This window comes from Methylobacterium sp. Leaf469, assembly GCF_001424745.1.
Classification (GTDB): domain Bacteria; phylum Pseudomonadota; class Alphaproteobacteria; order Rhizobiales; family Beijerinckiaceae; genus Methylobacterium.
Window position 1 is genome coordinate 1 of sequence record NZ_LMRE01000010.1, and the last position, 56962, is coordinate 56962.

Here is a 56962-nt window from a genome sequence, read left to right on the forward strand (position 1 = left end):
GGCGCGCCATCGCCACCCGGCGCGCCATCGCCACCCGCTACGAGAAGACTGCCGTCAGCTTCATGGGCGTCCTCTCCCTCGCAGCCGCCCTCGATTGGCTCAAGCGATGACACGCCCTAGTGCGGTGTCCGATCGGCTTGGATCGGCTGGGGTTTCGAGGGCGGCGCAGATGTAGTTCGATGCGCGGCTTTCCAAGGAGGAGAGCTGGATGCCCTCAGCCCTGTCAGCCGAGCTGCGTGAACGCGTCGTGGTGGCGATCGAGGCAGGCACCTCACGCCGGGAAGCCGCCAGACGGTTCAAGGTCAGCCTTGCCAGCGCCGTGCGCCGGTACGAGGCCTTCGTGCGGGAAGGACGCACATGGGCCAAGCCGATGGGCAGCGATCAGCATTCACACCGCAGCGAGGCCCAGGCCGACCTGATCCGTCAGACCGACAAGGCCAGGCCCGAACTGTTCCTGCACGAGTTGCGCGCGCAACTCGCCGAATACGGCCTGAAGGTCGGGGTCAGCCGCCTGTCCCGCTTCTTCAAGCGCCACGGCATCACGCGGAAAAAAGAACCGGGCACGCCGCCGAGCAGGATCGGGAGGATGTAAAGGCGGCGCGCCTAGCTTGGTTCGAGCGCCAGCCCGACCTCGATCCGGGCAGGCTCGTGTTCCTGGACGAGACCGCGACCAACACGAAGATGGCGCGTCGCTACGGATGGGCGCCGCGTAGCGAACGCTGCCGGGTGGTCGTGCCGTTCGGGCACTGGAAGACCATCACGGTCACGGCGGGACTGCAGGCCAGCGGCCTGACGGCGACCGCGCTCTTCGACGGCCCCATGACTGGGATCCGCTTCCGCCGCTATGTCGAGGAGACCCTGGTGCCGACCCTGAAGCAGGGTGACGCGGTCGTGCTCGACAACCTGCCCGCTCACAAGGTCAGCGGCATCCGCGAGCGCATCGAGGCGGCCGGCGCCCGCCTGCTCTACCTGCCGGCCTACTCGCCCGACTTCAATCCGATCGAACTTGCCTGTGCCAAGCTCAAGGTCCGTTTGCGAGCCCAGGGCGCCCGCACGGATGTGGACGTCTACGACACGCTCAAACAGGCCTTCGGGCGCTTCACACCGAATGAGCGCCGCAACCACCTCGTGGCCGCAGGCTACGAAACATTCGATCCCATCTGATCGGATGCCGCTCAAGGCGGAAGCGAAAGGGCGAATCGCATAGACATTCCTGTACGATCATGTCGGCGTGCTCGAGCCAGAGTAGCTTGGGTGGTTGCACCCCTTACACGCGGGGTGGCCTTCGACCGGCCTTCCTCGGGTTCGGATCGACCCAGGCAGATGGTGCGTATCCTGACCAGTGACCGGACGTCCGCGCTCGGTATTGGTGCCGATCGCGAGTTAGGAATCTGGATCAAACACAACCGAAAGATGTAAATTCAGTCTGCTCCTGCCCCGATCGGCCGTAGCGGCGGCGTACACTGACACAGCAGTCGGGATCGCTTAACGAATTTGAGCTTAAGTCTCTCTCGAATAATATTACTATGTCGGAGAGATCAAGTTGATCGCCAATCTATCGATTCGAACCCGCCTGATCAGCTCTCTCCTGCTGCTGCTTGCTCTCAACCTCGGGTTGGGTGCCTTCTGTTACGGGCGCCTGACCGCCTTGACGGTAGCGACGGATACGCTCGGCGGCAATGCCCTCCCGTCGACACGGATCATCGGACGCCTGGCCACGAACTTCGAGACGCTGCGGAGCCGGCAACTCGCCTATCTCGTCTCCCGCGAGGAACGCCGCCCGCAATCCCTTCCCCGCCTGCGTGCCAGCATGGCCGACATCGAGGCCGATCTGAAGGATTACGTCGCCTATGTGAGCAACGGAGAGGAGGCGCTCTGGGAGGCGATCAAGAAGACCGTCCCGGCGTACTCGGCCATGGGCGAAGAGTTCCTGCAGCGCATGCAGGCCGGCGACATGAAGGCCGCCACCGATTATCTTCTCGATGGAATGCTGCCGGCGCTCAACGCCGCCCGCACGGCCCTCAAGGCCGATCTCGACTTCAACGACATCCATGGCAAGGAGAGCGTCCAGATCGCGAGTGCGCTCGGCGACAGTGCTCGGCTGGGGATCGCCGCGGTGCTCGCGGTCGTCGTCCTGACCACGCTGGCGATCGGCTGGATGTCCGTGTTCACGATTTCGGCGCCCGTCCAGCGCATGGCCGGAGTGATGAAGCGCGTGGCAGACAACGACACCGCGATCGCCGTGCCCAACGCGGGCGAGCGCAGCGAGATCGGTGCGATGGCCGCCGCCGTCCAGGTGTTCAAGGACAACCTCATCCGCACCCGTCGGCTCGAAGAGGAGACCGCACTCGCGCGGGCCTCCGCCGAGGAACAGCGCAAGCGCACGATGCGCGAACTGGCGGATGGGTTCGAGGCGGCCGTCGGCGGCGTCATCGGCATGGTCTCGTCGTCCGCGACCGAGTTGCAGGCGACGGCGGGTGCGATGAGCGGCACGGCGGCGGAGACCGCCCTGCAATCCTCCGCCGTGGCAGCCGCGGCCGAGGAGGCCGCCACGAACGTCAACACCGTCGCGGCGGCGGCCGAGGAACTCGGCTCGTCGGTGCAGGAGATCGGCCGGCAGGTCGACGGCTCGGCGGACCTCGCGCGCCACGCCGTCGCCGAAGCCGATCAGGCCGGTGCGCTGGTGCAGGAGCTCAGCGCCGCCGTCGCCCGGATCGGCGATGTCGTCGGGCTGATCTCGAACATCGCCGGACAGACGAACCTTCTCGCCCTCAATGCCACCATCGAGGCAGCCCGTGCGGGTACGGCCGGCAAGGGCTTCGCCGTCGTCGCTGCCGAAGTGAAGGCCCTGGCCGAACAGACTGCCAAGGCGACGAACGAGATCTCGGGCCAGATCCTGCGGATCCAGGCCTCGACGGGCCAGGCGGTCGACTCGATCGGCGGCATCACCGGACGCATCCGCGAGATCAGCACCGTCGCCACCTCCATCGCCGCGGCGGTGGAGCAGCAGGGGGCGGCAACGCAGGAGATCGTCCGCAATGTCGCTCAGGCGGCAGCGGGCACGGGCGAGGTCACCGGCAACATCGCGGGCGTGGCCGGGGCCGCCGAGGAGACCGGCGCCGCAGCGAGTCAGGTGCTCGGGGCAGCCTCCGAGCTGTCGCGCCAATCCGAACACCTGAGTGCCGAGGTCGCCCACTTCCTCGCGACCGTGCGGGCGGCCTGACCGGCCCGCACGGTTTGTCTCAGGTCGCCTGCAGGCCGGCCTGCATCTTCACCGGTGAAAACGGCACCGAGCGCATCCGCACACCGGTGGCGTCGAAGACCGCATTCGAGATCGCGGACGGCACGATGGCCGCGGAGGGCTCGCCAGCGCCCCAGGGCTTCTCGGTGGGTCGGTCGATCAACTCCATCACTACCTCGGGGATTTCGGGAAAGGTGAGGATCGGATAGCTCGCCCAGTCCAGGCTCGTCACCGCGCTGCGGTCGAAGGTCACCTCTTCCTTGAGCACGCGGCTGACCGTCTGGATCACGTTGCCCTCGATCTGGCTGCGCACCCCGTCCGGGTTGATGATCTGCCCGCAATCCTGGACCACGAAGAAGCGGGGAACCCGGATCGCTCCCGTTCTGCGCTCGACCTCCACCTCGGCGATACCGGCAACATAGGTCCGGTAAAGTTCGTAGCGCACGTAGGAAATTCCGCGCCCGCGCAGGACGTCGCCGTCCCGCTCGGCCTTGGGGGACAGGCGGTTCTCCCACTTCGCCAGCGCCATCACACGCTCGATCACCTCCGTCCCGCGCGGGTCCTTGAGCGCCCGCAGGCGATACGCCGCCGGATCCACGCCGGCCGCGGCGGCGAGTTCGTCGAGGAAGGCCTCGTTGGCGTAGGTGTTCTGCATCCGGCCCGGCGTTCTGATCCAAGACGGCCGGAGGGGCGTGTCGGCCAGGCGGTGGCAGACCGTCCGCACGTTGGCGATCGTGTAGGGAATCGCCGAATTCTGAATGATGTTGCCGGGCGCGAGCGCCGTCTCGTGCGGCAGGTTGGCGAGATCGGCGGCCACCAGCGGCACGTTGCCGGCACCCCCTTCGGGGACGAAGAACTGCGACGCCCAGGCCACCACGGCGCCGTCCGCATCGAGGCCGGCTTCGAGGTCGATGAGAGTCGGCGGCCCCTTGGGGTCCCAGCCGTGCTCGTCGGCGCGCGACCATTGCACCCGGACCGGCCGGCCCACGGCGCGGGCGAGCAGCGTCGCGTCCGCCGCCGCATCCTCGTGCCCGTTTCGGCCGTAGCAGCCCGAGCCTTCGAGATAGACGCAACGCACGTCCTCCGTGGACATCCGGGTCATCGCCGCGAGCTGCCGCCGGAGGGCGTGGGTCATCTGCGAGGCGGTCCAGCAGGTGAGCGCCCCATCCTTGAACTCCGCCACGGAACAGGAGGGACCGATGGAGCCGTGGGTGTGGATCGCGAAATCGTAGGTCGCCGCGAGCACCCGGGCCGCTCCCTTCAGGGACGCGGCGGCATCGCCGACGTTGCTCGTGACGTCGTCCTTGCTGACCTTCGAGCCGCGCACGTGCTGCCAGAGCCGGGCCTGGTCCGGAAGGGTCGCTGAGGGCGACCAGCGCGGCTTCAGGGCCGCTGCGGCCTTGACGGCGCCCCACTCGGTCTCCGCCACCACGGCGAGGAAGTTGCCCTCCCGAACCACCTTGATCACGCCGGGCAGCGAAAGGGCGTCGGCATCGTCCACCGCCTCCAGGGTCGCCCCGATGGCGGCCGGGCGAACCACCCGTCCGTGCACCATTCCGGGAACCCGGAAATCCTGCATGTAGGTGAAGGTTCCGGTGATCTTGCCCGGCAGGTCGAGGCGCGCCACCGATGTCCCGACGAGGGTGTAGAGGGCCGGATCCTTGGGCTTGGCGTCCTTGTCGACCTTGAGGGCGAAACGCTTCTCCCTGAGGAGGTCGCCGAAGGCGATGCCCGGACCGCCCGTCTTCGGCTGGATGGTGCCGTTCTTGACCAGAAGCGATCCCGGGGTCACCCCGAGGCGCTCGGCCGCAAGTCCGATCAGGGCTTGGCGGGCGGTGGCCGCGGCCTGGCGGATCTGGGCACCGCCGTTCTGGATCGACAGACTGCCGTAGGTCGGGCCCTGGTCCGGTGTCACGCCGGTATCGCCCTGGATCACCGTGACGGACTCGAGGGGCAGGTCGAGTTCCTCGGCTGCCATCTGCGTCAGCGCCGTGCGCACCCCGGTGCCGAGATCGACCTTGCCGGAGAACACCGTCACGCGGCCGTCCGCGCCGATGGCGACAAACCCGTCGACCTCGTCGCCGGCCACGGACTTGGCGAATCCCTTGGTTGGGAGCGCGGGCGGAATCGGCGGCGGTGTCTGCGCTGAGGCGTCTCGCGGCGGAAGCGCGAAGCTCACCACCAGGGCACCGCCACCCTGGAGCAGCGCGCGGCGGGACAGCGTCGTATCGGGCGTCGTGATGCGGGACATGGGCAGCCTCCCGGGTCAGATCGCGGACGCGGCGCGCTTCACGGCGCGTACGATCCGGGCATGGGTGCCGCAGCGGCACAGGTTGGCGCTGAGTTCCTGCTTGATCTCGGCGTCGCTCGGTTTCGCGTTCCGGCTCAGGAGTGCCGCCGATTGCATCACCATGCCGTTGATGCAGTAACCGCATTGCGCCGCCTGCTCGGCGATGAAGGCTGCCTGCACCGGGTGCGGCCCCTCCGGCGAGCCGAGCCCTTCCAGGGTGACGATGGCCTGGCCGGGTTTCAGGCTGGAGAGTGGAGTGATGCAGGAGCGGACGGCCGCCCCGTCGATGTGCACCGTACAGGCGCCGCATTGTCCGAGCCCGCAGCCGAAGCGTGGCCCGTGCAGTTCCAGATCGTTGCGCAGCACGTAGAGCAGCGGCGTCTCGGGATCGTCGACTCGCACACTCACCGCGCGCCCGTTGACGTGGAGGGAGACCGGTTGCGCCATGGCGTGCCTCGAATTGTATTTTTTGGAACCGTTCTAGTGCAGGGGTATCAACCTTTCGCCGAGCCGGTCAACCGGACACGGGGTCCCGCATCAGGATCGTGCCTCGGTCGCGGATGATGGGTGGAGCGCGGCATGCGCCGACTCCATGGCGATTGAAACGGCCGCGACCGCAGCCCTCAGCCTCGGCACCGCGTGATCGACGAAGGCCCGCAGCGCCGCGTTCCGGCGGGGGATGGGATGAAATACGAGGTGAACCGGATTCGGCGGCGGCTCGAACGCTGTAAGTACCGGAACGAGGCGCCCGTGCGCCAGATGTTCGACCACCTGATAGGCCATGGCTCGGCAGACGCCATGACCGCGGACCGCGGCATCGATGGAGGCCCTGGCGCTGTTCAGGACCAGACGTGGCTCCAGCGCCACCGTGATGGGACGAGACCGCGCGGGATTCCGCTCGGTAAAGGGCCAGAGTTCGTGCTCCGTCCCCTCCGCGCCGAGACAGCGGTGCGTCCGAAGATCCTCGGGACGCGCGGGTTGGCCTAGCGCAGCCAGGTAGGCGGGCGCTGCACAGACGAGCCGGCGCATGGCGCCGAGACCTACCGCTGTAAGGCCCGAATCGGGCAGGTCCGCGAGGCGCAGGGCCGCGTCGATCCCCTCCTCGGTCAGGTTGACCACGCGATTGACCAGGAGCACACGCATCGCCACGCCCGGATGCATGGCGAGGAAGTCTTCGACGACGGGCATCAGCTTTTCACGGCCGAAGAGCTCCGGCGCGGTGAGGGTGATCCTGCCTTCCAACCGGTCCGCTATCCTGGCCGTTCCCTCAGCTTCCGCCAGCTCTGCCAGCACGCTCCGGTACACGACGGCCTGACGCTCGCCGACCTCCGTGAGGCGAAGTCCCCGGGTCGAGCGGTGCAGGAGGCGATCGCCGAAGCGCTCCTCCAGCATCGCGACCGCGCGCGTCACGCTGGCCGGTGAGACGCCCGAATGGCGGGCCGCGCGCGCGAACGAGCCGGCGTCGACGACGCCGAGGAACAGCGCCATGGCATCGAGGCGATCCATCGTTGCAGATCCTGAAACACAGCTTTGCAGAGATCCGATATTATTGCGGCAGGCGATGGACGCTACCTCTTCGACAGGAAAAGCGCGGATGCCAAGCGGCGCTGTCGAGGCTGCGGACGGGCACGGAACCGATGCAGCATGGTCAAGCGGTTCGGATCGAGGCTCGTCATGGGCGCCGTAGCGGGCCGCCCCTGCCCTCTCGGCCGCATTCGGGCTTTTCCGAACTCGGCAGGCAGGAGGATCGAATGTCGGTACGCTACGGTAAGCAACAAGTCGGGGACGTCGAGGTGTTCTACCGCGAAGCGGGCCCTGGGGACGCACCCGTGCTGCTCCTGCTTCACGGTTTCCCAACCGCGAGTCACATGTTCCGCGATCTCATCCCGCTCCTGTCCGATCGCTATCGGATCGTCGCCCCAGACCTGCCCGGCTTCGGCAACACGGTCGCCCCGTCCCGCGCCACATTCGCCTACACGTTCGACCACCTGGCCGAGATCATGGAGGGGTTCGTCACTGCGTTGGGGCTGACCCGCTATGCTCTCTACATCTTCGACTATGGGGCGCCGACCGGTCTGCGTCTGGCGATGGATCACCCGGAACGGATCAGCGCCATCATCACCCAAAACGGCAACGCCTATGCGGAGGGTCTGAGCGCGGCGTGGGAACCTTGGCAGGCCTATTGGCGGGATCCGAGCCCGGCGAACCGAATCGCGTGCCGCGCCGCCCTCGAGGAAGCAGCGATCCATATGCAGTACGAGCACGGTGCGCCGGCCGGTCGCATCGGTCCCGACGGTCTGACCCTCGATCTGCACAACATGCGACGCCCCGGTGCGGAAGAGATCCAGCTCGATCTGATTCTGGATTACCGCACGAACGTCGCGCTCTACCCGGCGTTCCAGGCGTATTTTCGCACCCACAGGCCGCCGCTCCTGGCGGTTTGGGGCCGCAACGACCCGTTCTTCCTAGCCGCCGGCGCGGAGGCTTACCGACGCGACCTGCCCGATGCCGAGATCCACTTGCTCGACACGGGGCATTTTGCATTGGAGACGCACCACCGCGAAGTCGCATCCCTGATGCTGGATTTCCTCGCGCGCCGGGTGATTTGACGCCCGGGTTACCGTTTGCCGAAACGTACCGTGGTTCGGCGGAGACGATCGTCTGATCCCGTCTTGCCGGGGCGAACCGACGCGCAGGCGCCAGTCGCCCGCCCCGCGGTCTCGCTCAAGTGGATGTTTCGCCCGTCCAGCGGAGCGTCTCGACCAGAGCACGCAGGGCAGGCGTCACTTGCCGGTTCGGGTAGTAGAGATGGCAGCCGGGAAACGGCGGGCAGTAATCGTCCAGCACCTGCACGAGGTCGCCGGAGGCGAGATCGGCGGCCACGTCGCATTCCAGCATGTAGCCGAGGCCCGCGCCCGCCCGCACCACCGCGCCGGCCAGCGCACCGTCGTTCCCCACGAACTGTCCGCCGGCGCGCACGCGGACCTCGCGTCCGCCTTGGGTGAACTCCCACGGCAAGAGGCCGCCGCCGCCGACGAGCCGGTAGTTGACGCAACGATGCGCCTCGAGGTCGGACGGGACCGCAGGGCGGGCGTGACCCGCAAAGTAGGCGGGTGTTCCGACCACGACCGTGCGCAGGTCCGGGCCGACGCGGACCGCGACCATGTCGCGCTCCACCGAATCCCCAAAACGAATTCCGGCGTCGAAGCCCGTCGCGACGAGATCCGCGAGACGATCATCGACGACCACTTCGACGGAGACCGCCGGATAGGCGAGGAGAAAGCCGGGAAGGGACGGCTCGAGCACCGTTCGGGCGCCGAAGGCGAACGTGGTCAATCGGAGAGTGCCGGACGGCTCACCACGCCAGTCGGCCAGGGCCGCGAGGCCGCGCGCGACCTCATCCAATGCCGGCCCGAGGGAGCGCAGCAATCGTTCGCCCGCGGGCGTCGGAGCGACGCTGCGTGTCGTCCGTGCGAGCAAGCGTAGGCCGAGACGCGTTTCCAGTCCGCGCATCGCATGACTGAGGGCGGAGGGCGACAGCCCGATCTCGGCCGCCGCCCGGGTGAAACTGCGGGTGCGCGCCACTGCCGCGAAGGCCGCGAGATCATCGAGTTCACCGCGTCGCATTGCTGCATCCCGTTCACAGACCCATGCCGTTCGATCCGGCTTATCGCCCCCCACGACGTGGCGCTAATGCTCGGTGACTTCATCGGGGGAGCATAAAAATGGATCTGACGCATTACCGGGCACTCGGTCGGTCGGGGCTGGCAGTGAGCCCGCTGGCGCTGGGCACCATGACCTTCGGAACCGCGCGATGGGGCCTCGACGAGAACAGCAGCCGCGCCGTGTTCGATGCCTATGTCGAGGCGGGCGGCAATTTCGTGGATACGGCCGACGTCTACGCGAACGGCACCAGCGAGGCGATGGTCGGTCGCTTCGTCAAGGAGCGCCGCCTGCGCGACCGAATCGTCGTTGCGACCAAGTTCGGATTCTCTGCGGGAAACGGACCGCATGCGGGGGGTTGCGGGGCCAAACACATCCACACGGCGATCGATGGGTCCCTACGACGTCTCGAGACGGATTTCATCGACCTGTACTGGGTCCACGTGTGGGATGGGATCACGCCGGCCGAGGAACTGCTGGAGACGATGAGTGGCCTCATTCGGGTGGGCAAGATCCGCCACTGGGGCGTGTCGAACACCCCCGCCTGGTACGCAGCCAAGCTCGCGACACTCGCTTCCGTGCGTGGCCTCCCCGGGCCGATCGGGCTCCAGTACTTCTATTCCCTGGTGAACCGGGACGTCGAGGACGAGCATATTCCCCTCGCGGCCGAGTTCGGCATGGGCATGGTGCCCTGGTCGCCCCTCGCCTACGGGCTCCTGACGGGTAAATACGATCGCGCAACCGTCGCTGCGGCGTCATCGCGTGGGTCTGGCCTGCCCAGGGACGCGGCGAAGGCGGGAGAAGTCCGTCCGGCCGACGACAGGCGCCTCGATGGTGCCAACCCGTTCGGCGACAGCCTGTTCACGCCTCGCAACTGGGAGATCGTCGAGGCGGTGCGCCGGGTGGCGGACGAGATCGGACAATCACCCGCGCGGGTCGCCCTGGCCTGGGTCGTGGGCCGGCCCGGCGTCGCTTCGACCCTGATGGGCGTCGGCCGGGCGGCTCAGGTCGCCGACAATATAGCGGCCCTCGAACTCGCGCTGTCCTCAGAGCATCGCGCCGGTCTCGATGCCGTGAGTGCGCCTGCCGAGCCGCGCCTGATCTATCGCTTGGCACGGCCCCCGCTCCGGCAGCAGGTGATCTTCGGCGGCAGCCGCGTCGAGGGATCGACCGAAGCGACGTTGCGACGGGACTGACGAAATCGCGCACGTTCCCGGTCACGCGCCGGTCAGGCTTGGTCCCCCCTCGGCGGCGTAGGCGTTGATGAGGGCGGCGAGCAATCCGGGAAATCGCGCCTCGACTTCGCGCCAACGCGAGTGATTCCGCATCTCGACGCCGTGACGCTCGCTGCGAATCACGCCGGCCTCGCGGAGCACCTTGAAGTGATTGGACAGCGATGAGGGCGGAATGACGCGATTTCCCACCGCGGAGACGGCGGAGCAGGCCTCCACGCACCCGGGGCCGACCGAAGATGTCCGGCCACCCGCCGCGACGCATATCCCCCGATCGAAGACGATGACGGAACTCGGATGCCGGCATCACCGCAACGGGCCCTGGTAAATGGAGGCCGCCAAGGCCGCCCCGATGCGCTAGGCCAGCCCATATGCCGGGCGTCGGCCGCGGGTCCGCGAAAATTCGGTCTCGCGGGCGCCGATCCGATCATCGGCTTTCGCATTCCAACCCGCATCACGCGGATTTCTGAAGAGGCGTCTGCCGACCGTCGCGTGATCCGTCGACACGGGAGCTGTGTCCAAGAACGCGATGTGCTAGCCTCCTTCCGCCATGCACCTTCCTTCACTCCCCCGGCGGCTGCTCACCACGATCCTTCGGGTCGCGGTTCTCGCCGTCATGGTGATGGGTATGGTCCTGGGCCATGCCGGACACACCCATCCGCCGGGCGGGGCAAGTGCGGCGGCATCCGCCGTAGGCTTAGGACAGGCTGATCCGGATCACCCGACCCGGCACCACGCTTCGTCCGAAATTCCGGCGGCCGGGCACGAAGGCAAAGCCGCGGCGCCGGAGACCTGCCCGGGCTGCTGTTCCTGCCCGGTCCTGGCTGTTCAAGCCTCCGGCACGGTGGATGGCGTCTGGGAAAAGTCAGGGCGCGTGATGCCGGCAACGGATCGGGCGCATCCCAGCGCGGTGCTGGAGGCTCTGGCGGAACCACCTCGATCCTTCGTGTGAGACGCGCCTGACGCCGCCTCCCTTTGGGGTGCGGCGACCGTCCCATCCTGCAAGGTTTCGACACGATGACAATTCGGCTTCCGGCTGCCCTCGGGGCGGCGGTTCTGACGTTCGGCCTTTGGTCGGCGACGCCCCGGGCACATGAGGGGCACGACCACGGCGATGCGGGAAAGTCCGCGCCCGCCGCCCAGGCGCCCCGCGGCACCTCATCGACGGATGGCCTCGAGCTGGTCGCGGTTGCCCGAAACGGCACCGTGACCGTGTTCGTCGACCGGGTGTCGACCAACGAGCCGGTGACGGACGCTTCGGTGACGGCGGAGACTCCGGAGGGAACCGCGACGGTGACGGCCGCTGCCGATGGGAGCTACCGCCTCGACGCGCATTGGAGCGAGAAGCCGGGCGAGTACGATGTCCCGTTCACCGTCACGACGAACGGTGCCTCGGACATCTTCCCCGTCACCCTGACCGTTCCCGTACCGCCGGTCCCCCCGGCCGGTGCAGGCACCCCGGCCTGGGCGGCGGGGCTCGCCGTGGCTCACGATTTTCGCCAGCACCTCGGGCAGGCCGATCCACTCCCCATGATCATCGGCGGCGCCGGGTTCCTCCTCGGCGTGGTGGTGACTCTCTTGGTCCGAGGCCGGCGCCTCGCTCCGGCCCTCGGCATCCTCGTGCTGGCCGCCGGTCTGCTGTTCGGTCCGCCGGCCTTCGCGCATGAGGGGCACGACCATGGCGAGAGCGCCGCGACCGGGATGCCCATGGCGTCGGCCGGCGCCCAGGATCTGGCCCAGCGCATGCCCGACGGCTCGGTGTTCGTGCCCAAACCCACCCAGCGCATCCTGACCGTCCGGACCATCGTCACGGCCTCCGACCTCCTGGCCCGGACGACCGAGCTGCCCGGTCGGATCATCGCCGATCCGAACGGCAGCGGCGTGGTCCAGTCGTCCGTCGGGGGCCGCCTGTCGCCGCCGGCCTCGGAGGCCTTTCCGCGTCTCGGCACGCGGGTGAAGAAGGGCGAGGTGCTGGCGACCGTGACCCCGCCGGTCCAGGCGGTCGACGTCTCCGACATGCGCCAGCGTCAGGGCGAACTCGATCAGCAGATCACCATCATGGAACGGCGGGTCGATCGCTTCCGCAAGCTGGCGCCGGGCGGCTCGGTCTCACAGGTTCAGCTCGACGACGCGCAGGCCGAACTGAAGGGATTGACGGACCGCCGCGTCGCCCTCGACGGCGTCCGTCAGCAGCCCGAGGCGCTGGTGGCGCCGGTCTCCGGCGTCGTCGCGGAAGCCAATGCCGTCGCCGGGCAGATGGCGAGCCCGGGCGCGATGGTGTTCCATATCGTCGATCCCGCGCGGCTCTGGGTCGAAGCGCTGAGCTTCGACGCCCTCGCGAGCACCCAGGACGCCACGGCCCGCCTCGCGGACGGCCGGGTTCTGACGCTGAAATACATGGGCGCAGGACTTGCCGACCGCAGTCAGGCGGTGCCCATGCACTTCGCCGTTCAGAATGCGCCGGCCGAACTGCGCACGGGCCAGTTCGTGACGGTGCTGGCGGCGACGGATACGCAGCAGAAGGGCTTGGCGCTGCCCCGCGCCAGCGTCGTCCGTGGCTCGAACGGGCAGAACATCGTCTACGAGCACACGCAGCCCGAGCGATTCGAGCCGCGTGAGGTCCAGGTCGAGCCCCTCGACGCCACCCGCCTGCTGGTGGTGTCGGGGGTGGGTCCGGGCAAGCGGATCGTGACCCAGGGCGCCGAACTCCTCAATCAGGTTCGTTGAAGGAGCCGGCGCCATGTTCACCTTCCTCGTCACGCAATCCCTGCGAAACCGCCTAGTCGTTCTGGCCGTCGCCGCCGTGCTGGTCGTCTACGGCGCGTTCACCGCGATCCGGCTTCCCGTCGACGTCTTCCCGGACCTCAACCGCCCGACCGTCACCATCATGACCGAGGCGGAAGGCCTCGCCCCGCAGGAAGTCGAGCAACTCGTCACCTTCCCGCTGGAGACGCAGATGAACGGGCTTCCGGGCGTCGCCCGCGTCCGCTCCGTCTCCGGGGTCGGCCTGTCGGTCATCTACGTCGAGTTCGACTGGAACACGGACATCTATCGCAATCGCCAGCAGGTCTCGGAACGCCTCGCGATGGCGCGGACCCAGCTGCCGCCCACGGTCAATCCGATGATGGGTCCGATCTCGTCCATCATGGGGCAGATCGTGATGGTGGCGGTGACGGGCGACACCGTGTCGGCCATGCAGCTGCGCGAGATCGCCGACTTCACGATCCGGCCGCGCATCCTGTCCATTCCGGGTGTCGCCCAAGTCATCCCGATGGGCGGCGAGGTACGTCAGTTCCGGGTCGCACCCCAGCCAACGGCCCTGCGAGCCCTCGGAGTCACCCACGGCCAGCTCGAGACGGCGCTCGCGCAGTTCGGAATCAACACAGGCGGTGGCTTCACCGACCAGTACGCGCGCGAATATCTCATCCGCAACCTCAGCCGAACGATGAACCTCGACGACCTGCGCAACATGGTCGTGGCGACGGTCGAGAAGAAGCCGGTCTTCCTCCGCCAGGTCGCCGACGTGTCGTTCGCCGCCAAGGTGAAGCGCGGGGACGCCGGCTACATGGGTGCCCCCGCCGTCGTGGTCTCCGTCGAGAAGCAGCCCGGTGTCGACACCGTGCAGCTGACCGCTTCCGTGGAGAGCGCATTGAAGGACATCACCGCCTCCCTGCCCAAGGGCGTACGGGCCGACCGGCTCATCTTCCGGCAGGCGAACTTCATCGAGACCTCGATCCGCAACGTCGAGACGGTCCTGATGGAGGCCATCGTCGTGGTGGCTCTGGTGCTGTTCGCCTTCCTGCTCAACGTCCGGACCACGGCGATCTCTCTCACGGCGATCCCGGTCTCGATTCTCGCCACCGCGGTGATCTTTCACTTCGCCGGGCTGTCCATCAACACGATGACGCTGGGCGGACTCGCCATCGCCATCGGCGAACTCGTCGACGACGCCGTGGTCGATGTCGAGAACATCTTCCGGCGCCTTCGGGAGAACCGGGCCGAGGGCAACCCGCGCTCGGTGTTCGACGTGGTGGTCTCGGCCTCGCAGGAGGTGCGCTCGGGCATCGTCTACGCGACGATGGTCATCGTGCTGGTGTTCGTGCCCCTGTTCGCCCTGTCGGGCATCGAGGGGCGTCTGTTCGCGCCGCTGGGCCAAGCCTACATCATCTCGATTCTCGCGAGCCTCGTCGTCTCCATCACCCTGACGCCCGTGATGGCCTATTACCTGCTCCCGGGGCTGAAGCGCCTCGACGAACACGAGAGCGGCCTGATCCGGAGTCTCAAGCGCGGCGTCGCCGCTTTGCTCCGTCCGGCCTTGGGCAACGGCCGCCCGATCATGGTCCTCGCGGCCCTCGCCGTGGCGTTGTCCGGAATCGCCGCGACGTTCCTGCCCCGGGCCTTCCTGCCTCCGTTCAACGAAGGCTCGTTCACCGTCAACATGACCTTCAACCCGGGCATCTCGCTCACCGAGAGCAACCGGGTCGGGCTCCTGGCCGAACGCATGCTCCTGGGCATTCCGGACGTGCTCTCCGTTGGCCGGCGCACCGGCCGGGCCGAGCTCGACGAACATGCCGAGGGCGTCCATTCGTCTGATCTCGAGATCGACCTGAAGCCCGGTGCCCGTTCGAAGTCGGAGCTCGTCGCCGATATCCGCAACCGGCTCGCGGTCCTGCCGGTCAACGTCAATGTCGGTCAACCGATCTCGCATCGCCTCGACCACATGCTCTCCGGGGTACGGGCGGAGATCGCCCTCAAGGTGTTCGGAGAGGACCTCGACACCCTTCGCACGGTTGCCGAAGACCTGCGCCGGCGCATGTCCGGCATGCCCGGCATTGCCGACCTGCAGGTCGAGAAGCAGGTGCTGATCCCGCAGCTGGAAATCCGCGTCGACTACGCCCGGGCCGCCCTCTACGGGGTGCAGCCCGCGGCCCTGGTGGAGCAGCTGAGCCGCCTGTCGAACGGCCAAGTCGTCTCGCGGGTCGTCGACGGCTATCGCCGCTTCGACGTGGTGATGCGCCTGTCCGACACGCAGCGCACCACCCAGCGCCTCGGCGATCTCCTCATCGAGACCCCATCCGGCTGGGTCCCGGCGCGGCAGATCGCCGATATCCGCGAGACGGACGGACCGAACCAGATCCTGCGCGAGAATGCGCGCCGCCGCATCGTCGTGCAGGCCAACACGGCGGCCGGCGCCGACATGGGCAAGGTCGTTGCCGGCATCCGGGAGCAGATCGGTGCCGCCAACTTGCCCGACGGCTACGTCACCCATCTCGAAGGCTCGTTCCAGGCCCAGGCGGAGGCGAGCCGCACCATCGGCCTGCTCTCGCTGCTCTCGCTGGCGCTGGTCTTCACGCTCCTGTTCAGCCGCTATCGCTCCGTCGTCCTTACGCTGATCATCCTGGGCAGCATTCCGCTCGCCCTGATCGGTTCGGTGGCCGCCCTCTGGATCGCCGGGCAGCCCCTGTCGGTCGCCTCGATGATCGGGTTCATCACCCTCACGGGTATCGCGACGCGCAACGGCATCCTGAAGATCAGCCACTGGCTCAACCTGGCGATCCAGGAGGGACTGCCCTTCGGGCCGGACCTCGTCATCCGCGGCAGCCTCGAGCGGCTCACGCCGGTGCTCATGACCGCGCTCTCCGCAGGGGTCGCGCTGGCGCCGCTCCTCATCGGTGCGGATGCGCCGGGCAAGGAAATCCTGCATCCGGTCGCCGTCACGATCTTCGGCGGCCTGATCAGCGCTACCCTGCTCGACACGATCTTGACCCCGATCCTGTTCCTGACCTTCGGCCGTAAGCCGCTGGAACGCCTGCGTGCCGAAGCCCATGCCGCACAGAGTTCCACGGTCGCCCCCCGGGGTACGCCGGCCGAGGCCTTCTGAATCCGCCACCTCCACGAGACAGCGAGAATTTCATGCGCCCCCTCATCGCCACGACCTTTGCCGCGCTCCTGGCCGTCTCTCTTCCCGCACGGGCCGCCTGTCCGAACGGGGGAACCACCACCGTCGTGGACGGCCACCCCATCGAGTTCGTCAGTTCCGACACGGATCTGACCTTCTTCATCTCGGACGAAGACGGCAGGCCCGTGGACACGGCGGGCCTGACGGCCAAGGCTTTCGTGCTGCGGAGCGGCAAGACCGAGACCGTGACGCTGAAGGGAGCCGAGCCGAACAAACTCATAGGCCCCCTGACGGCCCCCCTGGCGGCCGGCGCGAAGGTCACCCTGTCGGCAAAGCTGCATGGCCACAACCTGCAGGCGCGCTTCGAGAAATAGCGGCGCGATCGCATCGACGGCGTTCGATCCTGCGGATGAGGGGGCTTCAGGGGGGCCGAAGCTCGTCGCTCCGCCACCGACGACGCGTCTCACCGACGCGAGCACCCCATCGACGAAGCGACGCATGGTGGGCTGGCGTTGGGCCCTCTTTCGGAACGATGTTGCTGTTGAGGGCCGCGCTAAATCGATCCAACCGTCACGACCGCGCCATCGGGTATGGCGAGTTCGCGCGACACGATGGTTTGAGGCGCCCCCATTGTTGCGACTGCCATGACCACCGGAAGGCCAGACGAGATCCGGCCACTCGCCGCGCTACTCCTTGCCGAGCACCGTATCGCCCCTGGCATAGACCCGCCTATGGTCGGCGGCCGAGAGGTTGCCGCGCTCGTCCTGCTGGGCCTCACGAGCCTTGGCGTTCCGCGCGTGGGTCTTGTCCTCGATCGGATACTTGTCCTCAATCGGATACTTGCGCTCGCCCGGCAGAGCGAATTTCCTTTCGGGCAACGTCTCCCGATCCTCGCTTTCGAGCTTGGACATCGCAGTCGTCCTCATGCCTCCTTCAGCCGACGCCGAAGAAGCACCGATGTGCCGGGCGGCCGTGTCGAGGCAGGGATCGCTGCGTCTGCGATAGCGCCAACCGGCACCGGCCCTTCACCGCCGACACCCACCCGCCACGGACCGAGGCGATATGGGCAGGAAGGGAGACGCGCACCGGAATCGTCAGGCGGAATCATCGGGCGCCCGGAGGCGGTAGCCGACGCCGGTCTCGGTCAGAAGGATGCGCGGCCGCTCGGGATCGGCCTCCAGCTTCTGGCGAAGCTGGCGGATGTAGACGCGCAGGTATTGCGGGTCGGATGAGGTCGAGACCGCGTTCATGAGCTGGGCGTGGGTCAGTGCCTTGCCGGCATGCTGGACCAGGACCCGCAGGAAATCGTACTCGCGCGGCGTCAGCTTCACCTCCGCGCCCCCCACGCGGACGATGCGGCGCACGAGGTCGACGCTGAGACCATCGACTTCGAACACGGCCCGCTCGCCGTGGACGGCGAGCTGGTGGCGCAGGGCCGCACGGATGCGTGCGAGCAACTCGCCCATGCCGAAGGGCTTCGTCACGTAATCGTCGGCGCCGAGATCGAGGGCTTCGACCTTGCCACCCTCGTCGTCGCGGCTCGACAGAACCACGACGGGCAGATCGCGGTGATCCTTGCGAATGGTCCGGAGCAGATCGTGCCCCCGCATGTCGGGCAGGCCGAGGTCGAGGATGATCAGGTCCACCGTCTCGCGGGCCAGGATGTCGAGGGCGGTACGGGCGTTCGGCGCCTCGCAGATGGCGTACCCTTGCGTCGCCAAGCCCATGCGCAGGAGCTTCCGGATCGGCGGTTCGTCGTCGATGACCAGGATGTTCACGCTCATGCCGGGTGGTCGTCCTTCGCGCGGTCCGACGGTAGAACGGGCAGCAGGATGGTGAAGGCGGCGCCGAGCCGGTCGCGCCGGTTGGCGGCCGTCAGCGTCCCGCCCATCGCTTCGACGAAGCCGCGTGCGATGGCGAGTCCGAGCCCCGTTCCGGCCCGGACACTGTCGGATTTCCGGACCCTGTAGAATTTGTCGAAGACCCGTTCGACCTCGGCCTCGGGCATGCCGTCGCCTTCGTCGAGGATTTGGAGGCGCACCCGTTCCCCTTCGACCGAACCCGCGACCGTGATCGCGGACCCTTCCGGTGCGTATTTGGCGGCATTGTCGAGGAGGTTGACCATCACCTGCTCGAACAGGACGGGATCGAGCCGGAGGGCAGGCAGGGCGGCTGGCACATCGAGCATCACGCGGTGTCCGGCCAGGGTCAGCCCGAGCCTGCGCAGGGCGGTGTCGACGAGTTCGCCGAGGTCCTGCTGCGTCAGGCTCGCGGCCACCGCCCCGGCTTCCAGGCGGGTCATGTCGAGCAGGTTGACGATGAAGCGGTTCAGTCGCTCCGATTCGGCGATGATGGTTTCGAGAAGGTCCGCCTTGGCGTCGCGCGGGAGCGCATCGTCGAGGTCGCGCAGGGTCGTGGCCGCTCCGAGCACCGAGGCGAGCGGCGTGCGCAGATCGTGCGAGATGGAGGTCAGCAGGGCTTGGCGCAGCCGGTCGGTCTCCGCGGCGCGCTCGGCCCGGTCGAGGCTCTCCACCAGCCGGACGCGCTCGATGGCGAGGGCCGCCATGTCGGCGAGGGCATCGAACAGTCGCCGTCCCTCGGGCGAAAGGATCGGCCCGCCGCCATCGGCGTCGAGCCCGATCACCCCGATGCCGCCGCGGCCGGTGCGCATGGGCAGGAACAGCCGTCGCGCGCCCGGCAAAGTATCCGCGCCCCGGCCCGCCGGGCGTTCGTTGTCGAAGGCCCAGGTCGCGGCGCCGAGATCGGCCGCATCGAGGGTATCCTCGGGCGGAAAGCCGGCCCGGACCGTGACCGCCCCGTCCTGGGGCAGCAGGATGACGACCCGGACCTTCAGCATCGCCGCCACCTGGGCCGACGTCGCCCATAGCACGTCGTCGAGGGTGCCGCAGCCCGCGAGCGTGCGGCTGAAGCCGTAGAGGCGCTCCGTGGCGCGGGCCCGCCCCTGCGAGACCAGGGCGTCCCGCCGCGAACGGGAGGCGAGGTTCGAGACCACCACGGCGACTGCAGTGAACAGCAGGAACGCGGCGATGTTGGTCGGGTCCGCGATGGTGAGGGTGTAGACCGGCGGCAGGAAGAAGAAGTTGTACGACAGCGAGGCGGCGACGACGGCGGCGAGGGAGGGCCCGAGGCCGAAGCGTATGGCGACGGCGACGATGGCGGTGAGCAGGATCAGGTCGGCGTTCTCAACGCCGAGATACGGCTCGACCAAGAGGGCGAGGGCGAGGGACGCGGCGGTCCCGAGAAGGCCGACTCCGTAGGGCACGAACTCGAACGGGCGCTTCGTCGGTTCAGTGGCGACGGTCGTGACCGGAACCGGCGCGGCAGCTTCGCCCGCGATGACGTGGATGCTGATGGTCCCGGAGCGTCGGACGAGGTCGTGCACCACCGAGCCGTTGAGGAGTTCGAACAGTGGCGAGCGGTCGGACTTGCCGAGGATGATGTGATTGACGTTGGCGGAGCGCGCATGGGCGAGGATGCTGTCGGCGATCCGGCGTCCGCCCGGTAGGATCACGGTCTCGCCCCCGAGGCGGTCGGCCAGCCGCAGGGTGTCGGCGATGCGGTCGCGCGCCGCCTCGTCGAGGGCGAGACTCCGGGGACCTTCCACCGTGAGGGCGGTCCAGGGGGCGTGCAGCCGGTCGGCCAGGCGCTTGGCGTGGCGCACGAGGCCGGCGGAGCGCGGATCCTCGCTGACGCAGACGAGCACCCGTTCGCCCGCCCCCCACGGACCCGCGATGGCGTTGGCCCGCATGTGGTTGAGAAGCTCGTCGTCGACCCGGTCGGCGGTGCGGCGCAGCGCCAGCTCGCGCAGGGCCGTGAGGTTGCCGCGGGAGAAGTAGTGACGCAGGGCGCGCTCGGCGTTGGCCTTCACGTAGACCTTGCCGTCCTTCAGGCGCTGAATGAGGTCGTCCGGATTGAGATCGATGACCTCGATGTCGTCGGCGCGGTCGAGAATGCCGTCGGGCACCGTCTCTCGGACGCGGATGCGGGTGATCTGAGCGACGACGTCGTTCAGGCTTTCGACGTGCTGGATGTTGAGGGTGGTGTAGACGTCGATCCCGGCATCGAGGAGTTCCTCCACGTCCTGGTAGCGCTTCGGGTGACGCGAATCCGGCGCGTTGGTGTGGGCGAGCTCGTCCACGAGGGCGAGGCCCGGCCGGCGCGCGAGGAGTGCGTCGAGATCCAGCTCCTCCAGGACCGTGCGGTGATACGGGACCGCCCGGCGCGCCACCACCTCGAAGCCCGCCATGAGGGCTTCGGTCTCGGCCCGTCCATGTGCCTCGACGAGGCCGACGACGACGTCGGTACCGGCCCTGAGCCGGGCGCGACCGACGGTGAGCATCTCGTAGGTCTTGCCGACGCCGGGCGCCGCCCCGAGGAAGATCTTGAGGCGGCCGCGGCGGCCCTCCTCCCGGCGCGCGGCTTCCAGCAGTGCGTCGGGCGAGGGCCGGTCGGGGTCGCGCGGGGGGACCTTCTTCGGGGGGCGGCTCATCCGGCTCTGGTCACTCCGGCCTCAGGTCGTCGAGGGCGAGGTTGAGGGCGAGCACGTTCACCCGCGGCTCGCCCAAGATTCCGAGCAGGCGACCCTGGACGCGGGCCTGCACGAGATCCCGAACCCGGTCCTCGGGCAGGCGGCGCGCCCGCGCGACGCGCGGCACCTGGAACAGGGCAGCGTCCGGGGAAAGGTCCGGATCGAGGCCGGAACCGCTCGCAGTGACGAGGTCGACGGGTACGCTCCTTCCCGGGTTCTCGGCCCGGCGCGCCGCGAGGTCGGCGCGCACGCGCTCGGCCAGGGCGGCGCTGGTCGGGCCGAGGTTCGAGCCCGAGGAGTTCGCCGCATTGTAGGGCGACGGGACGGTCTTGCCCGCATCGGCCGGGTCGGCGGCGCTGGTCGCAGACGGACGGCCCTGGAAGTAGCGCTCGGTGGTGAAGGCTTGCCCGATCAGGCGGGAGCCGACGATCCGTCCGTCGCGCTCGATCAGGCTCCCGGCGGCCTGCGCCGGGAAGAGGGCGCCCGCGAGGCCGGTCATCGCCAGGGGATAGGCGAGCCCGGTGATCACCCCGAGGGCGATGAGGAGCACGAGGGCGGGGCGAAGCTGATTCAACATGACGGAGTTCTCGACGGTAGCAGGGAGGCGCGGCTCAGACGAGGTGCAGGGCGGTGATCGTCAGATCGATGGCCTTGATGCCCACGAACGGCACAAGGATGCCGCCGACCCCATAGACGGCGAGGTTCCGGCCGAGCAGAGCGCCCGCCCCGACCGCCCGGTAGGACACGCCGCGCAGGGCCAGGGGGATCAGAGCGACGATGATCAGGGCGTTGAAGACGATGGCCGATAGGATCGCGCTTTCGGGAGAGGCGAGCCCCATGACGTTGAGGCCTTGGAGCTGAGGATAGAGCCCGAGGAACATCGCCGGGATGATGGCGAAGTATTTGGCGACATCGTTGGCAATGGAGAACGTGGTCAGGGCGCCCCGCGTCATGAGAAGCTGCTTGCCGATCCCGACGATCTCGATGAGCTTGGTCGGATCGCTGTCGAGGTCGACCATGTTGCCGGCCTCGCGGGCCGCCACGGTGCCGGTGTTCATGGCGACGCCCACATCGGCCTGGGCCAGGGCCGGGGCGTCGTTGGTGCCGTCGCCGCACATGGCGACGAGCTTGCCTTGAGCCTGCTCCCGGCGGATCAGCGCGAGCTTGTCCTCCGGGGTCGCCTGGGCGAGGAAGTCGTCGACACCGGCCTCGGCGGCGATGGCGGCCGCGGTCATGGGATTGTCGCCGGTGATCATCACCGTGCGGATGCCCATCCGGCGCAGCTCGGCGAAACGCTCGCGGATGCCACCCTTCACGATGTCCTTGAGATAGATCACGCCGAGCAGTCGGCCGTCGCGGGAGACGGCGAGGGGCGTGCCGCCGGCCTTGGCGACGTCCTCGGCGATGGCTTGGATCTCTCGGATCGCCTCCGGGGCCGCGCCCGTGCCGTAATCCAGGGCGACGCTCGAGCCGTGGGTCGCCATGGGCTGCCGGCTCACCGACCCGATGATCGATTCCACGGCACCCTTGCGGATGGAGGATCCGTCGAGGTCGACGCCGCTCATTCGGGTCTGCGCCGTGAACGGCACGAAGGTCGCGCTCAGGCTCGCCATGTCGCGGGCCCGGATGCCGTAGCGGTCCTTGGCCAGGACCACGATGGACCGGCCCTCGGGGGTCTCGTCGGCGAAGGATGCCAACTGGGCGGCGTCGGCCAGATTCCGCTCCGACACGCCGCGCACGGGGCGGAACTCCGTCGCCTGCCGGTTGCCGAGCGTGATGGTGCCGGTCTTGTCGAGGAGGAGCGTATCGACGTCGCCGGCGGCTTCCACGGCGCGGCCCGACATGGCGAGGACATTGAAGCGCACCAGCCTGTCCATGCCGGCGATGCCGATGGCGGAGAGGAGCGCCCCGATGGTGGTCGGGATCAGGGTCACGAACAGGGCAACGAGGACGATGACGGGAATCGTGCCGCCCGCATAGGTGGCAAAGCTCGGGATCGAGGCGACGGCGAAGACGAAGACGAGGGTGAGCCCCGCGAGCAGGATGTTGAGGGCGATCTCGTTCGGGGTCTTCTGCCGCGCCGCGCCCTCCACGAGGGCGATCATCCGATCGACGAAGGTCGAGCCGGCGGCGGCCGTGATTCGCACCCGGATCTCGTCGGACAGCACCTGGGTGCCGCCGGTGACGGCCGAGCGGTCGCCGCCGGATTCGCGGATGACGGGGGCGGATTCGCCGGTGATGGCGGCCTCGTTCACGGAGGCCACGCCGAGGATGACCTCTCCGTCGGAGGGGATGATGTCGCCCGCCTCGACCAGCACCACGTCGCCGACCGTGAGGCTGTTGCCCGGCACCATCTCGTGATCCCGTCCGGGTCCGGTGAGGCGCTTCGCCATGGTCTCGGTGCGGGAGCGTCGGAGACTGTCGGCCTGGGCCTTGCCGCGTCCCTCGGCGATGGCCTCGGCGAAGTTGGCGAACAGAAGGGTGAACCAGAGCCACAGGACGATCTGGCCCGAGAAGGCGAGGTTGGCGCCGCCCGTGACGACGTCCCGGACGAACAGGATCGTGGTCAGGACGGCGACCACCTCGACCACGAACATGACCGGGTTCCGGACCATCGTCCGGGGGTCGAGCTTGGTCAGGGCGCCGACGAGGGCCGGCCCGACGAGGGCGGCCTGAAACAGGCTTGTGGCGTTTGGGCGAGTCATGGCGTCTATCCGGAGCGGGGGATTCTGAGGAGGCCGAAGCGCCGGAGCGCCGCGCGGATCGGGACGGTCAGGGTGCGAGCGCTCGCCCGAGCAGAGTCACCGCTGCCCCGAGGCAGAGGGCGCCGAGCAGGGCCAGCCCCAGGAGGACGAGGACGACGTCCGAGATGCGAAGGGCGGATCGGTGCCGGTCGACCCGGCTCCACGTCCGCGGGCGGGGCCGGTGCTTGGCGAGGGCGCGCCGGGTCGGCGTGCGGCGGGGCAGCGTGATGTGACGCATTTCAGCCGCCCGCCGAGAAGGTCTGGCCCAGGCCGCCGGCGAGGTGCTCGACGATGGGCCCCAACGCCAGTGCCGGAAAGAACGTCAGGCCGCCGACGATGAGGATCACGCCGACGAGGAGCCCGACGAACAGGCCGCTGTCCGTCGGGAAAGTCCCGGCCGAGGCCGGCACGGTCTTCTTCGCCGCGAGCGAGCCCGCGATGGCGAGCGCCGGGACAATGACGAAGAAGCGGCCGAACAGCATTCCGAGGCCCAGCGTGGTGTTGTAGAAGGCCGTGTTCGCCGTCAGGCCCCCGAAGGCCGACCCGTTGTTCGCCGCCGCCGAGGTGAAGGCGTAGAGGATTTCCGAGAAGCCGTGCGGACCGGCATTGGCGGGTCCGGCGAGGCCGGCCGCGACCACCGTCGCCAGGGCCGTGAAGCCGAGCATCATCAGTGGCAGGCACAGGATCGCGAGCATCGCCATCTTGACCTCGCGGCCCTCGATCTTCTTGCCGAGGTATTCGGGGGTGCGTCCGACCATCAGGCCGGCGACGAAGATCGTCACGATGACGAAGACCAGGATGCCGTAGAGGCCCGCCCCGACGCCGCCGACGATGATCTCGCCGAGCTGCATGTTGATGAGCGGAACCATGCCGCCCAGCGCCGTGAAGCTGTCGTGCATGGCGTTGACCGCGCCGCAGGACGCCGCCGTGGTGATGGTGGCGAACAACGCAGAGGCCAGGATCCCGAACCGGACCTCCTTGCCTTCCATATTGCCGCCGGTCAGCCCGAGTCCGTTGAGGACGGGGCTGCCCGCGCTCTCGGCTCCGTAGACGATGGCGGTACCGGCGAGGAACAGAACGGCCATGGCGGCGAGGATGGCCCAGCCCTGGCGCTCGTCGCCGACCATTCGGCCGAACACGTTGGTCATCGCCGCGCCGAGGGCGAAGATCGAGACCATCTGGACGAAGTTCGCGAGGGCCGTCGGGTTCTCGAACGGATGCGCGGCATTGGCGTTGAAGAACCCGCCGCCGTTGGTGCCGAGCATCTTGATGGCGACCTGGCTCGCCACGGGACCGACCGCGAGGGTCTGCTTGGCGCCCTCCAGGGTCGTCGCCGCCACGGCCGCCCCGAGGGTCTGGGGAATCCCCTGGGACACTAGGAACAGCGTGTAGACGACGCAGAGCGGCAGCAGCACGTAGAGGGTGGTGCGTGTGAGATCGACCCAGAACGAGCCGATCGTGCGGCTCGAAGCCCGGCTGAACCCGCGCACCAGCCCCACCGCCAGGGCGATGCCGGTGGCCGCCGAGAGGAAGTTCTGGTGGGTCAGGCCCAGCATCTGCGTGAGGTACGACAACGTCGTCTCGCCGCCATAGGATTGCCAGTTCGTGTTTGTGACGAAGCTCGCGGCGGTGTTGAAGGCGAGGTCCGGCGCGACCGCCGTCTGGCCGTCCGGATTCAGCGGCAGCGCGGCCTGGATGCGCAGGAGCGCATAGAGGGCGAGGAAGCCGAGGACGTGGAAGGTCAGCATCGATAGCCCATAGGCCAGCCAGTGCTGTTCCTGCCGCGCATCGATGCCGGCGGCGCGGTAGAGGCCGCGCTCGATGGGGCCGAGCGCGGGCGACAGGAGGGTGTGCTTCCCCGCGAAGACGCGGGTCATGTAGCCACCGAGGGGGCGGGCAAGCGCCACCACGACCGGGCAGAACAACGCGATCTGAATCCAGCCATTCAGGGTCATGGGGAGGGTTCCGTCAGAACCGCTCGGGGCGGACGAGGGCGTAGGTGAGATATCCGAACAGCCCCAGGGCCGTGAGGGCGCCGAGTGTCAGGTCGAGGGTCATGGCGCGGGGCTCAGAGGCGTTCGCAGAGCGCGGCGTAGCCGGCGGCCAGGCCGAAGAAAGCGAGCCCGAGGGCGATGAACGTGATGTCCGGCATGGTGCGTCCGTTGCGGTTCGGCGAGCCGGTGTCGGGACTGGCCGTGCTCGTTGACCCTTGTGGACGCGTTCCGCATGAGGGTTCGAGATGGAAGCGCGGGCGATTTCATAAGGATCCCATCAGGATCGCCAGACTGTGTGTCGTGCTCGTTCGAGGGGAAGCCCCCTGAGGATTACGCGCCGAGAGCCGTCCGCAGCGCGAAGGGCCGAACCCAACGGGCACCGGCCGCCCGGAGTCCGATCCGGGTGCACGAGACACCTTTTTACAGCCAATTGATCCAAGTTAATTACGCCGTCGATCCACACGCCGAGAAAGGACGCCGACCTCGCGCGAGCGGTCGGGTTGCGCCGCGGTGACGGCTGCCTTCTTCCATGCCGGAGCCCTACATCCCTATGGCGAAGAATAGCTCGGGAAGCCGCGGCAAGACGAACCCGGAGATCGAGCCCGCTTACCGCGCTCTGGTTCTCGGGAAGGATGGCTCGCTCGTCGGGTCGGTCCGCCTCGACTCGCGGAACGACGAGGAGGCCTGCGCACGTGCGAAAGCGCTCGTCGATGGCCACGCCATCGAGCTCTGGCAGGGCGTGCGCTTCATCGAGCACTTCCCGATGGGCGATTGAGGCGGACCCGCCGCCGACGGGCGTCGCCCCAAAAGTAGCTGGAGGGCCGCCTATCGCCCGCCGAGGGAGGCCGGTTGTCCCGGAAGGGTCACCCGGTGGCCGGTGTCCGTGAGGGTATCCCCCACGACTCGGTAGACGCCGAGCGTCCGGTCGACGTAGTTGCCGACGTAGACGTAATCACCGGACGGACTGAAGACGATGCCCTGCGTCACAGCCCCGGCTGGGGCTTCGGCGACGCGCCGGACCTGGCCGTCGGGCGCGATGGAAAGCAGCGCCACGGCCCCGTTCGGCGTGTAGCCCGGACTGCCGTGCGGTGCGCTCGCCCCGCGTACGACCGAGACGGCGGCGTGGCGTCCGTCGGGGGCGATGGCCAGGGATTCGGGCGTGTCGCCGATGCCGAGATGATCGATCACGACGGGACGAGTCCCATCGGCACGGATCACGCTCACGGTGTCGGCATGGCCGTCGCTCGGCTCGGGCCCGGTATTGCCCGTGAGGGCGACGGCCCCGTCCGGCGTGACGGCGAGACCGTAGACGCCGGGGCCGACGGGCAGATCGAGTCCGGTTTCGGAGCGCACCTGCGTTCCGTCGATGGACAGGACACCGAGCTTGGCGGCCTTGTTCTTCGCGACGAAGGCCCGGCGCCCGTCCGGCGCGAAGGCCACCGCCGCCGCTTCGTCGCCGACATCGATGGTGGCGACCGTGCGCACCGTGGTCCCGGCAATGGTCAGGACGGTGACGCTGCGACCCTCGCGGTTGGCAACCAATGCCAGGCCGCCGGACCTGTCGATGGCGATCCCGGATGGCTGACGACCGACCTTGACCGTCTCGACAAGACGGGGCGGCACGGCAGCGAGATCGATGACATGGAGCCGGTCGTCGGGCTGCGCGTACCAGGCGGTCCCCTCCTGCCGCATCAGGACGGAACTCGCGACGAGGCCGAGCCGACCGTTCGGGGTGATTCCGAGGTTGGTCGGTGGTCCGTAGACGGAATTGTCGAGGGGCAGGGTATGAACGAGGCGAGGTCTTGCCTCGTCGCTGACATCGAGGATGCCGACGGAATCGTGGCCATTCGGGCCGTTGCGGCCGCCTGCGGGATCGAAGAAGGTCTTACCGTCGAGGCCGACAAGGATGAAGGGTGGCGCCCCGGCCGCGGATGCGCTGGTGACGACGAGAAGCGCGATCGCCCGGACGGCGTTTGTGAGGGTTCTTCTCATGACCCCGACATAGGGGACATCCGCCGGAAAGCCCGTCCGTTGCATCGCCGCTTTGCGGCCGGCCCCGTACTGCGACGCCCGGCCGTTTCCGTCGTTGCCCCTCGGGCATAGGGCCTAGGAAGCCACCCTCATGTATTTGAAATTAATTCAGTGTTGCCTCACGACCAAATTCCAACCTTAAGCAAGACATCTATATTGATTTTATCATGTGATTAAACTATTTCTTAGATTTGGTCGGCATCAATAACTAACGTAGTTTACGACGTCGACCTCCTGATAGTCAACGCTCGATCACTTGCTCGGTCTCTGGCCCGAGGGCTTCCGCTATGGCCCCGACCACGTCTTTGAATTCGACAAGTCACCTTCGGTCATGTCGCCGACAGCGAGGACGCGGTGCGGGCCATGGCCGAGCGCCTCGTGCGTGAGGCCGAAGCGCGAAGCTGCACCCCGTGCGGCGAGCGGCCGGGCCGCGAGCGGCCGGGCCGCGAGCGGACACGCCAGCTCAATTCCCCTTGGCGGGACGGCGAGGCATCCGGCTGCGGCCGGTCCTGATCGCGTGTGACAGCGCAGTCCGTCATGCGAACGACCAGCGCTTTCGGGGGGCTCTGCTCGGCCAACGCAGACAGGCTGTCGAGGGCGACGGTGCCGGACGGTCGCGTTGGGGGACAGACGATGTTCAACCCGATCGTTCGTTTGCCGGTCTCGGGGACCATTCTGTTGACCATCGTCGATCATCCCGCTCCGACAACGGCGCCGGTATCCCGTCTGAGAACCTCGGGACGGTGTTCGATCCGTTCTTTACGACGGGGCGCGACCAGGGCGGCCTCGGCCTACACATTGTCTTCAGCCTCGTCGCAACGAGCGTACAGGGGCAGATCGAGATAGCCAGGACCGCCGGTGGGAGCCGTCATCACCCTCGATCTTCCCATGACGCTGACGCGCGCCGATCTGTACCCGCAAGAGATCCCGGCCAAATCGGTTGGGCATCGAAGCCGAATCCCGGCGAACCGCAAACCCATTGATCGCCGGCATGTCCTGGGATCAATGGGGCCTGCGTGAACCGTTCGACGGTCGGCGCGCGTAACCGTGCGTTGCGCTCATCGCCTTCGCGCACGAATCAAGGATGCTCCATGATCGACCTGTATTACTGGCCAACGCCGAACGCCCACAAGGTGACGCTGTTCCTCGAAGAGACCGGTCTGCCTTACACGATCAAGCCCGTGAACATCGGCACCGGCGAGCAGTTCAAGCCCGACTTCCTTGCCATCTCCCCCAACAACCGTATGCCGGCCATCGTCGATCACGCGCCCGAGGGCGGTGGCGAACCGGTGTCGCTTTTCGAGTCCGGCGCGATCCTGCTGTACGTCGCCGAGAAGACCGGTCGGTTCATCGCGCGAGACCTGGGTGGCCGCGCCGAGGTGCTGCAATGGCTATTCTGGCAGATGGGCGGCCTCGGGCCCATGCTCGGCCAGAACCATCACTTCACCCAGTACGCCCCCGAAAAGGTACCGTACGCCATCACCCGCTACGTCAACGAGACAAATCGGCTCTACGGCGTCCTCGACCGGCGCCTCGCCGATCGCGCGTTCGTGGCCGGTGCGGATTATTCCATCGCCGACATGGCCGCCTATCCGTGGATCGTGCCCTACGAGAAGCAGGGCCAGACCCTTTCGGATTTCCCGAACCTCGCGCGATGGTTCACGACCATCGCGGAGCGCCCGGCCACAAAGGCGGCCTATGCCCGTGCACCGGAGGTCAACCCGGATTTCGGCAAGACCATGAGCGAGGACGCCAAGAAGGTGATGTTCGGTCAGACCGCCGAGGGGCGTGCCTGATCCTCAACCGCGGAGCGAATCGAGGGCGACCGGGGCGGCATGCGGGCGGGTCGCCAGCATGCCGTCGAGGAGCGCCAGAACCTCGGCCCGGCCGCAATTGGCGGCCGGCTCGAACGGCGTCCAGGTCTGGGTGAAGTCGAGCTGGGCGAACACGTCGCGGTAGCGCCGCAACTCGTTCGTGGTGAGCGGCACCCCGCGCACGAACGCCTTGTGAGCCGAGATCGTGACGGCCCGGCGGAAATCCTTCGGGTCGAGCTCGAACTTCAGGGCGTCGCCGCAGAACAGGATTTTTCGCGATCGGTCGAACAGCACGGCGTGGCCATCGAAATGTCCGGCGGTGCGGTGGAGTTCGAGTCCCGGCAGGGGCTCGAGAAAATCGTCGTAGGGCCACGACACCTGAAGCGCTGCGCTCCACACGAAGTCGGCGGCCGGCAGGCATAATTCCGGGTCGAACCGGTCCTGCAGTTGCACCAGAGCGCCGTAGGCGTGCGGGTGGGACGACGACAGCACCTGCATGCCGCCGAGGTTCGCGATGTGCTTGAGCGCCGCTTCGCTGAAGACCGGGCAGGCCTCGAAGCCCATGTTGCCGTGTGGCGTCTGAATCAGATACGCGCTCGGCCCGATTCCCGAGACCGGGTCGTTCCAGAACCGCCAGACACCCGGCTCCAGCTCCTCCCAGTGGCAGGGAAAGCGCGCCTGCGCCTCCGCCTCCGTCCAGAACTGCCATCCGTTCTGCGGCACCACGTGGCGCGCGTCGAGGCACATGGGGCAACCGGCCGGAGCGGTGAAGTGGCGCTGCCAGAACCCGCAATTGTCGCAGGTGTAGGCGGGCAGATCGAGGGCGCCCGCGAAGGGCAGGTAACCGGGAGACACGGGGGCGTTGCTCGGGTTGGCCAGACGGCGTTGCGGGTGGCGTTGATCGATCCCTTTAACTAAGGGATCGGCGCGGGGCTGTGGCACGCATATAGGGCATCGGCCCGAAAGGTGGTTGCCGGCTTTCGGAAAAGTCGATGCCGAGACAAGCGCCTCGATACGGCGCCGCGCCTGAACGCAACCGGAGGATCATGCCCGTCTCCTCGATCGCCTTCGACCTCACCCGCCTCATCACCCGGCTTCGTCACGCCTCGCCGAGCGGAATCGACCGGGTCGACCTCGCCTACGCCCGCCATGTCCTGGGGCAGACCGGTGCGCGCTTCGGCCTCGTCTCGACGGCCCTCGGCCCGAAGGTGCTGGAACGGGCCGAGGCCGCCGCGATCGTCGAGGCTGTGGCGGCGGGCTGGGTCGAAGATCGCGCGGCGGAGGACGATCCGGTCTATCGCCGCCTTGCCGGAGCCCTCGGCTCACCCGTGCGCGAGACATCGAGCCCGCCGCGGCGCCCGGACACCGCCGCACGCCGACGCCTTCAGGCCCGCACGGCCTGGACGGTGCTGCGCGCACGCGGCCCAGACCGCCTGCCGAAGGGGACGGTCTACCTCCACACCTCGCACCTGCGCCTCGACAGGCCGGAGCGGTTCGACTGGCTCTACGACCGCCGCGACATCCGCCCGGTCTTCTTCGTCCACGACCTCATCCCCATCGCCTATCCGGAATACGGCCGACCCGGCGAAGCCGAGCGCCACGCCACCCGAATGGGGACCATCGCGGCCCATGCGGCCCATATCCTCGTGAACTCGGCCGACGTCGCGGCGCATCTCTCGGGGTATCTCGCGGCCCGTGGCCTTCCCCAACGCCCGACGACCGTGGCCTGGCTCGGCGTCGAACCGGTGTTCCAGCCGGCCTCAGGCGCCCCGAACTTGGTGCCCGACCGTCCGACCTTCGTGGCCTGCGGCACCATCGAGCCGCGCAAGAACCATCTCGGCCTGCTCAACCTCTGGCGCGACCTCGCCCAGCGCCACGGCCCGGCGACGCCGCGCCTCGTCCTCGTCGGACGCCGGGGCTGGGAGGCGGAGAACATCATCGACATGCTGGAGCGCTGCCCGGCCATGCGGGCGCACGTGATCGAGGTCGGCGGTCTATCGAGTCACGGCCTCGCCCGCCTGCTTCAGGGGGCCACCGCACTCCTGATGCCCTCCTTCGCAGAAGGGTACGGCTTGCCGGTTGTGGAAGCCGCAGCCTGCGGCCTGCCCGTCGTCGCCTCGGATCTTGCGGTGCATCGCGAGATCGGAAGCGGCTTCGCCCACCTCCTCGACCCCCTCGACGGTCCGGGCTGGCGCGAAGCCATCGAGGCGCTGAGCGCTCCCGCCTCCCCCCTGCGGGCGGACCTGAAGTCGCGCCTCGACGGCTACGCACCGCCCGACTGGACAGGGCATTTCGCCGGCGTCGACGCGGTTCTGGCCGAGCGCGTTGCGGCCACCTCCCCACGCGCTTAAAACAACAGCGGACGAACGAGGATGGATCAATGAACGTGGTCGATCTCGACCGGGATACGGTCAAGACGGGGCTCGCCGACGGGACGATCCTGCTTATCGACGTGCGCGAGCCGCATGAATATGCCAGCGGTCACATCCCGGGCTCGGTCACGCACCCGCTCTCGACCTTCGATCCGGACGCAATCGCCGCCCTGGTGTCGGAGGATGGCAGGCGTCCGGTGTTCTCCTGCGCTGCCGGCGTCCGCTCCGTGCACGCCCTGGCAGCCGCACAGCGGGCGGGGCTCGCCATCGACGCCCATTACATCGGCGGCTTCAAGGATTGGTACGGCGCCGGCGAGCCGATCACGCGATAGCTTCGCGGCTCGACCACCGGATCAGGCCGTATTCGCGAACACCGCGTTCGGTTTCAGGCGGACGAGCGACCATGTGCGGCAGCGCACTCCATGGGCGGCACCGTACCTCTAGCTCGAAGGGCATAGGGATTATCGATATGCGCAGGCGTCCGCTCTTCCGTTTTCTTCCGGCCCTCGGTCTCGCCCTGGCTGGGCTTCCAGTTGGGGCGGGCCTTCCGGTCCTGGCCCAGGCGCCGGGCGGTCCACCGCCGAAGGTGACCACGGCCAAGCCTGTGGTTCGCGAGATCGTCGAGACCGACATGTACACGGGCCGGTTCGATCCCGTGGAGATCGTCGATGTCCGTGCCCGGGTCACGGGCTACCTGGAGAAGCTCAACTTCCAGGACGGCGCCAACGTGAAGAAGGGCGATCTGCTCTTCGTCATCGACCGGCGCCCCTACAAGGCCGCCCTCGACCAGGCCCAGGCCGCCCTGGTCTCCGCCAAGGCGCGGCTGAACTTCTCGCAGACCGACCTCGATCGCGCCCAGACCTTGAGCCGCTCTGGCAACATCTCCGAGCAGGTCACGGACCAGCGCCGCCAAGCTTCGCAGACCGCGCAGGCCGATGTCGACAGCGCCGACGCGCAGCTGCGCCAGGCCCAGCTCAACTACGACTTCACCGAGGTGAAGGCCCCGATCTCGGGCCGCATCAGCAGGCGCCTCGTCACCGAGGGCAACATCGTCATCACCGACCAGACCCTGCTGACCACCATCGTGTCCCTCGACCCGATCTTCTTCGGCTTCACAGTCGATGAGCGCTCGTTCCTGAAGTACCAGGGATCCCTCGGGATCGGCATGGGTCAGACCCAGCGGGGCAAGGGCGTTCCGATCCTCATTGCGCTCACGGGCGAAGAGAAGCCGACCCGCAAGGGCGTCCTCGACTTCGTCGACAACCGCGTCGATAACGCCACCGGAACCGTGCTCCTGCGCGCCACCGTCGAGAACCCCGACGGTTTCATCAAGCCGGGCCTGTTCGGTATCGTGTCGCTGCCCGCGACAAAGCCGTACCAGGGCATTCTGTTGCCGGACGACGCGGTCTCGGCCAACCAGGACAAGCGTGTGGTCTACCTCGTGGCGGACGACGGCTCGGTCGCCTCGCGCGAAGTCAAACTCGGTCCGAAGGTCGACGGCTACCGGGTGATCCGCGACGGGCTGAAGGGCGACGAGAACGTCGTGGTCAACGGCCTGTCCCGCGTGCGCCCCGGCGCCAAGGTCACGGCCGAATCGTCGACGCTGCCGCCCCGCAAGAGCTGACGGACAGCGATTCCCCGTTCCCGTGTCCGTCGACCGGTCCGCTTGCGCAGGATCGACGGGCACCGGCAAGATCACGTGTCGTGCCGCGGTCCCCGGGTCGTCGCACGACACGCCCGTTTCGCGGCGCGCCGGGTGGGGGCAAGGTGCCTCGCGAGACGAACGTCCGGCCCATCGCCGGTAAGACCTGAGGAGAGCGTGCACCCGGATCGTCCGTGATCCGTGCGCCCGTCCGCTGACGACAAGACGGTCCCGTCCGGGGTGAACCCCCCTGGAGCGGCGAGAGGTTCACCCCATGCGTTTTGCCCACTTCTTCGTCGATCGACCGATCTTCGCGTCCGTGACGTCGATCCTGTTCCTGATCATCGGCTACGTCTCGTACGCCTCCCTGCCGGTCTCGCAGTACCCTGAGATCGTACCGCCCACCGTGGTGGTGCGCGCCTCCTATCCGGGCGCCAATGCCGAGACGGTCGCCGCCACCATCGCCACCCCCATCGAGCAGGAGGTGAACGGCGTCGACAACATGCTCTACATGACGTCGCTGTCGACCAACGACGGCAACATGCAGCTCACCGTCACCTTCAAGGTCGGCACCAACCTCGATATCGCCAACGTGCTGGTGCAGAATCGCCTCTCGGTGGCCCAGCCGCGCCTGCCGCCAGACGTACGCAACCTCGGCGTCACCGTCCGCAAGGCCTCGCCCGACCTGATGCTCGTCGTGCACGTGCTCTCGCCCGACAACACCTACGACCAGAACTACCTCTCGAACTACATCTACCTGCGGATACGCGACGAGCTGCTGCGCCTCGACGGCGTCGGCGACATCACGGTGTTCGGCGGCAGCGAGTACGCCCTGCGCATCTGGCTCGACCCCAACAAGCTCGCCGCCTACGGCCTCTCGACCACCGACGTGCTGACCTCGCTGCAGGAGCAGAACGTGCAGGTCGCCTCCGGCGCCCTCGGCGCGCCCCCAGCTCCGGCGTCGAACGCGTTCCAGCTCGTGGTCCAGTCCCAGGGACGGTTCCAGACCCCTGAGGAATTCACGGAGGTCATCGTCAAGGCCGCCGACGGCCGCCTCGTGCGTATCAAGGACATCGGCCGCACGGAAATGGGCCAGAAGGACTACACCACCCAGTCCTTCCTCAACGCGACTCCGGCGGTGGGCGTCGGCGTGTTCCAGCGGCCCGGGACCAACGCCCTCGAGGCGGCGAGCCAGGTGCGCCAGACCATGGACGTCATCGCCAAGAACTTCCCCCCCGGCGTCGAGTACAAGATCGCCTACAACCCGACGGAGTTCATCGAGGAATCCGTCCACGAGGTTTACAAGACCCTGTTCGAGGCCGTCCTCCTCGTGGTCATCGTGGTGCTGGTGTTCCTCCAGAGCTGGCGCACGGCGCTGATCCCGGTGATCGCGATTCCCGTGTCGCTCATCGGTACCTTCGCGGCCATGGCGGCCTTCGGCTTCTCGGTGAACAACCTCACCCTGTTCGGCCTCGTGCTCGCCATCGGCATCGTGGTCGACGACGCCATCGTTGTGGTGGAGAACGTCGAGCGCAACATGGCCGAGGGGCTCTCGCCCGGCGACGCCGCTCACAAGACCATGGACGAGGTCGGCGGCGCCGTGGTCGCCATTGCCCTCGTGCTGTCGGCGGTGTTCATCCCCACCGCGTTCATCCCAGGCATCTCGGGGCAGTTCTACAAGCAGTTCGCCCTCACCATCGCGGCGTCGACCATCATCTCGATGTTCAACTCGCTCACCCTATCCCCCGCGCTCTGCAAGCTGCTCCTCAAGCCCCACCACGAGCACAAGCCGCCGAAGTTCTTCCTCGCGCGCTTCATCGCGTGGTGCGCCAACACCTTCAATCGCGGCTTCGACGCTCTGTCGAACGGCTACGCCCGGATCATCCAGTTCCTGACCGGGCGGGTGATCGGCCTCATCGGCATGCTGATCGTCTACGGCTGCGTGCTCGCCGGTACGCTCCACCTCGTCACCACCGTTCCGACGGGCTTCATCCCGCAGCAGGACCAGGGCTACCTCATCGGCGTGGTCCAGCTTCCCGCCGGCTCCGCCCTCGAGCGGACGACGGCGGTGGTGCGGCATGCCGCCGAACTCGCCCGCAAGGTCGATGGCGTCGCCAACGCCGTCATCATCTCGGGCTTCGACGGCGCGACCTTCACCAACACCACCAACGGCGCGGTGATGTTCCTCACCCTGAAGGGGGCCAAGGAGCGGGCCGCGACGGGACGCACCGCCGCCGTCATCACCGGCGACGTGTTCAAGGCCACGGCCGGGATCCAGGAAGCCCGCGTCCTGTTCATCCCGCCCCCCCCCGTACGCGGCCTCGGCAACGGCGGCGGGTTCAAGATGCAGATCGAGAGCCGGCAGAGCTCGGCCATCGGCCCGCTGCTGGCGGCCGCCAACGAGGTTCTGGCCCAGGCCAACCAGAGCAAGGAGGTGCAGCGCGTCTTCACCACCTTCGGCAACGACACGCCGCAGCTCTTCATCGACATCGACCGCACCATGGCGCGGATGTTGAACGTACCCCTGGCGTCGGTGTTCGCGACCCTGCAATCCAATCTCGGCGGTGCCTACGTCAACGACTTCAACGCCTTCGGCCGTATCTACCAGGTCCGGATGCAGGCCGACGCGGCGTTCCGCCTGGAGAAGCGCGACATCGAGCAGCTGAAGGTCCGCTCGTCCACGGGCGCCCTGGTGCCCATGGGAACGCTGGCCTCCATCCGCGAGATCAGCGGACCGCAGATCGTCCAGCGCTTCAACCTGTTCTACTCGGTGCCGATCCAGGGCGACGCCAAGCCGGGGATCTCCACCGGACAGGCTCTGGAGGCCATGGAGAAGATCGCCCAGACCATGCCGGAGGGGTATTCCTACGACTGGACCGAGATCGCGTTCCAGCAGAAGGCCACGGGCAACACGGCCGTCTATGTCTTCGCGCTCGGCGTGCTCCTCGTGTTCCTCGTGCTGGCCGCCCAGTACGAATCCTGGGCGTTGCCGCTCGCCATCATCCTGGTGGTGCCGACAGGCGTGCTCGCCGCCCTCGCGGCGGTGCAGTTCCGCGGCCAGGACAACAACATCCTGACGCAGATCGGGCTGATCGTTCTCGTCGGCTTGGCGGCCAAGAACGCCATCCTGATCGTCGAGTTCGCCCATCAGCTCGAGGAGACGGAGCACAAGGGGCCGGTGGCGGCCGCCGTCGAGGCCTGCCGCCTGCGCCTACGCCCGATTCTGATGACGGCGTTCGCGTTCATCCTCGGCACGGTGCCCCTGGTGATCGCCACCGGTCCGGGCGCCGAGATGCGTCAGGCCCTCGGAACCGCCGTGTGCTTCGGCATGATCGGCGCGACCCTGTTCGGCCTGTTCCTCACCCCGGTGTTCTATGTCGTGATCCGCAACCTGTTGATTTGGATCGCGAAGAAGCGTGGCAAGAACCCGGACAACACCACGCCCGATAAGCACGATCCCCACGCGACCCCGTCGCACGCCTGAGAAACCTATGGCTTCGAACGCCCTCATCCGACGTTCGAAGCCACCTTAGGGGTTGCGTCCCGGAGGGTGGAAAGCTAAGACGCCTCCACCCCGCAAGGGGCGTCGCACTCGCCACCGGCCCGGTCGATCGCACCTCCCCCAGAGATGCGTGTTATGGGTTCGGGAGAGGGGAACGGCGGATTTCGGAGCGATCTGACGGAGTATAGCGCAGCCCGGTAGCGCACCTGTCTGGGGGACAGGGGGTCGCAGGTTCAAGTCCTGCTACTCCGACCAATCAAAGCACGGAAACAGCCGGAGGCTGGATCCGCCGCTCCGAGAAAAGGCCGAGGTGCATCGCACCTCGGCCTTTTTCATGTCCCGTCTCTCGTTTCACCGCCGCCCGCCGCCAGTGCGCGCGGCAACGGGTCGATCAGAAGAAGATCGGCCGGGCGCTGGCGTGGTGCTCGGCCAGCACGTCGTCCGTTGCCGGATCGATCTCCCGAAGGATGGCGTCATAGCCCCACAGGTCGGCAAGGTGCTGGAGTACCCGCCGTGCGTCGTCCTTCTGCAGGGTGATGCGGTTGAGCGCCTTGTGGTGCACGATGAGGCGGCGGTCGCCTTCGAGATCCACATCCATCACCTCGATATCCGGATCGAGCCAGGCGACGTCGTACTGGCGGGCGAAGGAGCGACGCATCTTGCGGTAGCCGCGCTCATCGTGGATCGCCTCGACGCGCAGTTCCGCCTCGTCGGGATCGTCGACCACGTGGAACAGCCGCATCTCGCGCATGAGCCTCGGAGACAGGAACTGCGCGATGAAGCTCTCGTCGCGGTAGTTCGCCCAGATGTCGCGCAGGGTCGCCATGGCGTCGCCCGTGCCGGCGATGTCGGGGAACCAGGCCCGGTCCTCCTCGGTGGGCTGCTCCACGATGCGGGCGATGTCCTGCATCATGGCGAACCCGATGGCGTAGGGGTTGTGGCCGCCGTAGCCGCGCTCGTTGTAGTTCGGCTGGCGGATGACGTTGGTGTGCGAAGTCAGGAATTCGAGGTACGCCGCCTCCCCGATGAGGCCCTTCTGCGAGAGGGAATTCATGATCCGATAGTGGCAGTAGGTGGCGCAGCCCTCGTTCATCACCTTGGTCTGGCGCTGCGGGTAGAAGTACTGCGCCACCAGGCGCACGATGCGCAGGATCTCGCGCTGCCACGGCCTGAGGCGTGGGGCGGCCTTCTCGAGGAAGTAGAGCAGATTCTCCTGGGGCAGTTCGAGGAGCGCCTTGCGGCGCTCGACGGCGAGGTCGGGGCGCACGCCGGCGATCTTCTGTGGCAGCGTGCGCCAGAGGTCGTTGTAGACCTGCTCGCCGTGCTCGGCCCGTTCCCGTTCGCGCCGCTGCTCCGAGGCGAGATCGGGCCGCTTCTTACGCGGGTAGCGGTGGACACCCTGGTTCATGAGGGCGTGGGCGGCATCGAGAACCGATTCCACCGCCCCGTGGCCGTAGCGCTCCTCGCATCGGGTGATGAAGCCCTTAGCGAAATCGAGGTAATCGAGAATGCCGTCGGCGTCGGTCCACTGCTTGAACAGGTAGTTGTTCTTGAAGAAGTGATTATGGCCGAACGCCGCGTGGGCGATCACCAGGGTCTGCATCGTCGCCGTATTCTCCTCCATCACGTAGGAGATGCACGGGTTGGAATTGATGACGATCTCGTAGGCGAGCCCCATCATGCCGCGGCGGTAGCTGGCCTCGTGCTGGGCGAAGTGCTTGCCGAACGACCAGTGCTTGTAGAACAGCGGCATGCCGATGGAGGCATAGGCATCGAGCATCTGCTCGGCGGTGATGATCTCGATCTGGTTCGGGTACCACGAGAGGCCGAGTTCCCGCGCCTCGGCCTCGCAGGCGTCGTGGATTCGTTTGATCGTGTCGAAGTCCCAGTCGTTGCCGGTGAAAAGGGGCGTCCGGGCGCCCGGCACCGGATCGAACGTGGGGCGGGTGATGCTGCCGACCATGGTCGTCCTCTGATCCCAAGCGGTTCGTCTCGCCTCCCCTCCCCGCGACGGGGAGGAGAAAGCCGTCGTCGCCTCAGGCTTCCGCTTCCGCCCGCGCGTCCTTGCGCCCGAACAGCTCGCGGAACACCGGATAGATGTCGCGCCGGTGGTTGACCTTCCGCATGGCGATGGCGCCGCCGGATTTGGCCAAGCCCTCGTAGGTGCGCCACAGGGTGGTGCGGTGCTCGACGAAGCCGGCGCGGGGACCGTTCTCGTCGCCGACCTCGAGATAGGCGAAGTGCTGGCAGGCGGGCAGGATATGGGCACGGAGCAACTCCGTGGCGGTCGGCCCGTCCGACGAGACGTTGTCGCCGTCCGAGGCCTGCGCCGCGTAGATGTTCCAGTCGTTGGGGTCGTAGCGCTCGGTGATGACGCGCTTCATCTCCACCAGCGCCGACGAGACCAAGGTGCCCCCGGTCTCGCGCGAGCCGAAGAAGGTCTCCTCGTCCACTTCCGTCGCCTTGTCGGTATGGCGGATGAAGACGATCTCGACGTGGCGGTAGCGCCGGGTCAGGAAGATGTGCAGCAGGATGTAGAAGCGCTTGGCCAGATCCTTCATGTGCTCCGTCATGGAGCCGGACACATCCATGAGGCAGAACATCACCGCCTGCGCCACGGGGCGCGGATAGGCCTCGAAGCGGCGGTAGCGCAGATCGAGCGGGTCGACGTAGGGAATGCGCTTGGTGCGCTCGCGCATGGCCGCCAGGGCCAGGAGCAGGTCGGGCAGGTCGGGATGGCTCGACGGCGTCTCGGCAATGCGGGCTTCCAACGCCGCCAGCTCATCGGGCTTCGGGCGCTTGAGGGCGATGCGCCGGGACATCGAATTGCGCAGCGTACGGGTGAGCGCGAGGTTCGCGGGCGAGCCCGACACGGTGTAGCCGGCCCTCCGCAACCCTTCCGTCTCCACCACCGAGAGGCGGCGCTTGGCCAGATCCGGCAGTTCGAGGTCTTCGAGGAAGAGTTCGAGGAATTCGTCGCGGGTGAGGACGAAGCGGAACGCGTCCTCGCTGTTCTCCTGGCCCTCCCCGCCCTCGCCGGAGCCCCTGCCGCCCCCGCCGCCGGGCGGGCGCTCGATGCGGTCTCCCTCCACGTAGGTCTTGTTGCCGGGCAGGATGTGGTCATGCAGTCCCGTGCCGGCCTGGCGGGCGAAGCGCGGCTCCCGCACCCCGTCCAGGGGCACCGACACGCGCCCGTCCTTGCCGAGATCCTTGATGTCCTTCTCGCGGGCGGATTCCCGCACGGCGCGCTGGGCCATGTCCTTCACGCGGCGCAGGAAGCGCTGGCGGTTGGCGAGGCTTTTGCCCCCGGGATTCAAGCGACGGTCGACGATGTGCATCCGGTGTGTTTGCCTTCGCCCTCAAGAGTCTCGCGGGTTTCGACGGGCCGGAAGCGGCCGCCTGACGGCGGCCGCCTTCGTCGCGGGATCGTCCTATCCGGCCTGCTTCACCCGCATGTACCATTCGACCAGTCGGCGAACCTGCCGCTCGGTGTAGCCGCGCGCCACCATCCGATCGACGAACTCACCGTGTTTCTTCTCGGTGTCGCCATCCTTCTTCGAACCGAAGGAGATGACCGGCAGCAGCTCCTCGACCTGGGAGAACATCCGCCGCTCAATGACTTCCCGCAGTTTTTCGTAAGACGTCCACGACGGGTTGCGACCACCATGCTGCGCCCGGGACCGGAGGGCGAACTTCACCACCTCGTTCCGAAAATCCTTCGGATTGGCGATGCCGGCGGGTTTTTCGATCTTGGTCAGCTCCTGGTTCAGCAATTCGCGGTTGAGAAGCTGGCCCGTCTCGGAATCCTTGAAGTCCTGATCCTCGATCCACGCATCGGCATAGTCGATGTAGCGGTCGAACAAGTTTTGACCGTAATCGTGATACGATTCGAGGTAGGCTTTCTGGATCTCGTGGCCGATGAACTCGGCGTAGCGCGGCGCCAGCTCGGTCTTGATGAATTCGAGGTAGCGCTTCTCGGTCTCGGGCGGGAGTTGCTCGCGGCGCAGGGCCTGCTCCAGCACGTACATGAGGTGCACGGGGTCGGCGGAGACTTCCGTGGTGTCGTGGTTGAAAGTCGCGGCCATCACCTTGAAGGCGAAGCGGGTCGAGATCCCGTCCATGCCCTCGTCGACGCCGGCCGAATCCTTGTACTCCTGCATGGAGCGGGCTCTGGGATCGACCTCGCGCAAGCTCTCGCCGTCGTAGACCCGCATCTTCGAGAAGGCGTTGGAGTTGGCGTGCTCGCGCAGGCGCGAGAGCACCGAGAAGCGAGCAAGCATCTCCAGGGTGCCGGGCGCGCAGGCGGCCTGCGACAGCTCGGAGCCGGAGACGAGCTTCTCGTAGATCCGCTGTTCCTCCGTCACACGGAGGCAGTACGGCACTTTGATGACGTAGATGCGGTCGATGAAGGCTTCGTTATTCTTGTTGCCTTTGAAGGTCTGCCACTCGGATTCGTTCGAGTGGGCCAGAATAATGCCCGTGAACGGGATCGCGCCGATATTCTCGGTGCCGACGTAGTTGCCCTCCTGCGTCGCCGTCAGCAACGGGTGCAGCATCTTGATCGGCGCCTTGAACATCTCGACGAATTCGAGGACGCCCTGGTTGGCGCGGTTGAGGCCGCCGGAATATGAGTAGGCATCGGGATCGGCCTGGCTCAGGGTCTCCAGGCGCCGGATATCGACCTTGCCGACGAGGCTGGAGATGTCCTGGTTGTTCTCGTCGCCTGGTTCGGTCTTGGCGATACCGATCTGGCGCAGGCGCGAAGGCCGAACCTTGATCACCTTGAACTGCGAGATGTCGCCGTTGAACTCGTCCAGGCGCTTCAGCGCCCAGGGGCTCATGAGCCCGGTGAGACGACGGCGCGGGATGCCGTAGCGTTCTTGGATCTCGGCCCCCATCACCTCGGGGTCGAACAGCCCGAGCGGGCTCTCGAACACCGGCGACACCTCATTGCCGGCCTTCAGCACGTAGATGGGGTGAACCTCCATCAGGGCTTTCAGACGCTCGGCGAGGGAGGATTTGCCGCCACCCACGGGGCCGAGGAGGTAGAGGATCTGCTTGCGCTCCTCCAAGCCCTGTGCGGCGTGCCGGAAGAACGAGACGATCCGCTCGATGGTCTCCTCCATGCCGTAGAACTCGGCGAAGGCCGGGTAGACCCGGATCGTGCGGTTCATGAACACCCGGCCGAGGCGCGGGTCCTTGGCGGTGTCCACGAATTCCGGCTTGCCGATCGCATCGAGGATGCGCTCGGCCGCCGTAGCGTACATCAGCGGTTCGTCGCGGCACGCTTCGAGAAATTCGGAGAGGCTCATCTCCGTATCGCGGCGCGCCTCGTAACCACGGGCGAAGCTCTGGAACAGGTCGTTCGTCGACGGCATAGGCATTCCGATCCCCTCACGACAGCGACAGCTTCATCCTGTCTCGGCTGAGATGCAACTGACAGGCCCAGTTTTGTCGCAGTGCGATCATCGCATGGGGCCAGCCTGTGTCGCGTGTCACGCCGCTCGTTCCAGGGGATCGTCGAGCGCCCGGCGATCCCGAGCCAGACCATGCACGACGGCGCGGCTCGTGGGCGTTCCGTCCGCCTCAGAGGTCGGTGCCGGCCTTCGTCGCATCCTTGGCGGGCGCATCCTTCTTCGACCCGTCGACGGTGATGCGGATGTTCTGGGTCTGCACGTTTCCGTCGGAATCCTTGACGTCCACGGTCACCTCGTCGGTGCCGGTGTAGCCGTCCTTGCTCTGGTAGAAGAGCGCCTGCACGGCCGCTTCCTTGCCGGGGCAGCGGTACTTGGCCGGGGTCTTGATCTTGCCGACCTTGGTGATGAGAGACCCGTTCTTCGGCGCACCACTGACGCGGATCTCCGGCATCGGCCCGGCCGTGCAGTCCTTCTTCAGGTTCGGAACGATGGCGAGACGCACGGACTTGCCGGGCGCGGCCGTCTCGCTGCGGGTCACGGTCGTCTGCGCGAAGGCGGGTGCGGTGAGAAACAGACCGGCGACGAGGGCGGCGGTCGAACGGGCAAGCAGCATCGAGAACACTCCGGCGCGGACCGCGTCCCCGTGCGAGGGCATCGGGCGGGCGAACGCGTCCATGCGATGTGGGGATGCGGAGGCGACGCGTCGAGGGTCCCGATCAGACTTGGCAGTGTCCGTCCCGGGACCGTCGCGGGCCGTCAGGGGTGGGGCCCCGGCTCGTCGGTCGACGCGTCCATGTCGGATAGGCGTTGCAGATCGTTCAGGATCGACCGGCAGGCATAGAGGTCGTCGAGGACGGCTTCGAGAACCGGACGGGCATCATCGGGCAATCCGTGGATCCCAGGCGCATCCAGCTCCTCGGGTCCGTGGTTCTCGGGTGGGGACGCCGCAGCGATTTCGGCCTCGCCACGCCCGACGCTCTGGACGAAGCGGAGCCCCTTCTCGCGTAGGATCGCCTGAGCCCCCTTGATGGTGTAGCCCTGCCCGTGGAGCAGGCTGCGGATGCCTTTCAGGAGGTCGATGTCGTCGGGTCGGTAGTAGCGCCGTCCGCCGGCCCGCTTGACCGGGCGGACCTGCGCGAACCGCGTCTCCCAGAAGCGCAGAACGTGCTGAGGAACTTCGAGCTCGTCGGCCGCTTCCTTGATCGTGCGGAAGGCGGTCGCACTCTTCTCCTGAGCGGCCCGGTCCGGCGTGTCGCGGGGGTCGGCGGCGGCCAACGACATCGGAGTCCTCATTCGTCGTCGTCGTGATCACCGGTGCCATTCAGCCCGTTGATGCGGGCTTTGAGCACGTTCGACGGCTTGAACACCATGACCTGACGCGGCTCGATGGCCACCTCGACACCGGTTTTCGGATTGCGGCCGACACGCCGCCCTTTGCTGCGAACCACAAAGGACCCGAACGACGACAGCTTCACCGTCTCGCCACTGGCAAGACACGTGCAGATTTCAGACAGCACCGTCTCGACCAAAGCCGAGGATTCCGTGCGCGAGAGGCCGACCTGCTGATAGACGGCCTCGCTCAAATCGGCGCGTGTGACCGTCTTTCCCGACATGCGCATACCCCCGGCATCGATTCGTGTTTTATTGCTTATCTGTCTGAGAGGGCACGCTAATCGGCGTTGGAGCCGGGGTCAACCGTGCGGGTGATTCACCAGCGGATCAGGGCCGCACCCCAGGTGAAGCCGCCGCCGATGGCCTCGATCATCACGAGGTCGCCATCCTTGATCCGCCCATCCTTGCGGGCGACGTCGAGGGCGAGGGGTATCGAGGCTGCCGAGGTGTTGCCGTGCCGGTCGACGGTGAGCACCACCTTGTCGCGGGCGATACCGAGCTTGTCGGCCGACGCCTCGATGATCCGCCGGTTGGCCTGGTGCGGCACGAACCAGTCGAGGTCCTCGGCCGTTGTGCCGGACGCCCGGAACGCGTCGTCGATGACATCCGTGACGGAACCCACGGCGAAACGGAACACCTCCTTGCCGGTCATGCGGAGGTGCCCGGTGGTGCCCGTCGAGCCGGGGCCGCCATCGACGTAGAGCTTTTCACGATGGCGTCCGTCGGAACGCAGACTGGCGGTGAGTACCCCGCGGTCGGCGCTGGTGCCCTCGCCTTCGCGGGCTTCAAGGACCACGGCGCCGGCACCGTCGCCGAACAGCACGCAGGTGGTGCGGTCTTCCCAATCCAGTAGGCGCGAAAAGGTCTCGGCCCCGACCACGAGGGCACGCCGGGCCGCGCCGGTGACGAGAAACTTGTCGGCCGTGGTGACGGCGTAGACGAAGCCGGCGCACACGGCCTGGAGATCGAAGGCGACGCCGCCCGTCATGCCGAGGCCGGCCTGGATCTGCGTGGCCGTCGACGGGAAGGTGTGGTCCGGCGTCGAGGTGGCGCAGATCACGAGGTCGATGTCGGCCGCCGTGAGACCGGCGTCGTCCAGGGCCGCCTGCGCCGCGCGGGTGCCGAGCAGCGAGGTCGTCTCGGACGCGTCCGACAGGTAGCGCTGGCGGATGCCCGTGCGCTGGACGATCCAGTCATCCGAGGTCTCGACGGTTTTGGCGAGCTCGTCGTTGGTGACGCATCGGGCCGGCAGGGCGGAGCCGCAGCCGACCACGACGGAGCGCAGGCACGTCATCGCTGTGTCCTCGACCACCCGAGAAGCCTCATGCCGAGGCCCCCGCCGGTGTCAGTTCGAGCATGTCGCGGATGGTCCGCATGAGGTCGTGCCGGGCCATGTCGTGGGCGAGGTCGACGGCGGCCGCGAAGCCGTGCGCGTCCTCCGAACCGTGGCTCTTGATCACGATGCCCTCCAGGCCGAGGAACACACCGCCATTGGCCCGGCTCGGGTTCATCTTCTCGCGCAGAGCCTTAAACGCCTGGCGGGCGAAGAAGTATCCGATCTTGGCCGACAGGGTCCGGCTCATGGCCGCACGCAGGTAGGTGCCGATCTGTTTGGCCGTGCCCTCGGCGGTCTTCAGGGCGATGTTGCCGGTGAAGCCCTCCGTCACCACCACGTCGACGGTGCCGCGGCCGAGATCGTTGCCCTCGACGAAGCCGTGATAACTCAGATTCGGCAGGTCGGCCTCGCGCAGGCGGCGGGCCGCTTCCTTCACCGCCTCGTTGCCCTTCATCTCCTCCGTGCCGACGTTGAGAAGGCCGACGGTGGGCCGGTCGATATCGAAGACGATGCGGGCCATGGCCGAGCCCATCAGCGCCATCTCCACGAGGTGGTCGGCATCCGTCCCGATGGTGGCGCCGACGTCGAGCACCACGCTCTCGCCGCGCACGGTGGGCCACAGGCAGGCGATGGCCGGGCGTTCGATGCCGGCGAGCGTCTTGAGACAGATCTTCGACATGGCCATGAGGGCGCCGGTGTTGCCGGCCGAGACGGCGGCATCGGCCTCGCCGTCCTTCACCGCCTGGATCGCCTTCCACATGGAGGATTTTCCACGCCCGGTGCGCACGGCCTGGCTCGGCTTCTCGTCCATCGCAATCGCCAGGGCCGTGTGACGGATCTCGACGGCGCCCTTCAGGCGCGGCTCGGCTTCGACGAGGGGGGCCAGGATCGCCTCGTCGCCGAACATCAGGAACGTCATCTCCGGATGGCGCTCGCGGGCGATGGCGGCGCCCGGTACCACCGTGGTTGGGCCGTGGTCGCCGCCCATGGCGTCGAGCGAGATACACACTCTCTGAGACATATGAAGTTCGCCGAAGGCCTCGTGAACGAGAAAGCGCGCGCGGACGAGGGCCGGATCGGGGCGGCCTCGGTCACGGCGCGGCGGAAAATAGCGACTCGCGCCCGCCGGGCAAACGAAATCTGCCCCGATGGAGGCAAAGCGGTCGATTGAGCCGCCTGAAGGACTGCTCAGTCCTTGCCGCCCTGCAGGGCCCGCAGGCCCGCGAGGGGCGCTCCGTCGGCGTCGGGCTCGGGTTCGGCGAACGTGACACCGGGTTTCCGCGGATACGGATCGAGACCCATGGCCAGGAACTCGGCGGTCAGCAGCCCGAAATCGACGCGTCCGTTGACGATCGGATCGGGCACGTCGATCTCCTCGGCGTCGTGTCCCGTCGGGATCTCGCCATCGGTGAACGCCACATCGACGGTCTCGTGCACGGGCGCTTCGAACTCGTCGAGGCTCACCGTGCAGATCTGGGTCACCACGGCCTCGACGGAACCCGTCACCGACAGGTTCTCCAGGGTGCCGCCGACGCGGAAGCGTCCGACGAGGTCGCGGATCCCCGGGATACCGAAATCGGCGGCGAGCGCCGCGCATTCCTCCGGCGTCGCCGTCACGATGAAGTCGCCCTGGGCGCGCGCCATGCGGTCGACCCGGATCGAGCGTGAAAGCGGTCCGACCGCCTGATCCCGTGTCATCGCGAAACTCCCGATTGGTTCGCCGGTTGGGCGGCGGATTCGATGGCGGCGAAGCGTGGCCCGGCCTCCACGAGGGCGTCGAGGTCGAGGCTCGCGAGCAGCCGGTCGCTCGCCGTCACGTAGCGTGCGAGGTCCGCGGCGTCAGCCGGTGCGGCACCACCGAGGACGTTGCGGGCCAGTGCCCCCGCGAGAGCGTCCCCATCGCCCGCATCGAGGGCCGCATCGTAGCCGGCCGCTCGGCCGTAGAAGGCGGCACCGAGCTTCTTCATGCGCTTGGGCACTCCGAAATCACCGATCCCGCTCTCCCGCAAGGACGAATCGAGCTGGAGGAAGATCGCGTTGATGAGGTCCTGCGCCACGTCCGCCGCGGGCTCGGGCAGCCGGTTGAGCCGCCGTAGCACCAGGATCACGTGCAGGCTCAAGCACTCGAAGCGCCCCTCTACCGTGTCGGGCACGCCAAGGGCGGTGTAGAGGGCCGGAACCCGCGCGGCGGCGTTGATGCGCACGTGAAGGTCACGGATCATGCGTTCGCGGGGGCTGGTTCGCCCGAACAGACGGCCGATCATGCGCCTCCCCTTCCCGTGTGGACAGCGCGCCGCGGACGCTGCGGAAGGGCCGGGTGTGGCCCCGCTTGCCTTGTCAAAACCATAACCCCGGGGTACGGCAACGCATGGTCAAGGTGCAACCGTCTTGCGGCTTCCGCGGGCGATCCGTCGCCGTGTCGGGCTCGAGGCCGCAGACGCGTTCAGTTCTTCAACAAGATCAAGGGTGGTCGATGTCGCGCCGTTTCGTTCCGTCGCTCGCGCGCCTTGCCGTCCTGGGCCTCATCGGTACCGGGCTCGCCGGCTGCATCGGCGAGGATCTGCGCCACGGCTATCAGATCGATCAGGCCGCCCTGGCGACGGTGAAGCCCGGCATGAGCGCCGAGCAGGTGCTGACGATCCTCGGTACCCCCTCCACGGTGTCCACGGTGGGCAACAAGAGCTGGTACTACATCAGCCAGAACACCCGCCGTACGGTGCTGTTCCTCGGCGAGCAGATCGAGGACCAGAAGGTCACGGCCGTGTATTTCACCCCGGCCTTCAAAGTCGAGCGCGTGGCGCTCTACGGTTTGCAGGACGGCAAGGTGTTCGACTTCATCGAGCGCTCGACCCCGACGAGCGGTGCCGACCGAGCCTTCATCTCGCAACTCTTCCGCGGTCTGACCCGGTACGAGCCCTTCGGCAGCGGGAAGGGTGCCAGCGTCGTCCCGGGCGCACGCGCCGGGCAGTAAGAGCGCCTTCGACCTCGCTGTCACGCTTCCATCGAGGCCGCTTCCGCACCACGGAGGCGGCCTTTTCGTTTGACTGAACGAAGGGGCAGCGGAGCGTTGCGCGAGAATCGGCTCAGGCGGCGGCGCGATCGCGGCCCGAGGCCTTGGCGTCGTACAGCGCCCGGTCCGCCCGTGCGAGGGCCGGGAGGAGGCTGGTTTCCCCGGGTGCGACCATCGCCACCCCCATGCTTGCGGTCCAGGCGGGCAGATCGGGGACCGTTCCGAAGCTCCGCCGTAGATCGTCGGCGAACGCCAAGGCGGTACCCCGGGTGGCGTCGGCCAGAACGACGACGAACTCGTCCCCGCCGAGACGCACCACGAGGTCGCGCCCCGAGACGCGGCGCATGGCGACGGTCGCCAGGTGCACCAGGACCGCGTCGCCGGCCGCATGCCCGTACCGATCGTTGATGGCCTTGAAGTGATCGATATCGATGGCGACCACGGCGGTGTCCGCGGACACGGTCGTGGGGCCATGGGCCGTGAGGCCGGCGCGGTTCAGGGCACCCGTGAGAGCGTCGCGCAGGGCGATAAGGCGCAGGGAGCTCTGAGCGCGCTCACCCGGCATGGCGATGAGCCCCAGATTCAGGATCGCCAGCAGCATCTGGTCCGACAGCATCGGCACGAGCCCCACGACATCGGGAATCGCGCCGTCGGTCGCCAGGATGAGGATCGCTACGACGTACCCCGGAACGTAGCCGAGCAGCGCGAACCCGGCGATGCGTCGTCCTCCGGTCGAGGTCAGTTTCCGGCCGCCGATCAGGATCGTGCCGACGGCGAGCATGTCAAAGACGAGGCCGAGCGTCGCGCCGATCTGGGCGGCCACCGGATACCCCAGGAGGGCGGGACCGAGATAGCCGGCGCAGGGCAGGAGGATCACCAGGGCCATCCAAGGCCGGAACGGTTTCACGCCGTCGAACCGGTACACCCCGGTCAGGATGAGAACGTTGCCGAGGCCGAGGAGGCCGCACAGGATCCCCGCGATGACCGGGTGGTAGCCGAAGCGCGCGTATCCCAGAAGCGTCACCACGTAGAGGGCGAAACTCGCCGCCCAATCCAGCAGATAGGATTGGCCGGTTCTCGCACGCCACAGGGACAGATAGACGACAACGAACGCCGCGCTCGCCAAAATGCTGCAGAGACGAAGGGTCGGCACGTCGGGGATCGAGAGCATCGGATCGACTTGGAGGCGAGCGCAGGTCCGAGATGCTACCGCGAAAGCCTTACGGATTGTGTGGGCGAACGGCAGACCTGTGGCGACCCGCGTCTCGAACACCCCGATGCGGCATATGCATGCCGGAGGAAACCATCGCTCTACGGTGTCGGACTGGGGAGCTTGGACACGATGTCGGCGAAAGGCCGGCTCGGCCCGCGCGTACGCCGTCCGACGGTCTCAGCCCCGTGCGCGCTCGGCGGCCTCGATCCGCATGAGTAGATCGGCGAAAGCATCCGCAACATCGGTCTCCGGCCGGGCTTCGTAGACGGCCCGCAAGCCGCAGGCGAGACTGGCGACGATATTGGGAGATAGTCCCTGCGGGTCCGGCCTGGAGCCGTAGGCGGTCTCTTGAGAAAGGTGGGACATCCCATCCCGGCCACCGCGTTGACTCTGCATCGACATGGCGATTCCGCATTCAATATCCGGGGGCGAGTCGTGCGCGCCTGAGACAGCGCGCGCAATCCGCCGCACTCGGTTCGATCTACTTTCGGACGCTGTGTGTCTATGCAGACACGCGCCCAACGACGGCGGGTACGATGGCACTCGGATGAGTCAGCATCAGCGCCGGACCCGTGGCCCGCAAGGCTTCGATACGGGTGTAGCCCCAAGCCACGGCGGCAAAGTCGCATCCGACCGACCGGGCCGCATCGTGGTCACGGATCTCATCGCCGACGTAGAGGGTCGAACCGGGGGTAAAACCTGCGTCGCGAACCAGGGCTCTCAGGCGCTTGGCCTTTCCGAACAGCGACGCACCGCAGGCGTAGCGGCGGAAGCGCCGGGCATCCGGCCCGAGCACTGCCTCGATATTGGCCCGGGTGTTGGAACTGACGATCGCGAGCGGCATACCCGCCGCAGCGAGGTCGGCCAGCATCGTCCGAATCCCGGGAAACAGCGAGATCTCAGCGATGTCACGGGCCGCCAACGCGTGCATGTGACGGCTGATGAACGGGAGTTTCCACGGGGCGATTCCGAGATGGCGGACGATACCCGCGGCATCGAGGCCGCGCAGGACCTCGGTCTCATGCGGAGCGATCCGCCGGAAGCGATAGCGATCGGCCACATCGTTGATGACACGGGCAAACCACGGGAAACTATCGGCGAGGGTCCCATCGAAGTCGAAGACGACGAGCCGATAGGGGCCGCGGCTCATGTGGTCAGGTTGCCGGCCGGCACGGTAAGGCGCATCACGAGTCCGTCGCTGTTCCACGCGTGCTCAAGGGTGCCGTCGAGTTGCCCCGCGACGCTGCGCTCGGCCAGCACGGTGCCGAACCCGCGGCGCGTCGGTGGCCCGGAGACGGGTGGGCCATCGGACTCGGCCCAGACGAGTTCATACGTGTCGCCGTCGCGGCGTCCGGTGAGCCGCACGGTGCCTGCTTCCGTGGACAGGCCGCCGTACTTCATCGCGTTGGTGGCCTGCTCGTGCATGATCAGGGCGAACGCGGTCGCTGCCCGGTCGCCGACGGCGATATCGTCGCCTTGCAGCACGATGCGCGCGCGGCCGTCCTGGACGTAGGCCGCCATGATGAGGCGCATGAGGCCGAACAGGGTCTGGCCCTTCACCTTCGGCGCGCTCGCAGGCGAGTGCGGGCGCACGTACTCGTGTGCGTTGGCGAGGGCACCGAGGCGCTGGCGGAAGGCCGCGACGAAGGGACGGGCCGCCGGATCGGTCCGGGCCGAGAGGGCTGCGATCCCCTCGACCACGGCGAAGATGTTCTTGATGCGGTGGGAGAGTTCCTTGATCAGCAGATCGCGGGCTTCCTCGGCGCGTTTGCGCTCGCGCAGGTCGCGGGTCACGGTCGCATAGCCGATGAGGGCACCACGCGTGTCGCTCACGGGGAAAACGCTATACAGCACGGGGATTCCCTCCCCCGTCGCGAAATGACGGAAGGTGAGCTCCCCCTCCCACCAACCGTCCCGCCGCACGGCCGGCAAAACGGTTTCCGTCACGGTCGTTTGGCATTCCGGGACGAAGTAGTCGGGCACTGCGGTCCTGAGGACCGCATCGGCATCGGCGAGGCCGACGAGCCGCCGGCCGGCCGCGTTGATATGGAGGACCTGGCCGTCCTCGTCGGCGATGCCAATGAAGTCCTTGGAATGCTCGACGATGGCCGCGAGCTTGCGCGCCTCTTCCTCGGCGCGCTTCAGATCTTCGATATCCGTGCAGGTCCCGAACCAACGCTCGATGCGACCTTCGGCATCGCGCAGGGGCATCGCGCGGCCGAGGGTCCAGCGGTAGACGCCCGATTTGTGTCGGAGGCGGTACTCCACCTCGTAGGGGTCTCCGGTGGCCAAGCTGTGCCGCCAGCGCGTCCAGGCTCGGGCCTGATCGTCGGGATGGAACATGCCGTTCCAGCCTTCGCCATCGGTGGAGCCGTAGGGCACGCCGGTGAACTCGTACCAGCGGTCGTTGTAGAAATCGTGGAATCCGTCCGGCTGCGTGGTCCACACCATCTGGGGCATGGCGGCGGTCATGACACGGAACCGACGCTCGCTCGCGGCGAGGTCCGCTTCGCGCACGGCGACCGCCTCCCGGGCCTGTCGCAGTTCGATCAAGGTCGCGACCTGACGCGCCAGGGCCTCGAGGGTCTCGGTCTGAAGCGAGGTCAAGCCGTCCGGCCGGGCGACTTTGTCGAGAACGCACAGGCTTCCCAGCGGAAGGCCACCCTTGGAACGGATCACCGCACCTGCATAGAAGCGCAGGCGATGCTCGCCCTGAACAAGGGCATTGTCCGCGGTACGCGGATCGGCCGTCAGGTCGGGGATCACCAGAAGCGGACCATTCTGGATTGCGTGGGCGCAAATCGACAGGGTACGCGGCGTCTCCGTTGGTTCGAAGCCGAGGCGCGCCTTGAACCATTGGCGCGTCTCATCGACGAGGCTGATCAGGACGACGGGAGCGGCGCAGACGATCGCGGCGATGCGAACGAGATCGTCGTAGGCCGGATCCTGGCCGCTATCGAGGATGTTCGTATCACGCAGGGCTTCGAGCCGTTCGGCCTCGGTCCAGTCGGTACCCGGGCCATCGCAGGAGGTGATTACGGTCAAAAGGGAGCGTCCTCGTCAGCGTCTTCAGATAGGGCGCCTGAGAGATCCGTCAAAGCTCGTTTCGGAACGATGGCCGCGCTTCCTTCCCCGTCCGTGTCACATCCGGCGCCCGATCGGAGATCTGGCACCGAACGTCGCGTCGGGCGGCCATGTCGGCAGGCCGCCCGTATCTCAGAGCCTTCGCGCGTCAGGCGGCCTTCGCACCGGACCGGATCGGGTAATCGACGTAGCCCTCGGGGCCCTGGCTGTACCAGGTCTTCTGCTCGTCCTTGGCGAGGGGAGCGCCTTCGGCAATACGGGCGGGCAGATCCGGGTTGGCGATGAACGGTCGCCCGAACGCGATGGCGTCGGCGCGCCCGGCATCGAGCACGGCCTGCCCCTTGGGGCCGTCGTAATCGGAATTCAGCACAAGCGGGCCCCCGAAGGCCGCCTTGATGGTCGGGGCGACAGGGGGATGATTTGCCTTGCCGAAGGTCCCTTCGGGGCCCGGCTCACGCAGTTCGAGGAAGGCGATGCCGATCTCCGACAGGGCCGCGGCGGCGGCGGCGAACAGGGTGTCGGGGTCGGAATCGTCCACACCCTGGATGGCACCGTTGGGCGACAGGCGTACGCCGGTGCGGTCGGCCCCGATGGCATCGGTAACGGTGCGGGTCACCTCGGTCAGCAGGCGGATACGGTTCTCGATGGAGCCGCCGTAACGGTCGTCACGGAAGTTGGAGCCGTCGCGCAGGAATTGGTCGATGAGGTAGCCGTTGGCCGCATGGATCTGCACGCCGTCGAAGCCGGCCGCGATGGCGTTGCGAGCAGCGCGGTCGTAATCGGCCAGGAGGCGCGGAATCTCCTCGACGGGCAGCGGGCGCGCCTCGGCATAGGGCTTCTTGCCCGAATAGGTGTGGGCGGCATCCGGCGCCGTCGTGGCCGAGGCCGAGATTGGCTTGGCACCGCCGAGGAAGTCGGGGTGGACGATGCGGCCCATGTGCCAGAGCTGGCAGACGATACGGCCGCCGGCCTCGTGCACGGCCTTCACGATCGGTTTCCAGGCCGCGACCTGCTCGTCCGACCAGATGCCCGGAGCGTAGGGCCAGCCGAGGCCTTCCTGGCTGATGCCGGTGGCTTCGGTGATGATGAGGCCGGCCGCGGCGCGCTGGGTGTAATACTCGATCATGATCGGCGTCGGCACATGAGCGCGGGTGGCGCGGCCACGGGTGAGCGGGGCCATGAAGACGCGATTCTTGGCTTCGATCGCGCCGATGCGGATCGGGTCGGACAGGCTCGGCATTGCAGGCTCTCGCGTTGTTTCGAGGACGAACGGAAGCGGACAGCATCCCGTAAGATGTCGAGGCTTCGAGACCCGTAATTGGATTGCGCGCGATACGATGTCAGGGGTGGCGCGACGACGGCCCGCCGCGCCGGTGCGGCATCGCACACGCCAGATCGCGACACCGCCCTCGATGGACGAAGGGGCCGGAACCCTGCGGCACCGACCCCCTCTGATGATTCGCGGCCGGTGGGGCCGTCTGAAAGCCGACCCAATGTTCCGCGCTTAGCGCCTAGGTGGGACTGGACGGCGAACACCATAGTTGCACGCCCCCGTCACCAATGAACCGCACCAATGTCGAAGGCCGGTGCAACCTCACGTGCGATGACCCTTCAAGCGATTTGTGGGTTGCGACCTCGGACCTGAGAATTCCTCGAACGGTCGGCGCTTTCGCCGAAGACGGGACGGGGCACCGCCGTGGGCTACAAGCATAGACATCCGCAGAACCGTGCGAAGGCGGCGTCCCTGCTCAGCAGGTTGAAGGGCGAGCTCGTGAACGTGACGGGCATTCAGGTCGAGGCCCTGAGCAACGTCTACGCTGCCGCCGAGGCGTACTGGCAGCTAAGCAAGGCGTCCGGGGTCCACCTCTACCAGGAAGGCGGAGGCTGGCATGCCGACCTAGAGTTCAAGGGCCTGCCGCCCGGCGTTCCCACCATCGTCGGCACGCCGGAGCCCGTCCCCACTCGGGAGGAAGCCATCGAGAGCGTGGTCGGGATGATGTCGATGTGCGCCCAGCGCGACCACGTCACTCCTCCAGACCCGACGACGGGCTTGCGGTGGTTCCGGTTCGACGACCACCAGGTCCCGGTCGATCCGGGAATGCTGGAGCACTTCGTATCCCGCGTTCCGGTGGTCGCGTTCGATGCGGACCACATCCGAAGGGAGCTCGACCTGCTTCGGGCCGACATCTCGGGCGACGCTCCCGTCACGGCCGAGGCCTGGGCTGCGGCCGAGTTCCAGCTTCGGTACGACGCCTGCCGCATGTGCTGCGCCGCCATGGCCTTCGGCATCATGCAGGTGTCGTACGATCCATCGGTGGACCTAGACCTGGTCTCGGCGCCCGCCCCCGGGATGCACTGACCGCGGCGGCCGGTCAGGCGGCGTCGCCCCTCAACCGGCAAGCCGCTAGGTCGCGGCGTCGATAAAGCTTCATCCGGACGCAGTCGTATGGCGCCGCGTCCGCGATGCCGGCTTCCGCGAGTCTGCGCAGCGCTTTCTGGGGCGCGAGGCCTAGGACGGCGGCCGCCTCTTGAAGGGTGACGTACTCCAAGGCGAACGCCTCGACGCTCGCCCTGGTCAACGCCCTGACCGACCGCGGATCGCGCGGCCGATATCCCGGCGACCATTCCAGCATCCCCGCCCTGACCAGGCACCACAGCTTCTTCGGGTCCACGCCGACCAGCATGGCGGCCGCCTCGGGTTCGCTGACCTCGTCGGCGGAGCCCACCCCCTGGATGACCCCGAGGATCTCGTCGCGGTCGATCAGGAGGTCGCCGTAGCGCCGGCCGGTCGTATGGCGTCCCACCCATGCGAGCCGGTCGTCGAGGATGAGGTTCAGGATCTCGACGGTGCCGACACGCAGGCCGGGGGCAGCGCGCTCGACCGTCATCCGCGGCTCGGCGGGGTTGGCCACCGGCACGGCGTTCCGAAACAGCCTTGCCATGAAGGCATCGACGTCCGGGCGCAGGAAGCGGCGCTTCGAGCCCGCGTTCCGTTCCGCCTCGGGCAGGACGGCCAGCAATCTGGCCTCCTCAAGGTGCCCGACCTGCTTCACCGAGAACCCGGTCCTGGCGGCGACGTCCTTGGCCGTGAGGTGGTCCTCGACGGTCGCGACGACCTTCCCGAACTCCTCGACGGTGATCCAAAGCCGCCGACCCTCCGCGACGGCCTCGGCTCCCACCAGCCGGAGCAGTCCGACGTCTGACCGAGAGCTCGAAAAGGCGGCGCTCCGTTGCGTGTGCATGCGCCGCTCGTCCAGCCGGACGCCAAGGAAGGCCGTGCCCGGGCTTATGGGGAGCCGGGAGAAGGCATGCTCCCGTAGGACATGGCGGAATTTCTCGTACGCGAGGTCCTTGGGATTCGCCCGCAGGATCGCGTGGACGCGACCGTAGACCTTGCCGTGGCCGACGGAGCCGCGCTTTCCGAAGCTGTGACGCCCGACGATGCCGTCGAGGGCGCCTTCGACCGCTTCAGGTCCCAGTGCGGCGACGCGGTAGCCCTCCTCGGTGGCCCGCACGAGGTCCGCCATGCCTAAATCCGAGGGATGCGTTCCCGGACCGTGGAGGACCGAGATCCCGAGCGCCTCGCAGAAGGCCGAGGCGGCATTCAGGGGCACGTCGTCCAACCAGTTGCCAGGATCGCCCGCTCCGTCGAGCCTGGCGGCGAACCAGGCCACGAAGGCGGTCCCGGTGGCGGCCGCCGCTTCGGCCCGGAGGCGGTCCAACGCGGGGAGCACGCGGCGGGCCACCGTCGCCGAGAAGTCGTGGCCGGCCCGAAGCGTCGCGTCGGCCTCGACGTGCAGCAGGACGGTCCCGTGTCGGACGCAGGCCCTGACCGGTTCGAGCATCCATTCGAGCCTCGCCCAAGGCCGGGCCTTCGTCGGTCCCTCGAACCGGGCGAGGTCATCGGCGACGCAGTGCGGGCAGACCCGCGTCGCGGAGGTCAGGACCGATCCGGGCGGAAAGCGGTGGCCGGCGACCTCGACGGCCTTGTCGCCGACGGCGTGAGAAGGCGTGTATCGACCGAGGTCGAGCCGATTGGTGGGCGTCGGCCGGCGCAGGTTCGCCAGGGCGTCCAGGGCGCGACCGTCCCCGCGTCCCAATGCATCGACGTCGATGCGCATGTCCCTGAGGAGGCTTCGCAGGTCGACGCCGTTCAGGGCGGCGAGGCGGGCCGCGTAGCCCATCGCCGGCTCCCTCGGCTGCAAGGGATGCCCGAGGTTCAGGAACGTAGCCTGGGGGCGGCGGGGGGGCGCGTCGCCGGTCACGAAGATTGCGCCGGCGCGTCGTCGATGGTCAGGAACGAATTAGGGCGGAGATGGCGCCAATGTTCCGCAAGGAACGGGTTCCTCTCGTCCTGGCCGTAAACGAGGGAGCGTCGTTCGAAGGCGACGGCGAAGTGACCCGTGGCCAACCTCGCCTTCTTCCAATGAAGCGCTTCCTGCAGCGCCCCTTCCACGAGCTGGCAGATCCGGGCGTACCGATACCGTGCCGCGAAGGCCAGACGCTCAGGCAGGTCGGTGGGTGCCAGGTGGTCCGA

47 protein-coding genes, 1 tRNA gene and 1 pseudogene (1 of these 49 cut by a window edge) are annotated in these 56962 nt (G+C 67.6%); 17 read left to right on the plus strand and 32 right to left on the minus strand.

The window, feature by feature from the left end; genetic code table 11:
* Nucleotides 1–208 precede the first annotated feature (208 nt).
* Nucleotides 209–1164, plus strand: a protein-coding gene (locus ASG60_RS21875; RefSeq protein WP_156398834.1) for an IS630 family transposase whose coding sequence is annotated in 2 segments (ribosomal slippage) — nt 209–554 and nt 554–1164 — 957 coding nt in all. Because the reading frame shifts where the segments join, the coding sequence is not laid out codon by codon here.
* 379 nt (nt 1165–1543) lie between these two features.
* Nucleotides 1544–3223, plus strand: a complete 1680-nt coding sequence (locus tag ASG60_RS07290; protein WP_056384764.1) for a methyl-accepting chemotaxis protein — start codon at nt 1544–1546, stop codon at nt 3221–3223.
* 19 nt (nt 3224–3242) lie between these two features.
* On the opposite strand, the gene ASG60_RS07295 is transcribed toward ASG60_RS07290, so the two are convergent.
* The 3 genes from ASG60_RS07295 to ASG60_RS07305 form a co-directional block, all read right to left on the minus strand.
* The gene (locus ASG60_RS07295) at nt 3243–5492 is read right to left on the minus strand and encodes a molybdopterin cofactor-binding domain-containing protein (protein WP_056384766.1); all 2250 of its coding nucleotides are present in this window, start codon (nt 5490–5492) and stop codon (nt 3243–3245) included.
* A 15-nt stretch (nt 5493–5507) separates the two neighbouring features.
* A complete protein-coding gene (locus ASG60_RS07300) occupies nt 5508–5978 on the minus strand; it encodes a (2Fe-2S)-binding protein (RefSeq protein ID WP_056304232.1) in 471 nt (156 codons plus the stop codon).
* Between the two features lie 90 nt (nt 5979–6068).
* Complete coding sequence (locus ASG60_RS07305) at nt 6069–7037, minus strand: LysR family transcriptional regulator (protein WP_056384768.1); 969 nt, start codon at nt 7035–7037, stop codon at nt 6069–6071.
* 245 nt (nt 7038–7282) lie between these two features.
* On the opposite strand from ASG60_RS07305, the gene ASG60_RS07310 reads away from it, so the two are divergent.
* Nucleotides 7283–8140, plus strand: coding sequence for an alpha/beta hydrolase (locus ASG60_RS07310; protein WP_056384770.1), 858 nt, complete (start codon nt 7283–7285; stop codon nt 8138–8140).
* A gap of 115 nt (nt 8141–8255) precedes the next feature.
* On the opposite strand, the gene ASG60_RS07315 is transcribed toward ASG60_RS07310, so the two are convergent.
* A complete protein-coding gene (locus ASG60_RS07315; RefSeq protein WP_056384772.1) occupies nt 8256–9158 on the minus strand; it encodes a LysR family transcriptional regulator in 903 nt (300 codons plus the stop codon).
* Nucleotides 9159–9256: 98 nt separating this feature from the next.
* On the opposite strand from ASG60_RS07315, the gene ASG60_RS07320 reads away from it, so the two are divergent.
* Nucleotides 9257–10390, plus strand: coding sequence for an aldo/keto reductase (locus tag ASG60_RS07320; protein ID WP_056384775.1), 1134 nt, complete (start codon nt 9257–9259; stop codon nt 10388–10390).
* Nucleotides 10391–10411: 21 nt separating this feature from the next.
* Here ASG60_RS07320 and ASG60_RS07325 read toward each other — a convergent pair.
* Nucleotides 10412–10651, minus strand: a pseudogene (locus tag ASG60_RS07325) (helix-turn-helix domain-containing protein); the annotation flags it as partial.
* A 792-nt stretch (nt 10652–11443) separates the two neighbouring features.
* On the opposite strand from ASG60_RS07325, the gene ASG60_RS07330 reads away from it, so the two are divergent.
* From ASG60_RS07330 to ASG60_RS07340, 3 genes are read left to right on the plus strand one after another with little or no spacing between them, the layout of a single operon-like run.
* Nucleotides 11444–13153 (plus strand): HlyD family efflux transporter periplasmic adaptor subunit, encoded by a 1710-nt coding sequence (locus ASG60_RS07330; protein ID WP_056174947.1) that lies wholly within the window; start codon nt 11444–11446, stop codon nt 13151–13153.
* A gap of 13 nt (nt 13154–13166) precedes the next feature.
* Nucleotides 13167–16307, plus strand: coding sequence for an efflux RND transporter permease subunit (locus ASG60_RS07335; protein ID WP_056384779.1), 3141 nt, complete (start codon nt 13167–13169; stop codon nt 16305–16307).
* A 32-nt stretch (nt 16308–16339) separates the two neighbouring features.
* Nucleotides 16340–16699 (plus strand): hypothetical protein, encoded by a 360-nt coding sequence (locus ASG60_RS07340; RefSeq protein WP_056384781.1) that lies wholly within the window; start codon nt 16340–16342, stop codon nt 16697–16699.
* 312 nt (nt 16700–17011) lie between these two features.
* On the opposite strand, the gene ASG60_RS07345 is transcribed toward ASG60_RS07340, so the two are convergent.
* The 8 genes from ASG60_RS07345 to ASG60_RS07380 form a co-directional block, all read right to left on the minus strand.
* The gene (locus ASG60_RS07345; protein WP_056384818.1) at nt 17012–17236 is read right to left on the minus strand and encodes a hypothetical protein; all 225 of its coding nucleotides are present in this window, start codon (nt 17234–17236) and stop codon (nt 17012–17014) included.
* Nucleotides 17237–17419: 183 nt separating this feature from the next.
* Entirely contained in the window at nt 17420–18109 is a 690-nt protein-coding gene (locus ASG60_RS07350) for a response regulator transcription factor (RefSeq protein WP_056384783.1), read from the minus strand.
* The gene (locus ASG60_RS07355; RefSeq protein ID WP_056384786.1) at nt 18106–20835 is read right to left on the minus strand and encodes a sensor histidine kinase KdpD; all 2730 of its coding nucleotides are present in this window, start codon (nt 20833–20835) and stop codon (nt 18106–18108) included. Before ASG60_RS07355 ends, ASG60_RS07350 begins: the two co-directional genes overlap by 4 nt.
* 10 nt (nt 20836–20845) lie before the next feature.
* A complete protein-coding gene (locus ASG60_RS07360; RefSeq protein ID WP_056384787.1) occupies nt 20846–21451 on the minus strand; it encodes a K(+)-transporting ATPase subunit C in 606 nt (201 codons plus the stop codon).
* 34 nt (nt 21452–21485) lie between these two features.
* Nucleotides 21486–23579: a potassium-transporting ATPase subunit KdpB gene (kdpB, locus tag ASG60_RS07365; protein ID WP_056384789.1), complete on the minus strand. Its 2094-nt coding sequence runs from the start codon at nt 23577–23579 to the stop codon at nt 21486–21488.
* Nucleotides 23580–23646: 67 nt separating this feature from the next.
* On the minus strand, nt 23647–23856 hold the full coding sequence (locus ASG60_RS07370; protein WP_056262353.1) for a hypothetical protein: 210 nt from the start codon (nt 23854–23856) through the stop codon (nt 23647–23649).
* Between the two features lies 1 nt (nt 23857).
* On the minus strand, nt 23858–25573 hold the full coding sequence (gene kdpA, locus ASG60_RS07375) for a potassium-transporting ATPase subunit KdpA (protein WP_056384791.1): 1716 nt from the start codon (nt 25571–25573) through the stop codon (nt 23858–23860).
* A gap of 13 nt (nt 25574–25586) precedes the next feature.
* Nucleotides 25587–25676 carry a K(+)-transporting ATPase subunit F gene (locus ASG60_RS07380; RefSeq protein ID WP_056174250.1) on the minus strand — a complete coding sequence of 30 codons (90 nt, stop codon included), beginning with the start codon at nt 25674–25676 and terminating at the stop codon, nt 25587–25589.
* A gap of 486 nt (nt 25677–26162) precedes the next feature.
* Between ASG60_RS07380 and ASG60_RS07385 the strand changes: the two genes are divergently transcribed.
* Complete coding sequence (locus ASG60_RS07385; RefSeq protein WP_056174248.1) at nt 26163–26387, plus strand: hypothetical protein; 225 nt, start codon at nt 26163–26165, stop codon at nt 26385–26387.
* A 50-nt stretch (nt 26388–26437) separates the two neighbouring features.
* Here ASG60_RS07385 and ASG60_RS07390 read toward each other — a convergent pair whose 3' ends face one another.
* Entirely contained in the window at nt 26438–27604 is a 1167-nt protein-coding gene (locus ASG60_RS07390) for a YncE family protein (RefSeq protein ID WP_056384793.1), read from the minus strand.
* A gap of 449 nt (nt 27605–28053) precedes the next feature.
* On the opposite strand from ASG60_RS07390, the gene ASG60_RS23730 reads away from it, so the two are divergent.
* A complete protein-coding gene (locus tag ASG60_RS23730) occupies nt 28054–28626 on the plus strand; it encodes an ATP-binding protein (protein WP_277996229.1) in 573 nt (190 codons plus the stop codon).
* A gap of 108 nt (nt 28627–28734) precedes the next feature.
* Nucleotides 28735–29439, plus strand: a complete 705-nt coding sequence (locus tag ASG60_RS07395) for a glutathione binding-like protein (RefSeq protein WP_056384794.1) — start codon at nt 28735–28737, stop codon at nt 29437–29439.
* A gap of 3 nt (nt 29440–29442) precedes the next feature.
* Here ASG60_RS07395 and ASG60_RS07400 read toward each other — a convergent pair whose 3' ends face one another.
* Nucleotides 29443–30312: an MBL fold metallo-hydrolase gene (locus tag ASG60_RS07400; protein WP_056174243.1), complete on the minus strand. Its 870-nt coding sequence runs from the start codon at nt 30310–30312 to the stop codon at nt 29443–29445.
* Between the two features lie 191 nt (nt 30313–30503).
* Between ASG60_RS07400 and ASG60_RS07405 the strand changes: the two genes are divergently transcribed.
* The 5 genes from ASG60_RS07405 (at nt 30504) to ASG60_RS07425 (ending at nt 37228) form a co-directional block, all read left to right on the plus strand.
* Nucleotides 30504–31808 carry a glycosyltransferase family 1 protein gene (locus ASG60_RS07405; RefSeq protein ID WP_056384797.1) on the plus strand — a complete coding sequence of 435 codons (1305 nt, stop codon included), beginning with the start codon at nt 30504–30506 and terminating at the stop codon, nt 31806–31808.
* A gap of 29 nt (nt 31809–31837) precedes the next feature.
* Nucleotides 31838–32161, plus strand: a complete 324-nt coding sequence (locus ASG60_RS07410) for a rhodanese-like domain-containing protein (RefSeq protein WP_056174239.1) — start codon at nt 31838–31840, stop codon at nt 32159–32161.
* A gap of 137 nt (nt 32162–32298) precedes the next feature.
* Nucleotides 32299–33453 (plus strand): efflux RND transporter periplasmic adaptor subunit, encoded by a 1155-nt coding sequence (locus tag ASG60_RS07415; RefSeq protein ID WP_056174237.1) that lies wholly within the window; start codon nt 32299–32301, stop codon nt 33451–33453.
* Between the two features lie 292 nt (nt 33454–33745).
* Nucleotides 33746–36955 carry a multidrug efflux RND transporter permease subunit gene (locus tag ASG60_RS07420; protein WP_056174235.1) on the plus strand — a complete coding sequence of 1070 codons (3210 nt, stop codon included), beginning with the start codon at nt 33746–33748 and terminating at the stop codon, nt 36953–36955.
* Between the two features lie 196 nt (nt 36956–37151).
* Nucleotides 37152–37228 (plus strand) — tRNA-Pro (locus tag ASG60_RS07425).
* 136 nt (nt 37229–37364) lie between these two features.
* On the opposite strand, the gene ASG60_RS07430 is transcribed toward ASG60_RS07425, so the two are convergent.
* From ASG60_RS07430 to ASG60_RS07475, 10 genes are all read right to left on the minus strand, one after another.
* Complete coding sequence (locus ASG60_RS07430; RefSeq protein ID WP_056384799.1) at nt 37365–38936, minus strand: SpoVR family protein; 1572 nt, start codon at nt 38934–38936, stop codon at nt 37365–37367.
* Nucleotides 38937–39009: 73 nt separating this feature from the next.
* A complete protein-coding gene (locus ASG60_RS07435; RefSeq protein WP_056304248.1) occupies nt 39010–40311 on the minus strand; it encodes a YeaH/YhbH family protein in 1302 nt (433 codons plus the stop codon).
* A 93-nt stretch (nt 40312–40404) separates the two neighbouring features.
* Nucleotides 40405–42357 (minus strand): PrkA family serine protein kinase, encoded by a 1953-nt coding sequence (locus ASG60_RS07440; protein ID WP_056384801.1) that lies wholly within the window; start codon nt 42355–42357, stop codon nt 40405–40407.
* Between the two features lie 202 nt (nt 42358–42559).
* A complete protein-coding gene (locus ASG60_RS07445; protein ID WP_056174944.1) occupies nt 42560–43003 on the minus strand; it encodes a hypothetical protein in 444 nt (147 codons plus the stop codon).
* A 143-nt stretch (nt 43004–43146) separates the two neighbouring features.
* A complete protein-coding gene (locus ASG60_RS07450) occupies nt 43147–43671 on the minus strand; it encodes a MerR family transcriptional regulator (RefSeq protein WP_056384803.1) in 525 nt (174 codons plus the stop codon).
* An 8-nt stretch (nt 43672–43679) separates the two neighbouring features.
* On the minus strand, nt 43680–44003 hold the full coding sequence (locus ASG60_RS07455; protein ID WP_056384819.1) for an integration host factor subunit alpha: 324 nt from the start codon (nt 44001–44003) through the stop codon (nt 43680–43682).
* A gap of 95 nt (nt 44004–44098) precedes the next feature.
* A complete protein-coding gene (locus tag ASG60_RS07460; protein ID WP_056304251.1) occupies nt 44099–45076 on the minus strand; it encodes a beta-ketoacyl-ACP synthase III in 978 nt (325 codons plus the stop codon).
* Nucleotides 45077–45104: 28 nt separating this feature from the next.
* Complete coding sequence (plsX, locus tag ASG60_RS07465) at nt 45105–46139, minus strand: phosphate acyltransferase PlsX (protein WP_056174222.1); 1035 nt, start codon at nt 46137–46139, stop codon at nt 45105–45107.
* A 167-nt stretch (nt 46140–46306) separates the two neighbouring features.
* Nucleotides 46307–46816 carry a DUF177 domain-containing protein gene (locus tag ASG60_RS07470; RefSeq protein WP_056363347.1) on the minus strand — a complete coding sequence of 170 codons (510 nt, stop codon included), beginning with the start codon at nt 46814–46816 and terminating at the stop codon, nt 46307–46309.
* Complete coding sequence (locus ASG60_RS07475) at nt 46813–47382, minus strand: ubiquinol-cytochrome C chaperone family protein (protein ID WP_056262382.1); 570 nt, start codon at nt 47380–47382, stop codon at nt 46813–46815. Before ASG60_RS07475 ends, ASG60_RS07470 begins: the two co-directional genes overlap by 4 nt.
* 209 nt (nt 47383–47591) lie before the next feature.
* On the opposite strand from ASG60_RS07475, the gene ASG60_RS07480 reads away from it, so the two are divergent.
* Nucleotides 47592–48089 carry an outer membrane protein assembly factor BamE gene (locus ASG60_RS07480; protein ID WP_056174216.1) on the plus strand — a complete coding sequence of 166 codons (498 nt, stop codon included), beginning with the start codon at nt 47592–47594 and terminating at the stop codon, nt 48087–48089.
* Nucleotides 48090–48201: 112 nt separating this feature from the next.
* On the opposite strand, the gene ASG60_RS07485 is transcribed toward ASG60_RS07480, so the two are convergent.
* From ASG60_RS07485 to ASG60_RS07505, 5 genes are all read right to left on the minus strand, one after another.
* Nucleotides 48202–49299, minus strand: coding sequence for a GGDEF domain-containing protein (locus ASG60_RS07485; protein ID WP_056384805.1), 1098 nt, complete (start codon nt 49297–49299; stop codon nt 48202–48204).
* A gap of 219 nt (nt 49300–49518) precedes the next feature.
* Nucleotides 49519–49743 (minus strand): hypothetical protein, encoded by a 225-nt coding sequence (locus ASG60_RS07490; protein ID WP_056262388.1) that lies wholly within the window; start codon nt 49741–49743, stop codon nt 49519–49521.
* 100 nt (nt 49744–49843) lie between these two features.
* Entirely contained in the window at nt 49844–50491 is a 648-nt protein-coding gene (locus tag ASG60_RS07495) for an HAD hydrolase-like protein (RefSeq protein WP_056262392.1), read from the minus strand.
* The gene (locus tag ASG60_RS07500; protein WP_056384806.1) at nt 50488–52386 is read right to left on the minus strand and encodes a PAS domain S-box protein; all 1899 of its coding nucleotides are present in this window, start codon (nt 52384–52386) and stop codon (nt 50488–50490) included. The genes ASG60_RS07495 and ASG60_RS07500 overlap by 4 nt, the downstream gene beginning before the upstream one ends.
* Nucleotides 52387–52573: 187 nt before the next feature.
* Nucleotides 52574–53665, minus strand: a complete 1092-nt coding sequence (locus ASG60_RS07505) for an alkene reductase (RefSeq protein WP_056384807.1) — start codon at nt 53663–53665, stop codon at nt 52574–52576.
* A gap of 456 nt (nt 53666–54121) precedes the next feature.
* Between ASG60_RS07505 and ASG60_RS07510 the strand changes: the two genes are divergently transcribed.
* Complete coding sequence (locus tag ASG60_RS07510; RefSeq protein WP_056384809.1) at nt 54122–54784, plus strand: hypothetical protein; 663 nt, start codon at nt 54122–54124, stop codon at nt 54782–54784.
* Nucleotides 54785–54797: 13 nt separating this feature from the next.
* Here ASG60_RS07510 and ASG60_RS07515 read toward each other — a convergent pair whose 3' ends face one another.
* Together ASG60_RS07515 and ASG60_RS23390 are read right to left on the minus strand one after the other, a co-directional pair.
* On the minus strand, nt 54798–56690 hold the full coding sequence (locus ASG60_RS07515) for a TniQ family protein (protein ID WP_277996230.1): 1893 nt from the start codon (nt 56688–56690) through the stop codon (nt 54798–54800).
* Nucleotides 56687–56962, minus strand: the 3' portion of a protein-coding gene (locus ASG60_RS23390) for a hypothetical protein (RefSeq protein ID WP_056384815.1). 438 nt of this gene lie beyond the right edge of the window; the window shows 276 of its 714 coding nt (coding positions 439–714); its start codon lies beyond the right edge, outside the window; the stop codon is at nt 56687–56689. The genes ASG60_RS07515 and ASG60_RS23390 overlap by 4 nt, the downstream gene beginning before the upstream one ends.

What these genes read in the sequence shown, in the direction of transcription:
- ASG60_RS07295 (WP_056384766.1), bottom strand. Translation starts at nt 5,492, where the DNA reads ATGTCCCGCATCACGACGCCCGATACGACGCTGTCCCGCCGCGCGCTG.
- ASG60_RS07300 (WP_056304232.1), bottom strand. Translation starts at nt 5,978, where the DNA reads ATGGCGCAACCGGTCTCCCTCCACGTCAACGGGCGCGCGGTGAGTGTG.
- ASG60_RS07305 (WP_056384768.1), bottom strand. Translation starts at nt 7,037, where the DNA reads ATGGATCGCCTCGATGCCATGGCGCTGTTCCTCGGCGTCGTCGACGCC.
- ASG60_RS07310 (WP_056384770.1), top strand. Translation starts at nt 7,283, where the DNA reads ATGTCGGTACGCTACGGTAAGCAACAAGTCGGGGACGTCGAGGTGTTC.
- ASG60_RS07315 (WP_056384772.1), bottom strand. Translation starts at nt 9,158, where the DNA reads ATGCGACGCGGTGAACTCGATGATCTCGCGGCCTTCGCGGCAGTGGCG.
- ASG60_RS07320 (WP_056384775.1), top strand. Translation starts at nt 9,257, where the DNA reads ATGGATCTGACGCATTACCGGGCACTCGGTCGGTCGGGGCTGGCAGTG.
- ASG60_RS07330 (WP_056174947.1), top strand. Translation starts at nt 11,444, where the DNA reads ATGACAATTCGGCTTCCGGCTGCCCTCGGGGCGGCGGTTCTGACGTTC.
- ASG60_RS07335 (WP_056384779.1), top strand. Translation starts at nt 13,167, where the DNA reads ATGTTCACCTTCCTCGTCACGCAATCCCTGCGAAACCGCCTAGTCGTT.
- ASG60_RS07340 (WP_056384781.1), top strand. Translation starts at nt 16,340, where the DNA reads ATGCGCCCCCTCATCGCCACGACCTTTGCCGCGCTCCTGGCCGTCTCT.
- ASG60_RS07345 (WP_056384818.1), bottom strand. Translation starts at nt 17,236, where the DNA reads ATGTCCAAGCTCGAAAGCGAGGATCGGGAGACGTTGCCCGAAAGGAAA.
- ASG60_RS07350 (WP_056384783.1), bottom strand. Translation starts at nt 18,109, where the DNA reads ATGAGCGTGAACATCCTGGTCATCGACGACGAACCGCCGATCCGGAAG.
- ASG60_RS07355 (WP_056384786.1), bottom strand. Translation starts at nt 20,835, where the DNA reads ATGAGCCGCCCCCCGAAGAAGGTCCCCCCGCGCGACCCCGACCGGCCC.
- ASG60_RS07360 (WP_056384787.1), bottom strand. Translation starts at nt 21,451, where the DNA reads ATGTTGAATCAGCTTCGCCCCGCCCTCGTGCTCCTCATCGCCCTCGGG.
- kdpB (WP_056384789.1), bottom strand. Translation starts at nt 23,579, where the DNA reads ATGACTCGCCCAAACGCCACAAGCCTGTTTCAGGCCGCCCTCGTCGGG.
- ASG60_RS07370 (WP_056262353.1), bottom strand. Translation starts at nt 23,856, where the DNA reads ATGCGTCACATCACGCTGCCCCGCCGCACGCCGACCCGGCGCGCCCTC.
- kdpA (WP_056384791.1), bottom strand. Translation starts at nt 25,573, where the DNA reads ATGACCCTGAATGGCTGGATTCAGATCGCGTTGTTCTGCCCGGTCGTG.
- ASG60_RS07380 (WP_056174250.1), bottom strand. Translation starts at nt 25,676, where the DNA reads ATGACCCTCGACCTGACACTCGGCGCCCTCACGGCCCTGGGGCTGTTC.
- ASG60_RS07385 (WP_056174248.1), top strand. Translation starts at nt 26,163, where the DNA reads ATGGCGAAGAATAGCTCGGGAAGCCGCGGCAAGACGAACCCGGAGATC.
- ASG60_RS07390 (WP_056384793.1), bottom strand. Translation starts at nt 27,604, where the DNA reads ATGAGAAGAACCCTCACAAACGCCGTCCGGGCGATCGCGCTTCTCGTC.
- ASG60_RS07395 (WP_056384794.1), top strand. Translation starts at nt 28,735, where the DNA reads ATGATCGACCTGTATTACTGGCCAACGCCGAACGCCCACAAGGTGACG.
- ASG60_RS07405 (WP_056384797.1), top strand. Translation starts at nt 30,504, where the DNA reads ATGCCCGTCTCCTCGATCGCCTTCGACCTCACCCGCCTCATCACCCGG.
- ASG60_RS07410 (WP_056174239.1), top strand. Translation starts at nt 31,838, where the DNA reads ATGAACGTGGTCGATCTCGACCGGGATACGGTCAAGACGGGGCTCGCC.
- ASG60_RS07415 (WP_056174237.1), top strand. Translation starts at nt 32,299, where the DNA reads ATGCGCAGGCGTCCGCTCTTCCGTTTTCTTCCGGCCCTCGGTCTCGCC.
- ASG60_RS07420 (WP_056174235.1), top strand. Translation starts at nt 33,746, where the DNA reads ATGCGTTTTGCCCACTTCTTCGTCGATCGACCGATCTTCGCGTCCGTG.
- ASG60_RS07430 (WP_056384799.1), bottom strand. Translation starts at nt 38,936, where the DNA reads ATGGTCGGCAGCATCACCCGCCCCACGTTCGATCCGGTGCCGGGCGCC.
- ASG60_RS07435 (WP_056304248.1), bottom strand. Translation starts at nt 40,311, where the DNA reads ATGCACATCGTCGACCGTCGCTTGAATCCCGGGGGCAAAAGCCTCGCC.
- ASG60_RS07440 (WP_056384801.1), bottom strand. Translation starts at nt 42,357, where the DNA reads ATGCCTATGCCGTCGACGAACGACCTGTTCCAGAGCTTCGCCCGTGGT.
- ASG60_RS07445 (WP_056174944.1), bottom strand. Translation starts at nt 43,003, where the DNA reads ATGCTGCTTGCCCGTTCGACCGCCGCCCTCGTCGCCGGTCTGTTTCTC.
- ASG60_RS07450 (WP_056384803.1), bottom strand. Translation starts at nt 43,671, where the DNA reads ATGTCGTTGGCCGCCGCCGACCCCCGCGACACGCCGGACCGGGCCGCT.
- ASG60_RS07455 (WP_056384819.1), bottom strand. Translation starts at nt 44,003, where the DNA reads ATGTCGGGAAAGACGGTCACACGCGCCGATTTGAGCGAGGCCGTCTAT.
- ASG60_RS07460 (WP_056304251.1), bottom strand. Translation starts at nt 45,076, where the DNA reads ATGACGTGCCTGCGCTCCGTCGTGGTCGGCTGCGGCTCCGCCCTGCCG.
- plsX (WP_056174222.1), bottom strand. Translation starts at nt 46,139, where the DNA reads ATGTCTCAGAGAGTGTGTATCTCGCTCGACGCCATGGGCGGCGACCAC.
- ASG60_RS07470 (WP_056363347.1), bottom strand. Translation starts at nt 46,816, where the DNA reads ATGACACGGGATCAGGCGGTCGGACCGCTTTCACGCTCGATCCGGGTC.
- ASG60_RS07475 (WP_056262382.1), bottom strand. Translation starts at nt 47,382, where the DNA reads ATGATCGGCCGTCTGTTCGGGCGAACCAGCCCCCGCGAACGCATGATC.
- ASG60_RS07480 (WP_056174216.1), top strand. Translation starts at nt 47,592, where the DNA reads ATGTCGCGCCGTTTCGTTCCGTCGCTCGCGCGCCTTGCCGTCCTGGGC.
- ASG60_RS07485 (WP_056384805.1), bottom strand. Translation starts at nt 49,299, where the DNA reads ATGCTCTCGATCCCCGACGTGCCGACCCTTCGTCTCTGCAGCATTTTG.
- ASG60_RS07490 (WP_056262388.1), bottom strand. Translation starts at nt 49,743, where the DNA reads ATGTCGATGCAGAGTCAACGCGGTGGCCGGGATGGGATGTCCCACCTT.
- ASG60_RS07495 (WP_056262392.1), bottom strand. Translation starts at nt 50,491, where the DNA reads ATGAGCCGCGGCCCCTATCGGCTCGTCGTCTTCGACTTCGATGGGACC.
- ASG60_RS07505 (WP_056384807.1), bottom strand. Translation starts at nt 53,665, where the DNA reads ATGCCGAGCCTGTCCGACCCGATCCGCATCGGCGCGATCGAAGCCAAG.